Consider the following 57,531-nt stretch of genomic DNA (forward strand, 5'->3'; position numbering starts at 1 on the left):
AGCGCTGCAGGGCCTCGGCGTCACCGAAGCGGTAGAGCATGTGCCACTCCCGCCGCCCCGGGGGCGGGCGCAGCCAGCCCGCACCGAGGAAGCCCTCGAACGTCTCCGCGAGCGTGGAGCCGGCGTGCACCCACGCCAGCATCTCCGGGGCGCGCGCCGGGTCGGCGAGGCGCGTGACCGCGACCGTCACCGGCCCGCCCGGCGCGCCGGTCGTGACCTCTCCCACCGGTCCTCAGCCGACGTCGAGGGCGAAGAGGTCCTGCAGGGTCTCCCGGCGCAGCAGCGGGCGGGCGACCCCGTCGCGCACGGCGATCACCGGCGGCTTGAGCACGTGGTTGTAGTTGCTCGCCATGCTGCGGCAGTAGGCGCCCGTGCCGGGGACCGCGACGAGGTCGCCGGCGCCGAGGTCGGAGGGCAGGAACTCGTCCTTGACGACGACGTCGCCGCTCTCGCAGTGCTTGCCCACGACCCGGGAGAGCACCGCCTCGGCGCCGGAGCGGCGGGAGGCCAGCGTGGCGGAGTAGTCGGCGTCGTAGAGCGCGGTGCGGATGTTGTCGCTCATCCCGCCGTCGACGGAGACGTAGCGGCGCCGCGCGCCGCCGTCGAGCTCGACGTCCTTGACGGCACCGGCCTCGTAGAGGGTGAAGGTGCTCGGGCCGGCGATCGCCCTGCCCGGCTCGACGGACACCTTCGGGCAGTCGATCCCCTCGGCGCGGCACTCCCGTTCGACGATCGCCGCGAGGTGGCGGGCGAGGTCGGCGGGGGTGAGGGGGTCGTGCTCGGAGGTGTAGGCGATGCCGAAGCCGCCACCGAGGTCCACCTCCGGGACCTCGGCCCCGTGCTCCCGGCGCACCCGCGCGGTCAGCCCGAGGATGCGCCGGGCGGCGACCTCGAACCCGCCGGTGTCGAAGATCTGGGAGCCGATGTGGCTGTGGAAGCCGAGCAGGCGCAGCTCGGGCCGCCGCAGCACCGCCGCCGCCGCCTCCTCGGCCGTCCCCGACGACAGCGAAAGGCCGAACTTCTGGTCCTCGTGCGCGGTGGCGATGTAGGAGTGCGTGTGGGCCTCCACGCCGACCGTGACGCGCAGCATCACGTCCGCGGTGGCCCCGAGCTCCCCGGCGATGTCGGCCAGGAGGTCCACCTCGCCGAGGTTGTCGACGACGATGCGCCCGATCCCCGCGGTGAGCGCCTCGCGCAGCTCGGCGGCGGACTTGTTGTTGCCGTGGAAGACCATCCGCCCGGCGGGCATGCCGCCGCGCAGGCCGGTGGCGAACTCGCCGCCGCTGGCGACGTCGAGGTTGAGGCCGTCCTCGGCCAGCCAGCGCACGACGCCCGTGCACAGGAAGGTCTTGGCGGCGTAGTAGACGTCCGCGCCGCCGCAGAGGTCGGCGAAGGCGTCGCGGAAGGCGTCGCGGAAGGCGGTGGCGCGGCCGCGGAAGTCCACCTCGTCGAGGACGTAGGCGGGCGTGCCGTGCTCCGCGGCGAGGTCGCGCACGTCGACGCCGCCCACGCGCAGTGCCCCGTCGTTCCCGCGGACGACGGAGGAGGCCCACAGCTGCGGGAGGAGCTCGTTGACGTCGCCGGGCGCGCGCAGCCAGTTCGGGACGATGGCGACGGAGGCGTTGCCGGGCGAGTGCATCGCACCCGCCTCGTGCGTGCGGGCCATCACATCCGCTCCGGGGCGCCGACGCCGAGGAGGTCCAGCCCCGCGGCGAGGACGGTGCGGGTGGCGTCGTTGAGCCAGAGCCGGGTGCGGTGGACGTCGGTGACGTCCTCCTCGGCCCGCGGCGTGACGCGGCAGGAGTCGTACCACTTGTGGTAGCGACCGGCCAGTTCCTCCAGGTAGCGCGCCACCCGGTGCGGCTCCCGCAGCTCCGCGGCGCGCGCGACGATGCTGGGGAACTCCCCCAGCGCGGCCAGCAGCACGGCCTCGGTCTCGTCGGTGAGCAGCGCGGGGTCGAAGGCGTCCTGCCGCTGCACCCCGGACTGCGCGGCGTTGACGCCGACGTTGACGGTGCGGGCGTGCGCGTACTGCACGTAGAAGACGGGGTTGTCGTTGCTGCGCTTGACGAGGAGGTCGAGGTCGATGTCGATGGCGGAGTCCACCGAGGAGCGCGCGAGCGAGTAGCGGGCGGCGTCGACCCCGACGGCCTCGACGAGGTCCTCCATGGTCACGACGGTTCCCGCGCGCTTGCTCATGCGCAGCGGCACACCGTCGCGCAGCAGGTTGACCATCTGCCCGATGAGGATCTCGAGGTTCTTCCCGGGCACGTCGCCGAACGCGGCGCACATCGCCATCATGCGGGCGACGTAGCCGTGGTGGTCGGCGCCGAGCATGATCACCGCCCGGTCGAACCCGCGCTCGCGCTTGTCGAGGTAGTAGGCGAGGTCCCCGGAGATGTAGGCGGGGTTCCCGTCGCTCTTGATGACGACGCGGTCCTTGTCGTCGCCGAAGTCGGTGGTGCGCAACCAGGTCGCGCCGTCGGCCTCGTAGATCCGGCCCAGCTCGCGCAGCCGCGCGACCGCCCGCTCGACCGCGCCGGAGGTGTGCAGGGAGTCCTCGTGGAAGTAGACGTCGAAGTGGACGCCGAACTCCGCGAGGCTCTCCCGGATCTGGGCGAACATCAGCTCGACGCCCTCGCGCCGGAGGGTCTCCTGCTGCTCCGGGCGCGGCAGTTCCAGCAGCCCCGGCACCTTCGCGAGGACGGCGTCGGCGATCTCGGAGATGTACTCCCCGCCGTAGCCGTCCTCGGGGGCGGGTTCGCCGTGGGCACGGGCCAGCAGCGAGCGGGCGAAGCGGTCGATCTGGGCGCCGTGGTCGTTGAAGTAGTACTCGCAGGTCACGTCGGCGCCGGTGGCCCGCAGCAGCCGCGCCAGGGAGTCGCCGACCGCCGCCCAGCGGGTGCCGCCGATGTGGATGGGGCCGGTGGGGTTGGCGGAGACGAACTCGAGGTTGATCCGCTCCCCCGCCAGGACCTGGCTGCGGCCGTAGTCCCGCCCCGCCTCGACGATGGCGCGGGCGAGCTGACCGGCGGAGGCCGCCTCGAGGGTGATGTTCAGGAAGCCCGGGCCGGCGATGTCGACGGCCTTGATGCCGGGCAGCACCGCGAGGTGGTCGGCGATCACCTGGGCGACCTGCCTCGGCGGTGCGCCCGCCTTCTTCGCCAGCTGCAGGGCGACGTTGGTGGCCCAGTCGCCGTGGTCGCGGTTCTTGGGGCGCTCCACGCGGACCTCGGCCGGGACATCGGCGGGGTCGAGGGTCAGCTGACCGGCCGCGACGGCGGTGGTGAGGCTGTCCCTGAGTGCGGCGGAGAGCTCGGCGGGGGTCACGCCTCGAGCCTACCGGCGCGCTCCGGCCCCCTCCGCCGCCGCTGCGTCCCCCGACGGGGCGACGGGGTCGCCGGGCACCCCGCCGACGCTGGTAGTGTCTCCTCGTCGCTGGCCCCCGTAGCTCAGCGGATAGAGCATCGGCCTCCGGAGCCGTGTGCGCAGGTTCGAGTCCTGCCGGGGGCACCCTCTCTTCCTCTTCCGTTCCCCGTTCGGCCCTCCGGCCCCCGCGCGACGTCCCGCTCAGCCGCGACGCTCGTTGAGACGCCGGGTCGCCGGCGCCGTCCACGGGTCCTCGGGCCACGGGTGGCGGGGGTAGCGCCCGCGCATCTCCGCCCGCACCTGCCGGTACGCCCCCTGCCAGAAGGAGGCCAGGTCGGAGGTCACCGCGAGCGGCCGCCCCGCCGGGGAGAGCAGGTGGACGACCACCGGGACCCGACCGTCGGCCACCCGGGGCCCCTGCGCCCACCCGAAGGCCTCCTGCAGCTTCACCGCGAGGACGGGGGCCGCCGGGTCCGCGTAGTCGACCCGGACGCGACCGCCGCTGGGCACCTCGATCCGCTCGGGGGCCAGGGCGTCGAGGCGGGCGGCCTCCGGCCACGGCAGCATCCGCCGCAGGGCGGCCGTCACGTCGATCCGGCGCAGGTCCGCCCGCCCGCGCGCCGCCGCCAGCTCCGACCCGAGCCACTCCTCCGCCCCCGCCAGCAGGGCGGCATCGGAGACGTCGGGCCACCGGTCGCCGAAGGCGTTGCGGCACAGCGCGATCCGCTCCCGCAGGCCGGTGGCGGCCGCGCTCCACGACAGGACGCCGAGCCCCTCCGAGCGCACTCCGTCGGCCAGCGCCGAGCGCACCGCGGCGCCGGACGGCGACTCCAGCGCTCGCTCGCGCAGCACGATGGCCCCCAGCCGCTCGACGCGCCGCGACCGCACGTCGCCGTCGCCCCAGCGCACCTCGTCCTCGACGACCACCTCCGCCGCGGCGACCGCCCGCGCGGTCTCCTCGTCCAGCGGCGCGGCGCTGAGGATGCGGGCGTCGGCGCGCCCGGCCGGCCGGTCCGCCAGTGCGACCGCCAGCCACGGCGCTCCCGTCCACGCCGAGCCCGGAGCCGGCCGGGCCCCCGTCCCGCCGAGCATCGCGTACGCCTCCCGCCCGGGGCGCAGCCGCGCGATCCGCTCCGGGTGGGCCAGCGCCACGACCGTGCCCGCCACGGCGTCGTCGGTTCCCCCGTCCCGCCCCGGCGGGCCCGCTGCGGCACCGCCCAGCTCCCGCTGCAGCCGCTGCACCTCCTGCCGCCACACCTCCCCCCGCCGGCCGCCGCCGCGGCGCAGCAGGCGCCACTCGGCCGTGAGGTCGTCGCCACCACCGGGCAGCAGGCCGTCGGCGGCCAGCAGGGCGACGACCTCCACCGCGCGCGGGCCCGCGCTGCGCCAGCCCTCCAGAAGCGCCCGCGCCAGCCGCGGGTGCAGGCCGACGGAGGCCATCCGCCGGCCCGCGGGGGTCACCGCTCCCGCCCCGTCCAGCGCCCCCAGCCGGCGCAGGACGTCGGTCGCGGCGGACAGCGGTCCCGGCGGGGGCGGGTCCAGCAGCGCCAGCCCCCGAGCGCCGGGGGCTCCCCAGCAGGCGGCGGCGAGCGCGAACGCCGCGAGGTCGGCGGTGGAGATCTCGGGGGCCGGATGCGCCGGCAGCAGGTCGTGCTCCCCCGGCGACCAGCAGCGCAGGACGACGCCCGCTCCCTCCCGCGCGGCGCGGCCCGCGCGCTGCTCGGCGCCCGCCCGCGAGACCCGGACGGTGTCGAGCCCGGACAGGCCGCGGGCGTGGTCGGTGCGGGGCACCCGCGACAGCCCGCTGTCGACCACCACCCGGACGCCGGGAACGGTGATGCTCGACTCGGCGACCGCCGTGGCCAGGACCACCCGCCGCCGCGGGCCCGGGGTCAGCGCCGCGTCCTGGGCGGCGGCCGGCAGCCGCCCGTGCAGCACGACCAGGTCGGCGTCCACGCCCGCCCCCGCAGCGAGATCGCGTCGGACGGCCTCGATCTCCCCCGTGCCGGGCAGGAACACCAGGACGTCGCCCGCGTGCTCGGCCAGGGCGGTGCGCGCGACCGCGGCGACGTGGGTCAGGAGGCCGGGGTCCACCCGCAGCCCCTGCGGCGGCGGAACCGGGCGCGGCGGCGGGGCCCACCGCACCGTCAGCGGATGCACCGGCACCGTCGCCGCGACCACGGGTGCCGGGGATCCGGAGCCGGCGCCCAGCAGGTCCGCGAGCGGGCCGGCCTGGGCGGTGGCCGACGTGGCGAGCAGGCGCAGGTCGGGACGCAGCACGCCGCGCACGTCGAGGGCGAAGGCGAGGGCGAGGTCGGCGTCGAGGTGGCGCTCGTGGACCTCGTCGAGCACGAGCACCGCCGTGCCGGGCAGTTCGGGGTCCTGCTGCAGCCGCCGCAGCAGCAGGCCGGTCGTCACCACCTCGATGCGGGTGGCGGCGCTGCGGCGGGAGTCCCCGCGCACCGAGTACCCGACGCGCCGCCCCACGTCCTCGCCCAGCAGGGCGGCCATCCGCCGCGCCGCCGCGCGCGCCGCGACCCGGCGCGGTTCCGCGACGACGACCCGGCCCTCGACCGTCGCGGCGAGGGCGAGCGGCACCAGGGTCGTCTTCCCCGTGCCGGGCGGGGCGACGAGGACCGCACCGCCGGCACCCTCGAGCGCGTCCAGCAGCTCCGGCAGCACCGCCCGCACGGGAAGGTCCGTTCCGGGTCCGTTCGGCAGCACGCGGGGAGTCTCCCAGCACCGCCCGCCCGCTCAGCCGCAGAAGACCTCCTCGAGCAGTTCCTGCTGGCCGCGGAACGCCCCCGCGTCGGGTGCGGTGGTGAGCGACAGCTCCAGCCGGGTCCGGGTGTGCGGGGCGCTCAGCGCCAGCGACGCGAAGCCGGGGATGCTCCCGCTGTGGCCCTCCACCACCGCACCGCAGCCGAGGGTGTCGCGCTGCAGGCCGAGCCCGTACGCCGGCGAGACGGGAGTGCTCCGGCGCATCTGCCGCAGCTGCTCGGCGGGCAGGAGCTCCCCGCCGAGCAGCGCCGCGAGGAAGCGGTCGAGGTCGGCGGTGGTGGACACCACCTCCCCCGCGGCCCAGGCGATGGAGGGGTCGAGCTCGGTGACGTCGACCACCTGCCCGGCGATCCGCTCGTAGCCGTGCGCGTGCGGGGAGGGCAGCGACTCCCGCCCGCCCGGCACGGACGTCGCGCGCAGTCCGAGCGGGGCGATGACGCGCTCCTCCAGCACCCGGCCGTAGGGCTTGCCCGTGACCGCCTCGACGAGCATGCCGAGGACGACGTAGCCGGTGTTGGAGTATTCGAACCGGGTGCCGGGCTCGAACTCCAGCGGCCGGGAGGTGGCGAGGGCGACGAGGTCCTCCGGCGCGTGGTGCAGGTGGCGCAGCCGCTCGAACTCCTCGACCGAGGAGAGGGCAGGCGGGTCGATCGGCACGTGGTCGGTGTAGCTGACCAGGCCGCTGGTGTGCTGCAGCAGCATCCGGGCGGTGATCCGGTCCCCGTCCGGCAGCAGCCCCGGCAGGTGGCGGGAGACCGGCTCGTCGAGCGAGAGCCTGCCCTCGGCCGCGAGCTGCAGCACCACCGTGGCCACGAAGACCTTGGTGATGCTGCCGATGCGGAACCGGGCCTCGTGCGGCACGGGCTCCGCACCGTCGTGGCGGGCCGTGCCGGCGCGCAGCTCCAGCACCTGCCCGTCCCTGGTGATGCGGGCGATGACGCCCTGGGCCCCGGTGGCGGCGAGGCGGTCCAGCGACTCCTGCAGCAGCTCCGCGTCGATGCCGGGGAGGGCGGGGCCGGCTGCGGGTCCGGGGGGCGCCGCGCTGCAGGCGAGCAGGCTCGCGGCGAGGGCCGCGGCGACCGCGGCGCGCGCCCGCCACCGGGTCCCGCCGGTGCCCGCCCCGTGCATCCGCTCAGGGTAGGAGCGGGCGGCGGGCTCGGACACACCGCCGGCCGCCCGCCGGCTCAGGCGCAGAACGCCTCGTCGAGGAGCTCGGCGTAGCCGCGCAGCTCTCCCGCGTCCGGCGCCGACGTCAGCGAGACCACCAGGCGCTTGCGCGTGTCGGGAGTGCTGAGCACCAGGCTGGAGAAGCCGTGGATCCCGCCGCCGTGGCCCTGCACGGCCACCCCGCACTCCAGGGGGCCGCTCTCCACGCCGAGGCCGTAGCCGGGCGAGACGGCCGAGGTGCGCTGCATCTCGGCGAGCTGGGCGGGAGCGAGGACCCTGCCGTCGAGCAGGGCGTCGACGAACCGGTCGAGGTCGGCCGTGGTGGAGACCATCTCCCCCGCGGCGGAGGCGACCGACGGGTCCAGCTCCGTGACGTTGACCACCTGCCCGGCCACGCGCGCGTAGCCGTGGGCGTGGCGGCCCGGCAGGTCGGTGCGGTCGCCGGGGACGGAGGTGGAGCGCAGGCGCAGCGGGTGGAGGATGCGCTCCTCCACTGCGCGGTCGTAGGGCTGCCCGGTGACCTCGGCGACGAGCATGCCGAGGACGACGTAGCCGGTGTTGGAGTACCTCCAGCCCGTCCCCGGTTCGAAGTGCAGGGGGTGCTCCGCGGCGAGCGCGACGAGCTCGGCGGGTTCGACGCGGCGGTCGAGCGAGGCCTTGAACTCCGCGACGCTCGTGTACTGCGCGGGGTCGAGGGGGAGGTGGTCGGTGTAGTTCGCCAAGCCGCTGGTGTGCTGCAACAGCATCCGGACGGTGATGCGGTCGCCGTCCGGCAGGAGGCCCGGCAGGTAGCGGGACACGGGGGCGTCCAGTTCCACGCTGCCCTCGCCCACGAGCTGGAGCACCACGGTGGCGACGAAGGTCTTGGTGATGCTGCCGATGCGGAACGTCCCCCGTCGCGGCACCGGACGGCGGCTGTCGATCTCGGCTGTGCCGCTGCGGAGCACCACCTGGCGGTGGCCGTCGGTGATGCGGACCTGCACCCCCTGCGCTCCCGAGGCGGCCATCTCGTCGAGTGCGCGCTGCACCGCGGCCCGGTCGATGCTGCGGGGGCCCGCGGCGCGGTCGGCGCTCCTCGTCGTGGGCGCGGCCTGCGCGGCCGCCGGGCCGGCGGCCTGCACCGTCAGCGCCCCGGTGCCCATCATCGCGGCGGTGAGCGCTCCCGCCAGGCGCCGCCTGCTCCTCGTGGTCCTCATGTCGTCCCCTCGTCGCCGTCGGCTGAGGGCACGAACCTCCTCCTCGACCGGCGCCGGCGGCGACCGCCCGAGGTCTCGGCGATGATCGGCCGGAAGACGCAGGCGCTGGCGACGATGTGCGCACGAGCGCCCGGCGGCCCCGCCGTGGAGCGGTGGGACGACCGGGCGCCGTGCGGCGGGTCAGGAGCTCAGGAGCTCAGGAGCTCAGGAGCTCAGGAGACGCTGCCGACCGACTCGAAGGTCCACTGCTGGGTGGGGTCGCCGCCGAAGCCCTGCGCGGGCGACTGCACGATGCCGAGCCCGTCAGGGGCGATGTCGAGGACCTTGCGGGAGCCGACGTTCTCGATCTCGTAGGTGCTGAGACCGGCGTCGGTGCCGCCGACCTGCCCGAAGTACCAGCGCTGGTTGGCGCTGCCCTTGTAGGACCACTGGATGATCTTCGCACCGTCGGCGGTGGAGGCTCCGGAGACGTCCGCGACGAGGCCGCTGTGACGAGCGATGAGCTGGTAGCCACCGCCGACCGCGCACACGGCGCGCCACTGCTGGTTGGCGCCGCCGGTCCAGCGGTACTGCACGAGGGGGGCGCCGGGGGCGGTGGAGCGCGCGTTGACGTCGAGGACCTTGCCCGTCGCCACGTTGGTGATCTTCCAGTAGGTGTCCGGGTCGGGCCCGCGGTAGCACACGGGGGCCGGCTCGGCGGCGGCGGTGGGCCCGGCAGCCGCGACGAGCGCGGACGCACCGAGGGCGAGGGCGCCGAGCGCGGTGAGCACGCGGCGGCGTGCGGAGGTGGCGGTGTGCATGGGAACTCCTCGAGCAGAAGGGAGTGGTGCGCGTGGTGATGCTCCGACGCCACGACGGGACGACCCGCCGTGGCCGCACGAGCCACACGACTGGGCGAGACTCTATAGGAAATAGAATCCGGCGGATCCCGTTCTCCGAGTTCCACCCGCCCGGACCCGCGCCCCGGCCGCTGCACCCGCTGAGCGTTCCGCGCGCCGCACCGACCCGCGGGACCGCGGTCGCGCCCGGCGACCGCGGTCCCGCGGCCTCAGCGCGCGGAGGTGGTCACCGACCGCACCAGCGGGGCGAGCTGGAAGGCGTCGACGTTCGGCGCGTTCCCGGACGGGTTCCCGAAGCGCAGGGCACCGGTGTCCGTGGTGAGGGTCAGCGGGACGTTGCGGGTCCAGAAGTTGTAGTAGCTGTAGTTGTGCCGGAACCTGCCCGTCACCGCCGCAGCCGCGCCGCCGACCTCGCTGACCTGCGCCGTCCGCGTGATGACGTCGGTGTTGTAGGCGTGCCCGGTGTTCTTCTCGGCGTTGCCGTAGCGGACCAGCAGGTTGTAGTCGCCCCGCGGGGTGCCTGCCGGACGGGCGACGGTGAGGGTCCGCCCGGCCGTGATCCAGCCGGCGTACTGACCCTGGACGTTCGAGCCGTAGCCGGCGGCGGGGGTCTCCACGGTGACGCCCGCACTGCGGGTGACGGCGCTGCTCTCGGCCTGGATGGTGCGGACCGAGGAGTCGGCGCCGGGGTTGCGGGTGACGCGGACCCCCTCGACCTCGACGCCGGCGATGCCCCCGATCCTCAGCTGCTGCACGCCGCGGGCGAGGTGGACCGTGGCGGTGGACGACCAGCGGCCCGCCCCGGTGGACCTCAGGCCGCGGACCGTGCGGCCGTTGAGCGTGGTGGACAGCTCCGTCGCCGACGGGGTGGCGTGGTCCACCGTGACGTCGTAGTAGCCGTCGTCGGCGGCGGCGAGGAAGAACTCGGTCGATCCGCCCGTCCCCAGGCGCACCGTGCCCGCGTAGGCGCCCTGGCCGGCCAGGACGGTCGTGGAGCCGGAGCGGCGCGCGGTCACGGCCGGGTACCGGGCGCTCTCCACCCCGGCCACCTCGGTGAGGTCGAACTTGTCGATCGACAGGTCGCTGCCCGGCAGGGAGGTGGCGCCTCCGTCGGCGCTCGTGCGCACCGACAGGTGGTGCGTGCCCGCCGACAGCCGCACCGGGACGGTGACCTGGCCCCGGTACAGGTGGTTCAGCGTGCTGGTGTACTGGATCGTCTGGTCGAGCGCCCCGTCCACGTAGAGGGCGTGGCGGCCGGTGAGGACGTTGTGGTCGTCGCCCGCCAGCCGTCCGCCCGTCCCGTAGGTGACCGTCAGGTGGTACGACCCGGTGCGCGGGACCGTGACGGGGAAGGTGACGGCGGCCGTGGGCGAACCCAGGCTGCCGACGTCGCGCGCCCCGGACATGGCGTTGACGAAACCGGTGTGCGGACCGTAGGCGCGTGCGCCCCCGCTCAGGGCGGCGCCCTCGGCCTCCACGGAGACCTGCCAGGGCTGGTCCACGGTGAGGGCCGCCGATCCGGCCGGCGTCACGATCACCCGGTAGGCGTCCATCGGGTCCCCGCCGGGGAGGTTGACGGTGGCGCCGCCGGTGCTGCTGAGCGTGGAGCGCTGCGTCTTCACGGTGCGGGGCTGCGTCGAGAAGCCCTCCTGCCCCGTCCAGTCGGCCCGCTCGACGCGCACGTCGACGCTGCTGCCGAAGACCGTGCGGTCCAGGCCGGTGAGGTTGAGGGCGACGCTGTCGGCGGTGCCGCCCACCAGGACGCTCGCCTGCCTGGCGCTGCGGTCCACGGCGGCCAGTCCCTGCACGGTGCCGGGGGTGTTCGGCTGGGGCGGGGTCAGCCGGACCGTCTCGCCCGTGAGGTCGCGGTACCACTTCAGCAGCCACCAGCCGCCGTTGGCCCCGTTGGCCTGGGCGGTGTGGTCGTTGAGGTTGCCGGCGTAGCCCCAGTAGGCGAGCTGGCCGTCCACCTTGGCGTTCTCCAGCATGGAGATCCACTGGATCATGCGTCCGGGGACGCTCGTGTCGTGCTTGCCCGCGTACTCGGTGATGTTCACCGGGCGCGGGCTGATGCCGAGCTCCCGCTCGATCCGGCGGTAGTCCGCGAGGTGCGCGGGGAAGTCGCGCAGGTCCACGTCGTCCAGCTCGTGCCAGGTGGTGATGTCGGGCAGCACGCCGTTGGCCTTGGCGAAGGCCAGGAAGTCCCGCAGGCGACCGGAGTTGTACTGCGACTCCCCCGTCGCGGCGATCCGCGCGTTCGGGACGATGCGCCTGATCTCGGCGTGGGCGGCCTTCCAGTCCGCGAAGAACTGGGCCTTGCGGTTCGTCCAGTCGCCGTACCAGATCCAGTCGGGCTCGTTGAACGGCGTGAAGACGTACCTGTCGAGGGTCCCGGGCGCCGCCCCGTCCTTGGTGCGCTGGACGACCTCGCGGACCTTCGCGAGGTAGTCCGCCTGACCGGGGTAGGTGTTGGACGGCACCCCGGCGTTGGCGTAGCCCCACTGCGGGTACTGGTCCTGGATGTTGACGTAGATGTCCTGCGTGCCGGCGTCGAAGAGGGTCCGGGAGGACGTCAGCGCGCCGCCGTTGGGGTGCTGCAGGCCACCCTCCGGCATCTGCGTGACCGTCCGGGGGGCCGCACCGGCGACGACGGCCCTGGTCGGGACGTCGTCGTCGCTGACGCCGTAGAGCATCCCCGTGGCGCCGCCGTGCACCGGGCCGGTGCGGGCGGCGAAGTCGACGGAGACGGTCACCGTCGCCGCCGCGGCGGGGCTCACCGCCAGGGCGACGGGCCCGACGAGTCCGGCGACGAGGACGGCCGCCGCCGTCCTGAGGGGCTTCCGGGACTGCCTGCGGGCAGCGGACATGGTTCCTCCACGGTGCGGTTCGCGATCGGTGACCGGTCGGCGCGGGGGCGTGCCGCCCGGCTGCTGGCGCCGCAGCAGCCGGGCGTGGAACATCACTGGAAGAGCGCGTTGACCTGCTCGTTGGCCTCGGTCAGGGAGGACGCGTCCGCCTCGCCCGCGAGCACCGCGTCCATCGCCGGCCCCATGATCGCCGCGATCTCCGGCGCGTGGTCCGTGATCGGGTAGAGGTGGGTGGCCCCCTCCTCGATGGGCAGGGTGAAGGCGGAGACGTCCACGCCCTTGGCGGCGAACTCCTCCTCCGCGACCTCGAGCGCCTCGGGCAGCGACGGGAAGACGACCGCGGCCTCGGCGACCTTCTTCTGGCAGTCGGCGGAGGCCAGGTGCTCCACCCACTTCCAGGCACCCTCCTTGTCGTCGGTGCCCGCGTAGATGGAGTCCGCCACCCCGTTGAAGATGGTGGCGCGCTCCCCGGAGGGGCCGACCGGCACGGGGGCGACACCGACGTCGACGCCGTCGTAGCCGAAGTAGCTGCCGATCATCCACGAGCCGTTGGTGCTGAGGGCGTACTTGCCCGCCCCGAAGGCGTCGTTGACGCTGACGCCCGCGCGGGAGGTGGCGAGGTCGGGCATGTAGCCCTTGTCGATGAGGCCCTTGAACCAGGCGATGGTGGCCTGGAAGCGCGGGTCGTCGTACTGGAACTCGGAGCCCCAGGGGTTCTCGTCGGTGAACTGCCAGCCGGTGCTGAGGGCGTACATGCTCCAGATCTGCTGGCCCACGCCCGCGCCGTTGTTCTCGTCCAGGCCGAGACCGTAGACCTCGACCTTGGACTTGTCGAAGCCCGGCTCGTCGCCGCGGACGCCGTTGGCGTCGACCGTCAGGTGGGCGATGAGGTCCTCGTAGGTGCCGCCGTCCTCGGGGTTCCAGGTGAGGTCGGCGAGGGTGGACTCGTCGACGCCCGCCTCGGCGAGGAGGTCCTTGTTGTAGAAGATGCCGATCGTGTCGAAGTCCTTGGGCAGCCCGTAGCGCTTGCCGTCCTGGCTCACCCAGACGTCCGCGAGGCCCTCGGGGTAGACGTCCGTCGAGATGCCGGCCTCCTCGACCTGCTCGTCGATGGGGAGGATCTGGTTCTTCGCCGCGAAGGTCGGGTAGTAGTTGAGGTGGTTCACGAACACGTCGGGCGCGTTGCCCGCGACGAGACCCGTGGTGATCTTGTTCCAGTAGTCGGCCCAGCCGAACTGCTCGATCTTGATCTTGGTGCCCGGGTTCTCGGCCTCGAAGGCCGTGGCGCACGCCTGGTACGCGGGAACCTGGTTGGAGTCCCACAGCCAGTAGGTGAGCTCGCCGTCGGCCTGCCCGCTCCGCGCGTCCCCGGAGCCGCAGGCACCGACGGCCAGGGGCAGCAGCGCAGCGGCCGCGGCCAGACGCAGGGTCTTCTTCACTGGAGTACTCCTTCTCTGCCCGCGACGTCGCGGGCGGTGGGTGCTTGCAGCGCGGAGGTGCTACTTGAGGCCGGAGAACTGGATCGAGTCGACGATCCGGCGTCCGAAGGCGGCGAAGAGAGCGATCATCGGGAGGGCCGCGAGCAGGGTCGCGGCCATCAGGCCCGCCCAGTCGGGACTGCCCTGCGGGGTCTGGGACCGGAAGATCCCGAGCGCGACGGTGAGGACGCGCACGTCCTCCTCCTGCCCGACGAGCAGGGGCCAGAAGTACTCGTTCCAGGACGTGATGTAGACGAGCAGCGCGAGGGTGGACAGGGGCGCCGCGCTCATCGGCAGGATGATGCGGAAGAAGATCCGCACGTGGCCGGCCCCGTCGATCTTGGCGGCTTCCTCGATCTCCCTGCTGAGGCCGAGGAAGAACTGCCGGAGGAAGAACACCGCGAACGGCGTCATGAAGAAGAAGGGCAGGATGATCGCAGCATAGGTGTTCAGCAGGCCGAGCCTCTGCATGAGCACGAAGTTCGGCAGCGCGGTGAAGATCGGCGGGATCATCAGCGCGGTGAGGAAGGCGAAGAACACCGCCTCCCTCCCCGGCCAGCGCAACCGGGCGAAGGCGTAGGCCGCCATCGCGCTGAACAGCACCTGCCCGACCGTGATGACGGAGGAGGTGAGGACGGAGTTCCACAGATAGCGCCAGAAGTCGATGGAGGCACCGGAACCGCCCTGCGCCCGCGCCTCCTCCAGCGTCGCCAGCCCGAGGACGCGCCGGAACGCCCCGAAGGTCAGATCGGCCGGCAGCAGGGACCCGGCGCCGGCCGCCAGCGCTCGGTTGTCCGACAGGGAGATGCGCAGCATCCAGTAGAAGGGGAACAGCGTCAGCAGCACCAGGGCGGCCAGCGCAACCCAGGCCAGCGCGCGCTGCCAGCGGATCCCGCGCCTGCGGGGCTTCCGCTGCGCAGGGGCGGAGGGGGCGGCCAGGCGCCCGGTGGGGTTCTCCTGCACGAGAGTCATGGGATCAACCTCAGTCCAGGTCCGAGTCACCGGCGCGCAGGATCTTCACCTGCGCGAGGGCGACGCCCGCGAGGATCACGAACAGCACCACGCACAGGGCCGCCGCGTACCCGAAGTCGAACTGCTGGAACGCCTTCTCGTAGATGTAGTAGTAGATGACGCGGGTCGAGTCGATCGGCCCGCCCTTGGTGGTGACGGCCACGGTGTCGAAGATCTGGAAGGACCCGATGACCGTCAGCACGAGCACCAGCACGAGCACCGGCCGCAGCAGCGGCATCGTGATGCGCCAGAAGATCCGCCACTCGGAGGCGCCGTCGATCGCCGCGGCCTCGTAGACGGAGGACGGGATGGACTGCAGCCCGGCGAAGATCAGCAGCGCGGTGTAGCCCATGTGCCGCCACACGTTGACCAGGGCGATGGTGGGGATGGCGGTCGAGGTCTCACCGAAGAACGCCACCGGGTCGAGCCCCACGAGCTCCAGGCCGCTGTTCACGATCCCGAGTTGCGCGTCGAGCATCGTGTACCAGACGAGCGCGACGACCACGTTGGCCACCAGGTAGGGAAGCAGCAGCACGCCGCGGATCAGCGTCGACTTCGTGAGCCGGTGCATCAGCACCGCCAGCGCGAGGGCGACCACCGTCTGCACGCCGATGTTGATGACGACGTACTCGAGGGTGACCGTCAGCGACTTCCAGAACCTGCGGTCACCGAGGACCTCGGCGTAGTTCTGGACCCCCACCCACTCCGGGGGCGCCAGCAGGCTGTAGTCGGTGAAGCTGAGGTAGAAGGTCCGCAGCGCCGGCCAGGCGTAGAAGGTGACGAACCCGAACGCGGCGGGCAGCAGGAACAGGAGGGCGGGCACCAGGTCCTGGCGGGAGCGGCCGGCGCGCAGCCGGGCGGCCGGGCGCTCGGTGGCGGACGGCTGCTGGGGGGCGACGGCGACGCTCACGGACGGGGCTCCCTCGTGACGTGCAGCAGGAGCGTGTGCTCGGGGTGCTGCGGGGGGACCTGGACGCCGACGCGGGAGAGCACCCGCCCCGGCAGGGAGGCTCCCTCGGCGAGCCAGGGCACCTGGACGATCGCCGTCGACGGCGGCACCCCGGCGGGACCGGCGACCCGGACCCGGTAGCGCGCGTCCGGGTCGAGGCCGGGCAGGCAGAGCCGCCCCGGCGTCGTCGTGACGCAGGTGGCCGTCGAGACGACGGCGAAGAGCGCCTGGGAGCCGTCGGCGGCGAGGACGCCGTGGACGTCGGTGGCGGCGCCGGCCGGGTCCGCGCGCACCACGCGGCCGGTGTGCAGCCAGTCGCGGACGCTCTTGTAGAGGGCCACCCACTGCCGCAGCTCGCGACGCTCGTCCTCGTCGGCCGCGGTGAGGTCCCACTCGATGCCGAAGCTGCCGAAGAGGGCGGTGGCGGCGCGGAAGGACAGGTCGTGGCGGCGGCCGGTGGTGTGGGACCGGCCGGCGCCGACGTGCGAGCCGATCATCTCCGGGGGCAGCAGCAGGCCGGTCCAGCGCTGGACCGACTGCCGCTCCAGCGCGTCGATGCAGTCGCTGGCCCAGACGCGGTCCGTGCGCTGCAGGATGCCGAGGTCGACCCGCGCCCCTCCGGAGGAGCAGGACTCGACCTCCAGGCGCGGGTGGCGGCGGCGCAGCTCGTCGAGCAGGCGGTAGACCGCCAGGGTCTGCCGGTGGACCGCCGCGACCCCCGTGCGCGAGGAGCCGGCGTCCACGAGGTCGCGGTTGTGGTCCCACTTGAGGTAGTCGAGGGCGTACTCGCTCACGAGGGCGTCGAGGCGTCCGAGGACGTGCGCGAAGGCCTCGTCGCGGGTGAGGTCGAGGACCTGCTGGGAACGCACGAGCGGCGGCGTGCGGGAGCCGGTGGAGAGGATCCAGTCCGGGTGACGGCGGATCAGCTCGGAGTCGGGGTTGACCATCTCCGGCTCGACCCAGAGCCCCATGCGCATGCCGCGGGAGCGGACGTGCTGCACGAGCGGGTGGAGGCCGTGCGGCCAGACCCGCTCGTCGGCGAACCAGTCGCCGAGCCCGGCGGTGTCGTCGCGACGTCCGCGGAACCAGCCGTCGTCCAGCACGAACAGCTCGGCGCCGACCTCGGCCCCGCGGTCGGCGAGCGCCGTGAGCCGGTCCAGGTCGTGGTCGAAGTAGACGGCCTCCCAGGTGTTCATCACGACCGGCCGGGGCCGGCGGGGGTGGTGGGAGCGGGCGCGCAGGTGCGCGTGGAAGCGCGCCGACATCTCGTCCAGGCCCTCGCCGCAGGAGGCGTAGACCCAGGGGGTGGTGTAGCTCTCCCCCGGGCCCAGCGCGACCTCGCCGGAGAGCAGCAGCTCCCCGCCGCCGATGACCGCCTCACCGGTGGGCAGCCGCTCGGCGTAGGTGCGGTGGTTGCCGCTCCAGCCGACGTGCAGGCCCCACACCCGCCCGCTGCGGAAGCCGAAGCCCTCCTCCCCCGCGACGAGGACGAGGGTGGCGTCGGAGCCGGTGCGCCCGCGGCGGCTGTCGCGGACGTGGGCGTCGACGCCGAACGGCCTGCGCTGCGGGGAGCGCTCCCGCCCCCAGCGCCCCGTGAGGTCGAGGACCTCGGTGGCGGAGCCGGGCAGCGGGAGGGCCAGGACGAGCCCGTCGAGCCGGTAGGGCGTGCGGCCGCCACCTCGCACGGCGGCGTCGGTGAGGGTCGCGCGCATCCGCAGCAGCCCCTCCGCCGTGAGCTCGAGCAGCAGGTCCAGCTCGAGGAGGGCGTCGGGGTCGACCGCCTCGACCCGCAGGCGGCCGCCGGTGGCGTCCTCCGCGCGGCTGGCGGTGACGGAGACCGTCACGAAGGAGGGCGACCAGTCCCGGCCGTCGCGCGAGCCCAGCAGGCCCGGCAGCCCCGCCCAGCCGGCGGCGTGCTCCGGCAGGACGGTGACGGGCAGCGGCTCGTCGAGGCCGTTGGGCACGACCGGCGGGGCGGAGACGGCGGCGAGGGCGGCGAGGTCGTCGGCGCCCAGGTCACCGAGGTCGGCGCCCCAGTGCAGCACGCGGGGCAGCCTCGCGCCGCGGCAGTCGACGACCAGGCTGACGCCGGCGGCACTGAGGTGGACCACGCTGCCGGCCGCGCCGAGCTCCCCGTCGGTGCTGCGGGGCGCCACCGAGCCGGCGGGCACGTCGCCGGTCCTTCGGGCGGGTGCGGTGGTCACGGGGCTCCTCCAGGGCGGGAAGGGTGCGACGCCCGGAGAGAGCGCCATTGATCGTTCCATGGAATTGAACGTTCCATGAGAGTGCCATCGGTCCGGGCCGCCGTCAACGAGTTCCAGCAAGTTCCAGGCGGCACATTTACCGATCAACGGAACTCGTGGCGGACAGGGTCGAAGACGCCGGACTCCGCAGCCCCGGGGCTAGCATCGGAGCCCCGGCACCGGCCGGGCTGCGCACGGGCGAGGACGCCGGCGCGGCAGGACGAGCGGAGGCGGCGCAGTGCCCGAGACCCGGACTCCCGCAAGGACGCCCCGCCGCAGCGGCCGCGTCAGCATCGTGGACGTCGCGGCCGCCGCCGGGGTCTCGCGCCAGACGGTGTCCAACGTCCTCAACGGGCGCAAGGAGTACTACTCCGAGGACACCCACTCGCGGGTCATCGCCGCCATGGACTCCCTCGGGTACCAGCCGAACCGGGCCGCGCAGAGCCTGCGGTCGCAGCGCAGCATGCAGATCGGCTGGCACATCTTCGGCGAGCAGTTGCAGGCCATGCGCGGCTTCACCCTGCAGTTCCTCCAGGCGCTGGTGAAGGCCACCTCCGACGTCGACCACCACCTCGTGGTGTTCACCCACCACGACGACGATGCGCTGCAGGTGTTCAAGGACCTCGTGGCCCGGCGCACCGTGGACGCGGTGATCCTGTCCGAGTCCGGCGTGGACGACGAGCGCGCCCGCTTCCTCGCCGAGCACGGGCTGCCCTTCGCCTCCTTCGGCCGGCTCGCCCCGGACCTGCCCCAGCACTGGGTCGACATCGACAACGCCGCGGGCATGCACCCCCTCGTCGACCACCTCGTCTCCGCCGGGCACCGCCAGTTCGCCTACATCGGCGCCGAGGGGGGCGAGTTCTGGAAGGCGGAGCGCCTCGAGGGCTTCCGGACGGCCCTGGCCGAGCACGGCCTGCGCGTCCCCGCGAACGCCGTCCTGCACGGCGACGACGCCGCGGTCCGCGCACACACCCGCCGCCTGCTGGCGCGCCGCAACCGCCCCACCGCCATCGTCGCCGGCAACGACGCGATCGCCGCCGTGGTCGTCAACGTGGTGCACTCCGTCGGCCTGCGCGCCGGCCGGGACGTCGCCGTGACCGGCTTCGACGGGGGCGCCATCGGCCTGTTCACCGAACCGACGCTCACCAGCGTCCGGATACCCGTCGAGCGCATCGCGCGGGAGCTCGTGGACCGCTGCCTCCGGCAGGTGCGCGACGGGGCCGTGGACGGCCCCGGCCTGCTGGTCCCCACGGAGATCGTCCGCGGCGGCAGCGCCTGACGGACCGCTGCACGCGCCGGGCACCGCGGTGACGTAGCGCTGCCGGGCGGCTACGCTCGGGAGATGGGGCTGCGGCGCCTCCTCCTGCCGGTGGCCGCGGCGGTCGCACTCGGAGCCGCCGCGACGCCCGTCGCAGGCGCGCCCGGCACGTCCCAGCCCGGCACGTCCCGGCCCGGCACCTCACGCCCCGCCGCCGCGGACGCGCTCCCCGCCACCGGCCCGATCCTGCCGCGAGGCTCCCGGGCGCCCGCACCGGCGGACAGGTTCGTCGCGACCGTCACCCCCGTCACGGCCGCCGACCTGCCCTCCTCCTACCGTCCCGGCTGCCCCGTGCCACCGGAGCGGCTGCGGCGCCTGACCGTCTCCCACGTCGACTTCCTGGGCCGGCAGCGCCTCGGCACGCTCGTCGTCCACCAGGACGTCGCCGATCCCCTCGTCCGGGTCTTCGCCCGCCTGCACGCGCTGCAGTACCCGATCGAGCGGATGGAGCCGGTCGAGGCGTTCGCGGGCTCCGACGACGCCTCGATGGACGCGAACAACACCTCCGCGTTCAACTGCCGCGCCCGCACCGGGGGCACGGGCTTCTCGGAGCACTCCCACGGCACGGCGCTCGACCTGAACCCGGTGCAGAACCCCTACGTCCGGGGCACCACCGTGCTCCCCGAGGCCGGGCGCGCCCACGTCGACCGCTCCACGGCGCACCCGGCGGTGCTGCGCGCGGGCGATCCCGTGGTGAGCGCCCTCGCCGCCGAGGGGTTCCGCTGGGGCGGGACGTGGACGACGCTGAAGGACTACCAGCACTTCTCCACCTCCGGCCGCTGAGCGACGCGGACCCGGTGGCGCAGTAGCGTCCCCCCCATGCCTGGACCCGCGGTGCTGCACCCCCACGACCCCGCCTGGCCCGAGCGGGCGGCCCGCCTGCTCGCCGGGATCGAGCGGGCGCTGCGGCCCCTGGGCGTCGCCGAGGCGTTCGACCACATCGGCTCCACCGCCGTTCCCGCGCTGCCCGCGAAGCCCTACGTCGACCTGCAGGTGCGTGTGCGGGAACTCCCCGCGCCCCACGCCCTCGACCGCGCCCTCGAACCCGCGGGCTTCCTGCCGGCCGGCGGCTCGCGCCCGGACTCCCCCGGGGTGCACCGCGACGTCCCGCGCGGCCGCGAAGCAGTTCCGGACGACGTGTGGCGCAAGCGCCTGTACGTGCACGACCTCGACGGCCCGGAAGCCTCGATCCTGCACGTGCGGCTCGGCGCGTCCCCCTGGGGCAGGTACACCGTCTGGTTCCGCGACTGGCTGCGCGCGAACCCCGACGCCCGCGACCGCTACGCCGCCTTCAAGGCCCGCACCGCCGCGGAACACGCCGGCGACGCCGACTACGACGACTACACGCGGGCGAAGACCGCCTTCTTCGACCGCGTGCAGGAGGAGTTCGAGGCGTGGGGGCGCGTTCCCCGGGACGGCGACGTCAGCCCGCGGTGAGGGCCTCGCCCGCGCGCGCCAGCAGGCCGCGGGGATCGTGCAGGACCCGGTGCCCGTCGCCGAGGACGCGGCGGGTGCCGGGGTCCAGCGGCAGCTGCGCCCACGACGACGACACCAGCCCGACCTCGACCTGCAGCCCCGAGCGCAGCCGGTAGCGCCGCTCCAGCAACGGTCCCCACGCCGCGCTGCGGATCAGCCGACTGCCGGGGCGCAGCCGCTCGAACCACTCCCCGTCGGCCGCCAGTTCCGCGAACGCCGGGGTGAGCACCGTGAGGTCGACGTCGCTGGCCATGCCCGCCCGTCCCCGGGCGTAGGAACCCACCAGGGCCACCGCCTCCACGTCGCCGCGGTCCCGGGCCCAGGCCACCACGTCCGCCAGCAACCGCTCGACCTGCCGGTACCGGCCCTTCAGGCGCGCGCTCACGGGAGACATCCTCCCAGCGGGGCGATCCGGCCGCCGCTGCTCCCGCGGAGTGAACCCACCGGGAGTTCCCTCCATCCCGGCGCCGCGCCCGCCGAGACTGAGGAACGGCCTGGGGGCGTCGAAGCCCCGCAGCAGCGCCGTGCGCCCGTGCACCGCCCACCGTCGCAGCCCGCTCCGGCAGAGGTGCACCGCCAGACCTGGAGGACGTTCCCATGGCCGCAGCACCTGCCCTCCTCCCCGCCGTCGCCCCGATGGCGCGCCGCCGCCGGCGCACCGAGCGCGAGGACTTCCGCCGCCGCGCCGCCGCACCCACCCCGGTCGTCGGCGGCACCCGCTCGCCGCGCGTGCTGATCGCCGACGACGACGTCGTGATCCGCCAGGTGCTGGCCGTGCGCCTGCAAGGGCTCGGGTTCGCGCCGCAGACGGCCAGCACCGGGGACCGGGCCTACCACCTCGCGCTGCACAACCCCTTCGACGTGCTGCTGCTCGACGTGAGCATGCCGGGGCTGACGGGCGTGGAGGTCACCCAGCTCGTGCGCCGGCTCGCCGTGCCGCAGCCGGCGATCCTGCTGATCAGCGCCTGCGTCGGCGGCGGGGACGTCGGCGAGGTGCTGGAGGCCGGGGCCGACGGGTACCTGCGCAAGCCGTTCGGGGTCGCCGAGCTCAGCGCCCGCCTCGACGAGGTGATGGCCGCGCACGGCGGCTGACGGCTCCGCGACCGGGCCGGCCGGAGCGGGCGGTGGCCGGACCGCGGCGCCCGCCCCTCCGGCCGGTCACGGCAGCGCCAGCAGGACGACCGCGGCGAGGGCCACGGCCAGGCCGGCCAACTGCGCGCCGCGGAGGCGCTCGCCGAGCACGCCCCGGGCGAGGAGCACCGTGGCCGCCGGGTAGAGCGCGACGACGACCGCCACGACCGCGAGGTCGCCCAGGCGCGCGGCCACGAGGAACGCCGCGTTGGCGAGCGCGTCCAGGAGCCCGGCGAACGCGGCCAGCGCCGCCGCACCGCCCGCCAGACGGGCACCCCGGGCGGCGCGGGGAGCCAGCAGCAACGCGGTGAGCAGCAGCAGCGCCGCCACCGTCCTGCCGACCAGCAGGGGCGCCGCCCCGCTGTCGTCGGGAGCGGAGTCGAGGCAGACGAACTGCACCGCGATCGCCAGGCCCGCCGCGAGCCCCGTGCCGAGGGCCGCGCGGCTCGGGCGCGTCGGGGCCTCGGCGGGGGCCGCGCTGACGAGCACGACCGCCAGGAGCGCCGCGACGATCCCCGCCACCCCCAGGGCCGTCAGCCGCTCCCCCAGGAACAGCCCCACCGCCACCGGCAGGGCCGCGGAGACGGCCGCGGTCAGCGGCGACAGGACGCTCATGGGCCCGAGCGCCAGGCAGCGGTACAGGAGGACGAACGTGGCGGCGGCGGCGACCCCGGAGGCCGCGCCCCACGCGAGCGTCGCCGCGTCGAACCCGGCGCCGAGGACGGGCAGCAGCACGACGACGCCGGCGAGGCTGGCCGGCCCGGCGACCGCACCGACCCGCAGCAGGGAGGCCCGCCGCGCCGCGAGGCCGCCGGCGAAGTCCGCGCAGCCGTAGGCGAGGGAACTCACCAGCGCCAGGAGCACAGCGGTCACCCGCGCAGTCTCCCGCGCCGACGGGGCGGCACCACCGCCGCCCCGTCGCGGCTCAGGCCATGCCGTGCGCGGCGTGCTCCCGCGCCGAGAGGTCGAGGACCCGCCGGAAGTCGGCGAGCGCCATGGGGCGACCGAGGTGGTAGCCCTGCCCGTAGTCGCAGCCCGCCGTCACCAGGCGCTGCCGCTGCTCCGTGCGCTCCACGCCCTCCGCGACGACGGCGTGGCCCAGGGCGTGGGCGAGGTCGATGACCGAGTGGACGATCTCCCGGTCCTGCCCCGCCGAGTCGATGTCCCGGACGAAGCTGCGGTCCAGCTTCACCTCGTCGACGGGCAGCTGCTGCAACCACTGCAGGGAGGACCAGCCGGTTCCGAAGTCGTCGAGGGCGAGGGAGACCCCGAGCGCGTGCAGCCTGCCCAGGACGTCCCGCGTGCGGCGGAGGTCCCCGAGGACCTGGTTCTCGGTGATCTCCACCCCCAGCCGCCGGGGGTCCAGGCCGCTGTCCCCGACGGCGCGGCGGACCCGTTCGAGGAGCAGCGGGTCGGCGAGCTGCCGCGCCGCGAGGTTCACCTGGACGACCGGGGCCACGCCGCCCTGCGCCGGCCAGGTGGTCGCGTCGAGGCAGGCCCGCCGCAGCACCCACTCGCCGATGTCGACGATGAGGTTGGACTCCTCCGCCACGTCGAGGAAGTCCCCCGGGTGCAGCAGCCCGCGGGTCGGGTGGCGCCAGCGCAGCAGCGCCTCCACGGCCGCGATCACGCCGGTGCGCAGGTCCACCTTCGGCTGGTAGTGCAGCTCCAGCGTCCCGTCGTGCAGGGCCTGGTGCAGGCCGCTCTCCACCCCGACGCGGCGGGTGATCTCCCGCTGCAGCGCCGCGTCGAAGACCGCCACGGACCCCTTGCCCTGCCGCTTCGCCAGGTACAGCGCGGAGTCCGCCTCCCGCAGCATCTCCTCGGCCGTGGCGGGCGGGCCGGTGGCGACCGTGATCCCGACGGACAGCTTCACGAACAGCTCGCTGTCGTCGACGAGGTAGCGGCCGGTGCACTCCGCGAGGATGCGACGGGCGACGGCGGCGACGTCGTGGGCGGTGCCGACGTCGGTGCACACGATGACGAACTCGTCCCCGGCGAAGCGGGCGACGAGGTCCTCCGGCCGCAGCGCGTGCCGCAGCCGCTGGGCGAGCTGGCGCAGGAGCTCGTCACCGGCGGCGTGACCGAGGTGGTCGTTGATCCACTTGAAGTCGTCGAGGTCGCAGAACATCACCGCCACCGGCGCACCGTGGCGCGCCAGGCGCGCGACGGCCGCCTCGAGCATCTCCTGCAGCATCCGCCGGTTCGGCAGCCCGGTGAGCGGGTCGTGCATCACCTCGTGGGCGAGCACCTCCTCCACCCGCTCGCGCTCCTGCACCTGCGTGCGCAGCTCCTCGTTGGCCTCGGCCAGCTCGGCGTTGGCTCGTGCGAGCTCGGCGGTGCGCTCCTCCACCCGCTCCGCCAGCTCCTGGCGGTGGCGACGGGAGCGCTCCAGCAGCAGCGCCGTCTCCAGTCCGGTGGACAGGTGGCGGGCGAGCGACTGGTAGAGCCAGCCGCTGCGCGGGCCGGGGGTGAGGAGGAGGTGGCCGAGGTGGTGGCCGTTGAACTGCAGGGGCAGCAGCACGAGGGGCGCGGTGCCGACGGACTCCCAGCGGGCGGGGGGCAGCAGGCCGGCGGCGTCGAAGGCCCGGTCGGCCTCCGTGAGGAGGGTGCCACGGCCCCGCTCGTAGGCGAGGAGGAGGCTCGCGCCGGGGGGCGCGGCCTCCTCGGCCACCGCGCCCGGCCCCTCGGGGCCCGGGCGGTAGGTGACGAGGTAGAGGGTGGACAGCCCGAGACGGGGCAGCTGCTCGGTGAGGACCCGCACCAGCTCCTCCACGGAGCCGGCGGTGACGAGCCGGTTCCCCACGTCCTGCAGGACGTGGCCCTGCCGTTCGGTGACCTGCTGGATCCCGAGCCAGCGCTGCTCCGCCTCGCCGAGCGCCCGCAGCGCGCCGGGGACGCGCACGGCGGCCGTGCGCAGCAGGGACAGCAGCTCCATCCACGGCACCGGCGCCTCACCGAGCCGGCCGCAGAGGTCGACGAGCCGGCGGAGGCTGGCCTCCAGGAACCGGCCGTCGTCCTGGTCGGCCCGGCGCAGGCCGATGACGACCTCCTCCGCCCAGCGGTCGCCGAGGTCGTCGCCGCGGCTGCCGGCGGCGGAGCGCAGGACCGCGGCGACGGTGGCGTCGTCGTCGGCGAGGGAGATGGCCGGAGGCGGGCAGCCGCAGGAGCGGCGGTGGAGGACCTCGCAGTCCAGCACCGTCTCGGCGGGGACCTCCCGGCCGTCCGCGAGCTCCGCCAGCAGCTCGACACCGCGGGCCTCCATGGCGCGGAAGGGCAGCCGGGCGGTCGTCAGCAGCACGTTCGCCCGTGCCGCGCTGAGGGTGGTGGGGTCGGCGGCGTCCCCGAGGCCGAAGAAGGCCGGGTCGACGTAGTCGTCGAAGCCGGTGACCGCCACGTCCTGCGGCACCCGCAGTCCCATCGCCCGCGCGGCCGAGACGACCGCGAGGGCGAGGTTGTCGTTGGCGGCCATGACGGCGTCCACCGCGGGCCCCGGCGCGGTCAGCAACGACCTCACCTGCAGCCGCACGGCCGCCTGCCCGGGGTCCCAGCCGGGCAGCAGGGCGCCCACGAGCTGCTGGTCGCGGGGGATGCCGTGGGCGCGCAGCGCATCGAGGTAGCCCTGGTAGCGCAGCGCGGCGCCGCGGTGCGTGGCCGGGCCGCGCAGGTACGCGATGCGGCGGCGGCCGTGGACGGTGATGAGGTGCTCGGCCATCTGCCGGCTGGCCCCCCGCTCGTCCATGGCGACGCCGATGGCGCCGGGCAGCGGGTCCTCGGCGCTCACCACGGGGTGCCCGCCGAGCGTGCGGGCCCAGCGCCGCACCGCCTCCTGGCCGCACTGACCCTGCAGCAGCGCGGTCCACACGAGGTAGCCGTCGACGGGTGCCACCTCGGGGAAGCGTGCCGCGAACGGCGCCGGGCGGTCGGAGTCCGCTCCTCCGGCCGCCGCACGCACGAGGTCGGTGCCGACGACGGTCAGGAGGCCCACGTCGAGCCGCTTGGCCGCGTCCTGCGACCCGAGCCAGTGCTCCTGGTGGATGTTGACCTGGAGCGCGGAGGTCAGGACCGCGAAGCGGCGCCCTCTCGGGGACTTCCGCTGCGACGCGCCCGCCCCGTCCGAGGCCATGGGCGCATCGTAGTTGCGTGACCACCGGCAGTCACCTCGACAGCGCCACCGCCGCAGCCGAGGGGGCCGTAGGGTTCCGGCCGTGAGCGACGGCGCAGCGCAGCGGATCCCCGGGCCCCCCTCCCCGTGGCCCACCAGGCCCCTCGGCGCCACCGGGCTGGAGGTCTCGACGTTCGGGTTCGGGGCGGGTCCCCTCGGCGGCCTCTTCGACGAGGTCGGCGAGGAGGAGGCGCAGGCGGCCCTGGAGGCGGCCTGGGCCGCGGGAGTGCGGTTCTTCGACGTCGCACCCCACTACGGCGCCGGACTCGCCGAGCGGCGCCTCGGCGCCTTCCTCGCCGGGAAGCCCCGCGAGGAGTTCGTCGTGGCGACCAAGGTGGGGCGCCTCCTCGTCGACGACGCGGACCTCGACACGGCCGCGGAGCAGGAGGGTTTCCGCGGCGGCCTGGCCAAGCGCCGCGTGCGCGACTACTCCGCGGACGGCGTGCGGCGCAGCCTCTCCGACAGCCTGGAACGACTCGGCCTGGACCGGGTCGACGTCGTCTTCGTCCACGACCCGCACGACTACGAGCGGGAGGCCACCACCACGGCCCTGCCGGAACTGGCGCGGTTGCGGGACGAGGGCGTGGTCACCGCCATCGGCGCGGGCGTCGACGACCTGGGCATGCAGGCCCGATTCGTGCGCACCGGCCTCGTCGACGTGCTCCTCGTCCCCGGTCGCTGGACCCTCCTCGACCGCAGCGCCGGCGCCGAACTGCTGCCGCTGTGCCTCGAGCGCGGCGTCTCCGTCGTCGTCGGCGGCGCCCTGAACTCCGGGATCCTCGCCGATCCCTCCCCCGGCGCCCGCTTCGACTACGCCCCGGCTCCCGAGCAGGTGCTCGCTCTCGCCCGGCGGCAGCAGGACGTCTGCGGGCGCCACGGCTGCTCGCTGCTGCAGGCGGCGCTGCAGTTCCCGCTGCGCCACCCCGCCGTGGTCGGCGTGCTGGTGGGCCTGCGCAGCCCGGCGGAGGCGCGCGCCGCCGCGGCCGACCTCGCCTCCCCGGTCCCCGTGCGGTGCTGGGAGGAACTGGAGCTCCTGGCGCTGCCCGTGCGGCCGTGAACGACGAGGGCCCCCGGGTGCCAGCGGGCGGGCCACCACCTGGGCAGATCGCCGAGTTCCGGAACTTCGCGGCGTCGAAGTGGTGACCGATCCCTCGGTGGACTGACATGCTGTGCCCGCTCGTCGGCGACGGGCGCTCGCACCGCACGTCCCTGCGCAACGAGGCGCCGGGGCACACCAGGAGGAATGGTTACATGCAGAAGACCATGCGCTGGTCCGCCGCAGTCGGCGCCGGATTCACGCTCGCGCTCGGACTCGTCTCCCCGGTGGCCGCCGGCGCCGCCGCCCCGGCCGCCCCCACGAGCGCGACCGCCGCCGCGGCCCGCGTGCAGCTGCCCGCGGACTGGCAGGCCCGCCGCGCCGCCGCCGCCGAGCGCCTCGGGGTCGAGGAGTCCCCGGCCGCGCAGGTCGTGCGCGACGCCATCGATCCCGGCGACTACGCCTGCGGGCCCACCGAGTTCCGCAACTACATCCGCAGCGTGCTCCAGGGCCTCAGCCCCGAGGAGATGCAGTTCCTGGACGAGAGCGGCGCCCTGGACTTCCCGACCTACGACGCCTTCGTCTTCGGCACCGGCGCCGACCCGCGCTACGGCCTCGACGCCGAGTACCGCCAGCAGCTCGTGCGGACCTTCCGCGACGGTCAGCGGTTCTGGGACGTGAAGTCCGGCGACATCCAGCTCCTCGGCCTCAACGGCAGCGTCCTGCGCGACGAGGCCCGCCTGACCCGCCTGCTCGTCGTCGTCTACGGCCTGGAGGAGGCCGACGCCGCCGCCTACGCCGCGGCCGTCGTCGCGGCCGTCGCGCAGATCCCCGCCCTGCAGGGGGGCGACAACCCGATCTTCTCGCTCAACGCGTTCGCGTTCAGCGGCGAGGGCGACCCCGACCCGCTGTTCTCCTCCATCCCCGACAAGATCGTCATGGGTGACGGGCTCAACGACGCGTTCGAGCACATGGGCATCGCCGACGTCGGCCCGCGCGCCGTGCTCGCCCACGAGTTCGGGCACCACGTGCAGTTCGAGAACGACCTGTTCGACTCGCCGCTGACCGGCGCCGAGGCGACCCGGCGCACCGAGCTGATGGCGGACGCCCTCGCCACCTACCAGCTCACCCACAAGCGCGGCCTCGCCCTCAACGCCAAGCGCGTCCTGCAGGCCGAGCGCTCGTTCTACGAGGTGGGCGACTGCTCCTTCGCCAGCGACGGCCACCACGGCACGCCGAACCAGCGGATGCGCGCGTCGGAGTGGGGCGCAGGCCTCGCCGCCTCCGCGCGCAAGCAGGGCCACATCCTGCCGTCGATGACGGTGGCGCAGCGGTTCGACGCGGTGCTGCCGCAGCTCGTCGCACCCGACGCTCCCTGACGCACCCGGGAACGACAGGAGGGGCGGGACCGTCCGACGACGGTCCCGCCCCTCCGTGCGTTCCCGGGTGCTCAGCCCCGGGGGGGCTCGGTCAGCCCCGCCCGGCGGGACGGCCGGAGCCGCGGCCACCGCGACGGCGCGAGCCGCCACCGGAGCGCGCCTGCTGGCCCGCGGCACCACCGCGCTGCTGGACGGCCGCCGTGCGCGGCTTCGCGGAGCGCTGCGGCTGCGGCGGCGCGGTCGGGATCGGCGCGTCAGCCGGGTCGACGTGCGGTGCCCGCGGGCCGGTGAGGTCACCCAGGAGCGCGTGCCCCGCGGACACTCCCGACCACTGCGGGGCGATGCCCGCCTGACGCGCCAGGGTCCGCACGTCGCCGCGCTGGTCCGGCGTCGCCACCGTCACCACCGTCCCCTCCGCGCCGGCGCGCGCCGTGCGGCCGGAGCGGTGCAGGTACGCCTTGTGCTCGGTCGGCGGGTCCACGTGCACGACGAGGTTGATGTCGTCGACGTGGATGCCGCGCGCGGCGATGTCGGTGGCGACGAGCACCCGCACCGAGCCGTCGGAGAAGGCCGTGAGGTTGCGCTCGCGGGCGTTCTGGCTGAGGTTGCCGTGCAGGTCGACGGCCGGCACGCCGGCGGAGGTGAGCTGCTTGGCGAGCTTCTTCGCCGAGTGCTTCGTGCGGGTGAAGAGGATGGTGCGCCCCAGGCCGGAGGCCAGCTCCCGCACCACGCCGGCCTTGGCGTCGGCGGCGACCTCCAGCACGTGGTGCTCCATCGTGGCCACCGGCGCGACCGCCGGGTCCACCGAGTGCGTCACGGGCTGGCGCAGGTAGCGCTTGACCAGGACGTCGATGCCGTTGTCGAGGGTCGCGGAGAACAGCAGCCGCTGGGTGCCCGCGGGGGTGGCGTCCAGCAGGCGCTTCACGCCGGGCAGGAAGCCGAGGTCGGCCATGTGGTCGGCCTCGTCGAGGACGGTGACCTCGACGCGGTCGAGGCGGCAGTGCCCCTGGCGGATCAGGTCCTCCAGCCGGCCCGGGCAGGCGATGAGGACGTCCACCCCGGAGGCCAGCGCCTGCACCTGGGGGTTCTGGCCGACGCCGCCGAAGACGGTCGTCACCCGCAGCCCCACCGCCGAGGCCAGCGGCGTCACGGTGGCGGCGACCTGGTTGGCGAGCTCCCGTGTGGGCAGCAGGACCAGCGCGCGGGGGCGGCCCGCCTCGCGGCGGGTGCGCGAGGCCGCCAGGGCGGCCACCAGCGGGAGGGCGAAGGCGATGGTCTTGCCGCTGCCGGTGCGGCCGCGGCCGAGGACGTCGCGCCCGGCGAGGGAGTCCGGCAGGGTCGCGGTCTGGATCGGGAAGGGCTCGGTCACCCCGCGCTCGGCGAGCACGGCGACGAGGGCGGCGGGCACGCCGAGGGCGGCGAAGCCGGCCTGCCCGGCCGGGGCGGGCGCCGGGCGCTGCACGGGGACGGCGGCGGCGGCCGGCGCGGCGGCCGGCGCGTGGGCGACGGCGGCCTGGACGCGCGCGGTCTGGACCGGCGCAGCCTCGGCAGGCGCGCTGCCGGCCGGCTGCGGGGCCGCTGCACCGGCCGGCCGGGAGGCGCGGCGACGGCGACGGGGAGCCGGGGAGGTGGACGGACGGGTCTCGGGCGTGCTCAAGGGCGAGCCTCTCAGAGAGGAGTCAGCAGGGTGGCCGTCGAACGATCGACCCCGCTCGCTGTGGAGGGACTCGCTGGAGGTGTACCGGCGCTCATGGCGCATCGCACTCGACCGCGGGCCGCGCAACCGTGCGCGCCCGCCGGGGACAGTCTGCCCCATCTCCTGATCGGCAGCGCACCGACCGTGCTGAGCCCCCGCGGCACGGCACCTGCCAGGACACCGGGCGGCGACGGCGCACCACCCGTCAGTGTTGGTCAGGCTAACCTCACCGGGTGGCGACCATCACCAGCCTCCGCGGCGGCCGGCCACCCGCGGACGCGCCCCCTCCCGAGGACGCCCCCGCGCGGGTGCGCTCGGCCGGAGCGCGCAGCGCCGGGCTCCTCGTGGCCGTGGCGCTGCTCGCCGTCGCCGCCGGGCTCAGCCTCGCCGTGGGCGCCCGGCAGGTGCCGCTGGGCACCGTCCTCGCCGCGCTGGCCGGCACCGACACCTCCGCCGACGCCGTCGTCGTCCTGGAGCTGCGCCTGCCGCGCACGGTGCTCGGCATCCTCGTCGGCGCCGCCCTCGGCCTCGCCGGCGCCCTCATGCAGGCCCTCACCCGCAACCCCCTGGCCGACCCCGGCCTGCTCGGGGTCAACGCCGGAGCCGCCGCCGCCATGGCCACCACCGTCGGGCTGCTGGGGCTGGCGAGCGCCGCCGCCGTCGGCTGGTCCGCGCTGGCCGGGGCCGCGCTCGCCTCCGTCGTGGTCTACGCGCTCGGCGCCACCGGCCGCGGCGGGGCCACCCCCGTGCGGCTCGCCCTCGCGGGTGTCGCGATCACCGCGGCCCTCAACGCCTGGACCAGCTCCCTGATCCTGCTGGACCGCGAGACCTTCGACCGGTACCGGTTCTGGCAGGTCGGCTCCCTCGCCGGGCACGGCTGGGACGAGCTCACCGGCCTGCTGCCGTTCTTCGTCGTCGGCACCGTCCTGGCCCTCAGCCAGGGCCGTGCGCTCAACGCACTCGCCCTGGGCGACGACTCCAGCCGCGCCCTGGGGGCCGCCACCGGCCGCACGCGGGTGCTGACGGCCGTCGCGGTGACCCTGCTCTGCGGGGCCGCGACCGCCGCCGCCGGCCCGCTCTGGTTCATCGGGCTGGCGGTGCCGCACGCCGTGCGCGCCGTGACCGGACCCGACCAGCGCTGGGTGCTGCCGTACTGCGTGCTGCTGGCGCCGGTCCTGCTCCTCCTCAGCGACGTGCTCGGCCGCGTCGTCGTCCGCCCCGGGGAGCTGCCGGTGTCCATCGTCACCGCGGTCCTGGGGGCGCCGGTGTTCATCGCGCTCGTGCGCCGCCGCCGGCTGGCACGCCTGTGAGCGCCCCCACCGCCACCCGGCCCCGCCCGGCCCCGCCCGCCCGCCGCCGCGCCGCCCGGCGCACCCGCAGCACGCTCGTCTGCCTGGCCCTGACCGCCGTCATCCTCGGCGCCGCGGTGCTGGCGCTGACCACCGGCGAGTTCCCCCTGCCGCCGGCCGACGTCGTCGCGACCCTCCTCGGCCGCGGCGACGGCGGCGCGGAGTTCATCGTCCTCGGCCTGCGGCTGCCCCGCCTGGTCACCGCGATCGCCGTCGGCGCCGCCCTCGCCGTGGCGGGCGGGCTCTTCCAGCAGCTCACCCGCAACCCGCTCGGCAGCCCCGACGTGGTGGGCTTCAACGAGGGCGCCGCCCTCGGTGCGCTGGTGGTGCTGCTGCTCCTGGGCTGGTCCGGCCCGACCGTGGTGCTCGGCGCCCTCGCCGGCGGCCTCGGCACCGCCGTGCTGGTGTGGCTGCTGGCCCTGCGCGGCGGCGCCTCCGGGTACCGGCTGGTCCTCGTCGGCATCGGGCTCGCCGCGATGCTGCAGGCGGGCATCCACTACCTCCTCACCAGGGCGAAGATCGAGGACGCCATGGGGGCCCACCTGTGGCTGACGGGCAGCCTCAACGGCCGCGGCTGGGAGCACGTCGCGCCGCTGGCCGCCGGGATGGTCGTGCTCGTCCCCGCCGCCCTGCTCGTCGGGCGGCACCTGACGCTGCTGGAGATGGGCGACGACCTCGCCGCCGCCCTGGGCGTGCGCGTCCAGCTCGTCCAGGCGTCGGCGGTGCTGGTCGCCGTGGCCCTCACCGCGGGAGCCACCACCGCCGCCGGGCCGGTGCTGTTCGTCGCCCTGGCGGCGCCGCAGATCGCCCGGCGCCTCACCCGCACCCCCGGCAGCGGCCTCGTGGCCGCCGCCCTCACCGGCTCCGCGCTGCTGCTCCTCGCCGACGTCGCCGCCCAGCGCGTGATCGCCCCCGCCCAGCTCCCCGTCGGCGTCATGACGGGGGCGGTGGGCGGCGCCTACCTCGCCTGGCTGCTCGTCGGCCAGTGGCGCAGGGGGCGCGGATGAGCGCCTCCCGACGCCCGGCGGCGTCCCCGACCGGCCCCCCTCCCCCGCCCAGGACGGATCCGCGCATGCCCCGACCCTCCCGCCCCCTCCGCGCGAGCGAGCCGCTGCCCGGGCCGCGGCTGCGGGCGCAGGACCTGACCCTCGCCTACGAGCAGCGCACCGTCGTCGAGGGCCTGGACCTGGACATCCCCGACGGCTCCTTCACGGTGATCGTCGGCCCCAACGCCTGCGGCAAGTCGACGACCCTGCGGGCCCTGGCGCGGATGCTCAGGCCCCGCTCCGGCGCGGTGCTCCTCGACGGGGAGGTGATCGGCTCCCTGCCGTCGAAGGAGGTCGCCCGCCGCCTCGGGCTGCTCCCCCAGACGGCCACCGCCCCCGACGGCATCACCGTGGCCGACCTGGTGGCCCGCGGGCGGTTCCCGCACCAGCGGCTGCTGCGCCAGTGGAGCGCCGACGACGAGCGCGCCGTGGCCGAGGCGATGGCCGCCACCCGGGTCGAGGCCCTCGCCGAGCGCTGCGTGGACGAGCTCTCCGGCGGGCAGCGGCAGCGGGTGTGGCTGGCGATGGCCCTCGCGCAGGAGACGCCCATCCTGCTGCTCGACGAGCCGACCACCTACCTCGACATCGCCCACCAGATCGAGGTCCTCGACCTGTGCGCGCAGCTGCACGAGGAGCAGGGCCGCACCCTCGTCGCCGTGCTGCACGACCTCAACCACGCCTGCCGCTACGCCACCCACCTCGTGGCGATGCGCGACGGGCGCGTGGAGGCGCAGGGCGCGCCCGCCGACGTGGTGGACGCCGAGCTCGTCGAGCGGGTCTTCGGGCTGCCGTGCGTCGTGGTCCCCGACCCCGAGACGGGTGGGCCGCTCGTGGTGCCGACCGCGCGCCGGCGCAGCGCCGTCGCCGCCGGCTGAGCCGGCGCCCTCCGCCCGGCGCGGCGGCCGTCACGGCAGCGGCGGCTCCGGGGCCGGCTGGTCCGGTGCGCTGCCCGCCGGGTCGGCGGTCGTGGTGCTGGTGGGCCCGGAGTCCGAGCCGGGCGCCGGGGCGGGCGTGCCCGACGTGGCGGAGGGCCCGGGGGTCCCGGTCGGCGCACCGCCCGAGGACGGGCTGCCGGACGTGCTGGGGGACGTGCTGGGGGACGTGCTCGTCGAGGCGCCGGGCGAGCCGGTGGGCGACGCGGACGGCTCGACCGCCGGGTCCGTGGCCGGGCCCGTCGGAGCGGGCTCCGCTGGCGCCGGGACGGAGCGCTGCAGGGGAACGCCGAAGACGCCGCGGTCGACGCGCTGCTCCGTGGAGGTCGCATCCCGCTCCGCGCCGCCGGTGCGGGCCGCCAGGGACTGCCCGGTCGCGAACTCGAACCCCGCGATGACCGCGACGGCCAGCAGGAACGCGCCCACCGCGGGCACGGCCCCGTACCGGAGCGCACGCGAACCGCGCGGTGCGACGGCGCGCTCCTGCCGCAGGGCCTCCCGCAGGACGGCCTCCGCCTCGGCGTCCGGCGGCCCGCCGGAACCCCGCCGCGCGCGCCGGGCCGCCTCGACGAGGCGCTGACGGCTGCGGGCGAGGTAGTGGGCGTAGACGGCGGTGCCGACGGAGGCGGCGAGGCTGCCGATCCCGGCGCCCAGCAGGGTCCCCACCCACCCGAGGGACCTCAGCGTCGACAGCAGCACCGCCGCGGTCACGGCCGCCAGCGCGCCGCCGACGATCTGCACCCAGTTGAGGGTGAGCGTGGCCGGAGCCGGTTCCGGAGCCGGTCCCGCCGGGGCTCCGACGTCGCCCTGCTCCCGGGGTGCCGGGACGGGGGGCGCGGCCGCACCGCGTCGCGGATCGCGGGGGGACTGGGTGGGCGGAGGGGTCTGCGCGCTCATCTCGGTCCCATCCTCGCACCGGCCGCACCCGCGCCCGGGCCGCCGCCGGGACCGGCGGGTGCAGCGCTCGTGGAGGTCCTGTGCCGTCAGCGGGCCGCGGCGCGCTGGGTGGCGTCGCGGACCTCGCCCACCAGCTCCTCCAGGACGTCCTCGAGGAACACCACCCCCGCGACGCGACCGCTGGGATCGACGACCCGCGCCAGGTGCGAACCGTTGCGGCGCATCGAGGCCAGGGCGTCCTCGACCTCCTCCGCCGCACCGAGCGTCACCAGCGAGCGGACCCGCTTGTCGGGGACCGGCTGGGTGTAGCGCTCGTCGTCGGCGTAGAGGATGTCCTTCAGGTGCAGGTAGCCGGCGAGGTCGCCGTGGGCGTCCTGCACGGGGAAGCGGCTGTAGCCGGTGCGCGCCACGAGGGACTCCACGTCCTGCGGAGTGGCGCCGACGGCCACGGTGACCAGCCGGTCCAGGGGCACCGCGAGGTCGCCGACGGAGCGCTCGGAGAACTCCAGGGCCCCGGACAGCAGGCCCTGGGTGTCCTCCAGGGTGCCCTCGCGCTGGCTCTCGGCGACGATCGACTGCACCTCCTCGGCGGTGAAGGCCGAGGCCACCTCGTCCTTCGGCTCCACGCCCACGAGGCGCAGCGCCGCGTTCGTGATGCCGTTGAGGGCGCGGATGACCGGGCCGAGGAGCCGGCCCAGCGCCAGCAGCGGCGGGGCGAGCAGCAGCGCGGAGCGCTCCGGCCCGGCGATGGCGAGGTTCTTCGGGATCATCTCCCCGACGACGACGTGCAGGTACACCACGACGGTCAGCGCCAGCACCAGCGCCACCGGGTGCAGCAGCCCGGCGGGCACGCCGAGGGAGGCGAACACCGGCTCCAGCAGGTGGGCCAGCGCCGGCTCGGCCACCGCGCCCAGGCCGAGCGAGCACAGGGTGATCCCGAGCTGGCAGGTGGCGAGCATGAGGGAGACCTGCTCCATCGCGGTCAGCGTCTGCCGCGCCCGGCCGCTGGTGGCGGCCAGCGGCTCGATCTGGCTGCGGCGGGCGGAGAGCACCGCGAACTCGGCGCCGACGAAGAAGGCGTTGCCCAGCAGCAGGACGACGCCCACGGCCAGGGCGGTCAGCTCGTTCACCGGCGCACCTGCTCCCGGTCGACGCGGGTGGCACCGCTCGGGCGGTGGGCCGTGCGCAGGTCGAGGTGCCCCCGGGCCGCGTGGGCACCCGCCGGGCGGTGCGGGGCGCCGGCACCCGGCCGTGCCCCCGCCTGCCCGGGCTCGACGCCCTCCTGGCCGCCTTGCCCGCGCCGCACCCGCAACCGGTCCACCCGTCGCCCCTCCATCCGCACCACCTGCAGGACGGCGTCGTCGGCGACGACCTCGTCCCCGACGGCCGGGATGCGTCCCAGCCGGGCCATCACGAAGCCGCCGAGCGTCTCGTAGGCGGGGTCGTCGGGCACCTCGACGCCGAGGCGGTCGCGCACCTCGTCCGGGCGCAGCAGCCCGGGCACGGACCAGGTGCCGTCGCGGTGCTGGCGGACCCCGCCGCGGTCGCGGTCGTGCTCGTCGGCGACCTCGCCCACGATCTCCTCGACGAGGTCCTCGAGGGTGACGACGCCGGCCGTGCCGCCGTACTCGTCGACGACCACGGCCAGCTGCAGGCCGCGCTCGCGCAGCTGCAGCAGGAGCGGGTCCAGGCGCAGGGTGTCGGGGACGCGGCGCGCCTCCAGCATGATCGCGGCGGCGGGGACGTCGGCCCGGCGCTCCGGCGGCACCGAGACGGCGGCCTTGAGGTGGACGACGCCGACGATGTCGTCGAGGTCCTCGCCGATGACGGGGAAGCGGGAGTGGCCGCTGGAGCGGGCCAGGGTCACCACGTCGGCCACGCTGTCCTCCCGGCGCACCGCCTGCACCCGCACGCGGGGGGTCATGACGTCGGCGGCGGTCTGGTCGCCGAAGATCAGCGTGCGCGCCAGCAGGTTCGCGGTGCCGGGGTCGAGGGTGCCCTGCTCCGCGGAGCGGCGCACGAGCGAGGCCAGCTCCGAGGCGGAGCGGGCGCTGGAGAGCTCCTCCTGCGGCTCGACGCCCACCGCGCGCAGGAAGCGGTTGGCGCTGCCGTTGAGCACGGCGATGAGCGGGCGCATCGCCCACGTGAAGGCGCGCTGCGGGGGTGCCACCACGCCGGCGGTGGGCAGCGGCAGGGACAGCGCGAGGTTCTTGGGGATCAGCTCCCCCACGACCATGGAGAAGGCGGTCGCCAGGGCCACGGCGACCACGACGGCCACGGAGGACGCGCCGGGCCCCTCGATGCCGACGGCGGCGAGCGGGCTGCGCAGCAGGGCGGCGAGGGAGGGCTCGACGAGGAACCCCACGAGCAGCGTCGTCAGCGTGATGCCGACCTGCGCGCCGGACAGCTGCGTCGACAGGGTCCGCAGCGCAGGCAGGACGGCGCCGGCGCGGGCGTCGCCGCGCTCCACGGCGCGCTCGACGGTGGGCCGGTCCAGCGTGACGAGGGAGAACTCCGCCGCCACGAAGATCGCGGTGCCGATCGTGAGGAGGACGCCCGCGAGCAGCAGCAGCCACTCGATCACGGGGTCGCTCCGCTGCGGGAGCAGGAGCGGCGGGGGTGCGGGAGGCGGCCGCCGAGCGGCCCGGGAGATGAGCTCATGGCCCTGCCGATCCTAGGCCCGGCGTCGCCCGGCCGCACCGGCACGCACCGCGGGCGGGCCCCCGGTCCCGGCGGCGCCGCCACCGCGCTGTGGTGGGATGACGGAGCCGCCGCCCGCACCGCGGCGGCGCGGGCCGAGAGGAGCCGGGGTGGTCGGCAGGCGCAGCGGTCGGCGGCCGGGCGACCCCTCCCGGACGCGGGAGCAGATCCTCACCGCCGCCCGGGAGGCGTTCGCCGAGGGCGGCTACGACGCCACCTCGATGCGCCGCATCGCCGCCACCGCGGGCGTGGACCCCGCACTGCTGCACCACCACTTCGGCAGCAAGGAGCGGCTGTTCCTCGCGGCCGTGCGCGCGCCGGCCGACCCCGCGGAGCTCATGCCCGCGGTCGCCGCGGGCGGGCCGGACGGTGCCGGCGAACGCCTCGTGACGACGTTCCTCGGGGTGTGGGACTCCCCCGCGGGCGCCGGCGCCGCCGCCCTGCTGCGCACCGCGGCGGCCAACCCGCTGGTGGCGCGCCTCGTCCGGGAGTTCCTCCTCGCGCGGGTGCTGCGCCCGCTGCTGGCGGACCTGGGCGTGCCCGCGACCGAGCGCGACGTGCGGGCCTCGCTCGTGGCGTCGCAGCTCATGGGCCTGGCCGTGACGCGGTACGTCATCGGCCTGGAGCCGCTGGCATCGGCCCCGGCGGCGGCGGTGGTGGCCGCCGTGGGGCCGACCCTGCAGCGCTACCTGGCCGGGGACCTCGGGGCCGCCCTCTCGGACCCTCAGGCGGAGCGTGACGGCCCCGCCGGTCACCAGCCGGCGGGCAGCGGCCGCCCCTCGTCGTAGCCGGCGGAGGACTGCAGCCCCACGACGGCGCGCTCGGCGAACTCGGCGACGGTGCGGGCACCGACGTAGGTGAAGGCGGAGCGGACCCCGGCCGTGATCTGGTCGAGGAGGTCCTCCACGCCGGGCCGGTGCGGGTCCAGGTGCATCCGGGAGGTGGAGATGCCCTCCTCGAACAGCCCCTTGCGGGCCCGCTGGAAGGGGCTGTCGCCGCGGGTGCGGGCGGCGACGGCCCGGGCCGAGGCCATGCCGAAGCTCTCCTTGTACGCCCGCCCGTCTGTGCCGATGATGAGGTCGCCGGGGCTCTCGCTGGTCCCCGCGAACCAGGAACCCACCATGACCTGGCTGGCGCCCGCGGCCAGGGCGAGGGCGACGTCGCGCGGGTGGCGCACCCCGCCGTCGGCCCACACCGCCGCCCCCAGCTCCTTCGCGGCGGCGGCGCACTCGAGGACCGCGGAGAACTGCGGCCGGCCGACGCCCGTCATCATCCGCGTCGTGCACATGGCGCCGGGGCCGACGCCGACCTTGCAGATGTCGGCGCCCGCGGCGACGAGGTCGCGCACGCCCTCGGCGGTGACCACGTTGCCCGCCACGAGCGGCACCTGCGGCTGCAGGGCGCGCACGGCGGCCAGGGCGTCGAGCATCTTCTCCTGGTGGCCGTGGGCGGTGTCCACGACGAGCGCGTCCACCCCCGCCTCCAGCAGGGCCTGCGCCTTGGCGGCCACGTCGCCGTTGATGCCGACCGCCCCGGCCACGCGCAGTCGCCCGGTGTCGTCGAGGGCGGGGCGGTAGACCGTCGAGCGCAGGGCGCCCGTGCGGGTCAGGGCGCCGACGAGGCGGCCCGCGCGCACCACGGGCGCGAAGCGGCGCCGGGCGGCGTGCAGCTGCTCGAAGGCGGCCTCCAGGCCGTCGCGCTCGACCTGGTCGGCGTCGAGCACCACCGGCGCGGCGCTCATGACCTGGTCGACGCGGGTGAAGCGGTCCACCCCCTCGCAGTCCGCGGGGGTGACGACGCCCACGACCGCGTCGCCGGCCACGACGACGGCCGCGCCGTGCGCCCGCTTGGGCAGCAGGTGCAGGGCGTCGTGGACGGTGTCGGTGGGCGCCAGCCGCACCGGGGTCTCGAAGACCGGGTGGCGCTGCTTGACCCAGGCCACGACCTCCGCGACGACGTCGAGGGGGACGTCCTGCGGCAGCACCGCGAGCCCGCCGCGGCGGGCGATGGTCTCTGCCATCCGGCGGCCGCTGACCGCGGTCATGTTCGCCACCACCAGGGGGATGGTGGTGCCGGTGCCGTCGTCGCCGGAGAGGTCGACGTCGAGGCGCGACGTCACCGAGGAGCGCGACGGGACGAGGAAGACGTCGTTGTACGTCAGGTCGGAGGCCGGGTGGTGGCCGTGGAGGAACCGCACGTCGTCGATGGTAGGCGTGCGGGGGCGCCCCCACCCCGCGCCGGCTGCGGCCTGCGCAGGGTTTGCGGAGGAACCGCGCACGCCCGGCCGCGCTCCCGGGGAGGGGCGCCCGGCAGGTCCTACCCTTCCCGCATGAGCACCCCGGGCACCGTCGACCCCCACCGTCCCCCCGCTGCCGGCACCGCCGGGCCCGGCGCCGGAGCTGGTGCGGGCGGGCGCAGGGCGGTCGTCGTGGAGGACGAGCCGACGATCGCGGAGGCCGTCGCGACGCGGCTGCGGGCGGAGGGCTACGTCGTGGAGGTGGCCTCCGACGGCCCGAGCGGGGTGGCCCTGTGCGAGCGGGTCTCCCCCGACGTCGTCGTGCTCGACGTGATGCTGCCCGGCTTCGACGGCCTCGAGGTCTGCCGCCGGGTGCAGGCCGCGCGGCCGGTGCCGGTGCTGATGCTGACCGCCCGCGACGACGAGACGGACAAGCTCGTCGGGCTCGGCGTGGGCGCCGACGACTACATGACCAAGCCCTTCTCGATGCGGGAGCTGTCCGCGCGGGTCAACGGCCTGGTGCGCCGGGTGGAGCGCGCCCGGCTGCTGGCCGGCGGGGCGGGGCCCGGCCCCGAGAACGCGCCGCTGCGCTTCCCCGTCTCCGACGGGGAGCTGGAGGTGGACCGGGCGCAGCGGCGGGTCCGTCGGGCCGGCCGCGAGGTGCACCTGACCCCCACCGAGTTCGACCTGCTCGTCTGCCTGACGTCGTCGCCGCGCACGGTGCTGACGCGCGAGCGGCTGCTGGAGGAGGTCTGGGACTGGGTCGACGCCTCCGGCACCCGCACCGTCGACAGCCACGTCAAGGCGCTGCGGCGGAAGCTCGGCGCGGACCTGGTGCGCACGGTCCACGGGGTGGGCTACGCGTTCGAGCCGGCCGGGACCCCGTGAGTCCGGCGGGAGCACCTCAGGGCCAGACCGCGGCGGGCGGGCGGGCGGCCGCGGCGGGGCACGCCGCCGCGCGGCTCACGGGGCACGGCCGCTCCGCCCGGGCCGGCTGGACGGAGGTGCGCCCGCTGGACCCGCTGCAGTCGCTGAAGGTCAAGCTCGGGGTGCTGGTCGCCGTGACGGTGACCGTCTCCTCGCTGCTGGTCTGGGCGGGGCTGCACAACCAGATCGGCCCGCGCTACACGCTGCCCGCCGCGATCGTCGCCGCCCTGGTCGTGACGCAGCTCCTGGCGCGGGGCATGACGTCGCCGCTGCGGGAGATGACGGCCGCCGCCCGCGCGATGGCGACGGGCGACTACAGCCGCCGGGTGCGCTCGACCAGCCACGACGAGGTCGGGGAGCTGGCGGTCGCCTTCAACCGGATGGCGGAGGACCTGGAGGCTGTCGACCGGGAGCGGCGGGAGCTGGTCGCCAACGTCAGCCACGAGCTGCGCACGCCGGTCTCGGCGCTGCGGGCGGTGCTGGAGAACGTCGTCGACGGCGTGACGCAGCCGGAGCCGCAGGTGCTGAGCACGGCGCTGGCGCAGACGGAGCGGCTGGGCCGCCTCGTGGAGCAGCTGCTGGACCTGTCGCGGGTGGACGCGGGGAAGACGGCCCTGGTGCGTGACGACGTGGCGCTGCGGCCCTTCCTGCAGGAGGCGGTGGACGCGATGTCGCTGGCGGGGCGCGGCGTGGACTTCGTGGTGGACGTGGAGCCGCCGGGGATCGTGCTGAGCGCGGACGCGGAGCGGCTGCACCAGGTGGTGGCCAACCTCCTGGACAACGCCTCCAGGCACTCCCCGGAGGGCGGCACGGTCACCGTCTCCGGCCGGTTGCTGGGCGACGTGGTGCGCATCTCCGTCTCGGACGAGGGACCGGGCATCGCCGACGCCGACCGCGAGCGCGTCTTCGAGCGCTTCCACCGGGGCACGTCGCGACCGGACGGCGGCACCGGCCTCGGCCTGGCCATCGCGCGCTGGGCGGTGCAGCTGCACGGCGGAAGCATCGCCGTGGCGGCGCAGCCCGACGGTGCGGGCTGCCGCATCGACGTGCACCTGCCCCTGCACGCCCCGCAGGCGGCGGCCGGGCCGGTGCGGGCGGCCGGGGTGTGACGGTGCCCACACCGCCCGGGGAGGGCGCCCTGACGACGGGTGCTGGGCCGCTTCCGGAGCGCGAGCAGGTCTAGGCTGGCGGGGCGTCACCACGACCCCGCGGAAGAAGGCGACAACGCCGTGCCTCAGAACTCCTCGCACGAGGGCCCTCTGACGACCTTCGGTCCCAACGAATGGCTCGTCGACGAGCTGTACGAGCAGTATCTCGCCGACAAGCAGTCCGTCGACCCGGCCTGGTGGGACTTCTTCGCCGACTACCAGCCTGCGGAGAACCCCGCCGGGACGTCGAGCACCGCTCCGCAGGGCGACGGCGGCACCGGTGCCGCCGCCCCGGCGGACGGCCAGGGCTCCACCCCGTCCCCCAGCTCCTCTCCGGAGTCCGCCGCCTCCCCGGACTCCCCCGCCCCGAGCGCGCCGTCCGCTCCCTCGAACGGCTCCTCGAACGGCTCGGGCGCGTCGACGCCGGCCGCCAGCTCCTCCGGCAACGGTGCCGGCGCGGCGGCCCAGCGCCCGGCGGCCCCGGCGCCGAAGCCCGCCGCGACGAGCGGCGACGGCACGGCGGCCCGCAGCAGCGTCCCGGCCGTCAAGCCCGCGCCGGAGGCCGTCGAGGGCACCGGCGCGGTCGAGAAGCTGCGGGGGCCCGCGGCGCGCGTCGTGCAGAACATGGAGGCCAGCCTCGAGGTCCCCACCGCCACCAGCGTGCGGGCGGTCCCGGCCAAGCTCCTCGTCGACAACCGCATCGTCATCAACAACCACCTCAAGCGCGCGCGCGGCGGCAAGGTCTCCTTCACGCACCTCATCGGCTTCGCGGTCGTGGAGGCGTGCCGCGAGATGCCGGCGATGAACGCCGCCTACGTGGTCGAGGACGGCAAGCCGGCGGTGCTCAGCCCCGCGCACGTCAACCTGGGCATCGCGATCGACCTGGCGAAGCCGGACGGCAGCCGCCAGCTCCTCGTGCCGTCGGTGAAGGAGGCGGAGACCAAGAGCTTCGCCGAGTTCTGGGCCGCCTACGAGGACGTCGTGCGCCGCGCCCGCGCGGGCAAGCTCACCACCGCGGACTTCGCGGGGACCACCATCAGCCTGACCAACCCCGGCACGATCGGCACGGTCCACTCGGTGCCGCGCCTCGTCAAGGGCCAGGGCGCGATCGTCGGCGTGGGCGCGATGGAGTACCCGGCGGAGTACCAGGGCGCCAGCGAGGAGACGCTGGCCCGGATGGCCATCAGCAAGGTCATCACGCTGACCTCCACGTACGACCACCGGATCATCCAGGGTGCGCAGTCCGGCGACTTCCTGCGCATGGTCCACACCAAGCTGCTGGGCGAGGACGGCTTCTACGACCGCGTCTTCCAGGCGCTGCGGATCCCCTACCAGCCGATCCGCTGGGTGCGCGACATCTCCGTGCACCACGACGACCAGATCAACAAGACCGCCCGGGTGCAGGAGCTCATCCACGCCTACCGGGTGCGCGGCCACCTCATGGCCGACACCGATCCCCTGGAGTACCGCCAGCGGGTGCACCCCGACCTGGAGATCGAGAGCCACGGCCTCACGCTGTGGGACCTCGACCGGGAGTTCCCCACCGGCGGCTTCGGCGGCCGCGCCCACATGAAGCTGCGCGAGATCCTCGGGGTGCTGCGCGACTCCTACTGCCGCACGACCGGCATCGAGTACATGCACATCCAGGACCCCGAGCAGCGCCGGTGGATCCAGAACCGCGTGGAGCGGCCCTACAACAAGCCGAGCGCCGCGGAGCAGCTGCGCACCCTGCGCCGCCTCAACGCCGCCGAGGCGTTCGAGACGTTCCTGCAGACGAAGTACGTGGGCCAGAAGCGCTTCAGCCTCGAGGGCGGCGAGAGCGTCATCCCGCTGCTCGACGCGGTGCTGTCGGCGTCGGCGCGCGAGGGCCTCGACGAGGTCTGCATCGGCATGGCCCACCGGGGACGCCTCAACGTGCTGGCCAACATCGCCGGCAAGAGCTACGCGCAGATCTTCCGCGAGTTCGAGGGCGTGCAGGACCCGCGGACCGTGCAGGGCTCCGGGGACGTGAAGTACCACCTGGGCACGGAAGGCACCTTCACCGCCGAGACCGGCGAGACGACCCGCGTGTACCTGGCGGCGAACCCGTCCCACCTCGAGGCGGTCAACCCGGTCCTGGAGGGCGTGGCGCGCGCCAAGCAGGACCGCATCGGGCTGGGCGGGGAGTCCTTCCCCGTGCTGCCGGTGCTGCTGCACGGGGACGCGGCCTTCGCCGGGCAGGGTGTGGTGGCCGAGACGCTGAACCTGTCGCAGCTGCGGGGCTACCGCACCGGCGGCACCGTGCACGTGGTCATCAACAACCAGGTCGGCTTCACCACGGCGCCGGCCTCGGCGCGGTCGTCGGTGTACTCCACCGACGTCGGCCGCATGATCCAGGCGCCGATCTTCCACGTGAACGGCGACGACCCCGAGGCGTGCGTGCGGGTGGCGCAGCTGGCGTTCGACTTCCGCCAGACGTTCGACAAGGACGTCATCATCGACCTCGTCTGCTACCGCCGCCGCGGTCACAACGAGGGCGACGACCCGTCGATGACGCAGCCGCTGATGTACTCGCTGATCGAGAAGAAGCGCAGCGTCCGCAAGCAGTACACGGAGCAGCTCATCGGCCGCGGCGACATCACCGTCGAGGACGCCGAGGAGGCGCTGCGCGACTACTCCGCCCAGCTGGAGCGGGCCTTCGCGGAGACGAAGGAGGCCGGCGCCAACGGGCACGACGAGGGCGACAACCGCGGCGGCCTCGAGCGGCCCAGCGCCCAGGAGGCGGACGACGCCACGCGGCCGGCGGCCCGCGGCACGGCGATCGCCACGCAGGTGCTGGAGCACATCGGCCGGGTGCAGGCCAACCCGCCGGAGGGATTCACGGTCCACCCGAAGCTGCGCCAGCTGCTGGAGAAGCGCGAGCAGATGGCGCGCGAGGGCGGCATCGACTGGGGCTGGGGCGAGCTGCTGGCGTTCGGTTCGCTGCTCATCGAGGGCGTCCCGGTGCGCCTGGCCGGGCAGGACAGCCGCCGTGGCACGTTCGTCTCCCGCCACGCGGTCCTCATCGACCGGTCCACCGGCGAGGAGTGGACGCCGCTGCTGCACCTGGCCGAGGGGCAGGCGCGGTTCTGGGTCTACGACTCGCTGCTGTCCGAGTTCGCGGCCATGGGCTTCGAGTACGGCTACTCGGTGGAGCGCCCGGACGCGCTGGTGCTGTGGGAGGCGCAGTTCGGCGACTTCTTCAACGGCGCCCAGACGATCATCGACGAGTTCATCGCCGCGGGCGAGCAGAAGTGGGCGCAGCGCTCCTCCGTGGTGCTGCTCCTGCCGCACGGCTACGAGGGGCAGGGTCCGGACCACTCCTCCGGGCGCCCCGAGCGGTTCCTCCAGATGTGCGCGGAGGACAACATGACCGTGGCGATGCCCTCGACCCCGGCGAGCTACTTCCACCTGCTGCGCCGGCAGGCGTACGCCCGGCCCCGCAGGCCGCTCGTCGTCTTCACCCCGAAGTCGATGCTGCGCCTGAAGGCCGCGGCCTCGGCGGTGGAGGACTTCACCACGGGCGAGTTCCAGCGCGTCATCGACGAGGTGGAGCCGCTGGACCGCGGCGCGGTGGACCGCGTCCTCTTCTGCAGCGGGAAGGTCTACTACGACCTGCTGGCCGCGCGCACCGCGCGCAATGACGAGAGGACCGCCATCGTCCGCGTCGAGCAGCTCGCGCCGCTGCCGGTGGACCGGCTCCAGGAGGTCGCCGCGGGCTACCCGGGCGCGGACCTGGTCTGGGTGCAGGAGGAGCCGGCCAACCAGGGTGCCTGGCAGTACGTGGCGATGAACTCCCCCGACGAGTTCAGCGACAAGCTGCGGCTGGTCTCGCGCCCGGCCTCCGCCTCCCCGGCGGCGGGGTCGGTCAAGAAGCACCAGGTCGAGCAGGCCGCGCTCGTGGACGAGGCGTTCAACCGCTGACGTGCGACGGCTCCGGGCCGCCCCGCGTGGTGCCACCACGCGGGGCGGTCCGCTGCGCAGCGGCGACCACCCGGGCGGCACGTGGTGACGGGCGGGCGCTGACCGGTGGGCGCCCGGTCCGGCGCTGTCCGGGCCCCGGCGCGGGGCGGATATCCTCGCAGCGCCCCGGCGACGGCCGGGACTGGAGAACGGCGAGCGGCGAACGCCGCGAACGACCCGAGACAGGAGCGCCCCCGGCGTGAGCGAGGACCGCGTCTTCCCAGAGGACCGCTACGACGTGCGCGTCTGCGTCGTGGGCGACGAGTTCGTGACCGGCGTCGGCGACCCGCGTTCCCTGGGCTGGGTCGGCCGGGTGGCCGCCCGCACGCCTCGCGAGGACCGGGAGGTCACCCTCTTCCCCCTCGGCGTCCCCGGGGAGGCCACCACGGAACTCGCGGCGCGCTGGCGGGAGGAGACCGCCCGCCGCTTCGCCGGCGGCGACGAGCACCGGCTGATCATCGGCCTGGGCCACCACGACCTCGACTGCGGCACGACGCTGGCCCGCAGCCGCCTCAACCTGGCCAACGTCCTCGACGAGTGCGAGGCCCGCGGCCTGCCCGCCCTCGTGGTGGGGCCGGCGCCCGTGACCGACGAGGCCCGCAACGAGCGCATCGGCGACCTCGCCGACGCCTTCGCCGACGTCTGCGCCCGCCGCCGGGTCAGCTACGTCGACACCTTCGGCCCGCTGTCCGACCACGAGGACTGGTACGCCGACCTGGCCGCCGGCGACGGCGTGCACCCGGGGCAGTCGGGCTACGGCCTGCTGGCGTGGCTGGTCCTGCACAGCGGCTGGTACGACTGGCTGGGCGTCCCGCAGCCCTGACCGGCGCACCCGCCCGGCCGCGGCGGTGCCTGCGCCGGGCGGGTGCGGCACTAGGGTCCCCCCCATGAGCGCGGCTCACGGCGGCCCTCCCGAGCTCGTCCTCGGGCCGCTGCTGCGCTACGTCGACGAGACCCGCGCCACGGTGTGGGTGGAGACCGACCGCCCCTGCGAGGTCGTGGTAGACGTCGGCGGCGGGGAGGACGCCTCCAGCGGCCGCGCCCCCACCTTCGGCGTCCACGGCCACCACTACGCCCTCGTCGTCGTGCGCGGCCTGCCGTCGGGCGCGGTCCTCCCCTACCGGGTGAGCCTCGACGGGCACGTGGTGTGGCCCGCGGAGGACGGCCCGGGCGGGCCCGGCTCGCCCTTCCCGCCGAGCACCGTCCGCACCCGCGGCGAGACCGGGCGGCACGGCGCGGGGCACCTGCGGCTCTCGTTCGGCTCGTGCCGGCGCGCCGGCGGGGACTCGGCGCCGGAGCTGCGCGCGCTCGGGGCGGACGCCCTCGCGGCCCTCGCCCTGCGGATGGCCGCGACCGCGGAGGACTCCTGGCCGCACGTGCTGCTCCTCGTGGGCGACCAGGTCTACGCCGACATGCCGTCGGAGCCCCTGCGCCGGCGCCTGCGCGAGGCCCACCGCGACAGCCTCGACGCCGACCCGGACGTGCGCGACGAGATCGGCACGTTCGAGGAGTACACCTGGCTGTACCGGGAGACGTGGGGCACCCCCGAGGTGCGCTGGCTGCTGTCGACGGTGCCCTCCTGCATGCTCCTCGACGACCACGACCTGCGCGACGACTGGAACACCTCCCGCACCTGGCGGGAGCGGGTGAGCGCGCAGCCGTGGTGGCGCGACCGGGTCGTCGGCGCCTTCGCCAGCTACTGGGTGCACCAGCACCTGGGCAACCTCTCCCCCGACGACATCGGGAGGGACCCGGTGTGGCGGGCGCTGCACGCCGAGCGCGACGACGCCGGGCGCAGCCGCGTCCTCGACGACTTCGCGTGGCGCGCCGACGCGGAGCCCACCTCGGCACGGTGGAGCTTCCGCCGCGACCTCGGCGACGTCCGGCTCGTCGCGGTGGACTCCCGCTGCTCGCGCGTGCTCGACCCGCGGGCCCGGCGCATGGTCGACCGGACCGAGTGGGCGTGGGTGCGCGAGCAGGTGCTCGACGCGGACGGGCGGGCACCGCGGCACGTCCTGCTCGCCACGACCCTGCCGGTCTTCCTGCCGCGCGCGCTGCACGACCTGGAGGGCTGGGACGAGGCCGTCGCGGAGGGGGCGTGGGGGCGGCGCTGGGCGCGGGCCGGGGAGCGGCTGCGGCAGGCCGCGGACCTGGAGCACTGGGCGGCCTTCCGCGCCTCCTTCGCCGAGTTCACCGACCTGCTGGCCGAGCTGTGCTCCCCCGCCCGGGCCGGGGCGCCGCGCAGCGTCCTCGTGCTGTCCGGCGACGTCCACTGCAGCTACTCCGCCGAGGTCCGCCTGCCCGGTGTGGACCCGGCCCGCACCGCGGTGCACCAGCTCGTCATGTCGCCCTTCCGCAACCCGATGGAGCGGCTGCTGCGGGCGGCCATCGTGGGTTTCGAGACCCGGCCCCTGCGCTCGGTGCTGGCGCGGCTGGCCCGCTCCGCGGGCGTGGCGGCCGACGGGGTCTCGTGGCGGGTGACGCACGGGCCGTGGTTCGCCAACGGCGTCACGACGCTGGACGTGGCCGGGGAGCGGGCGACCGCGGAGGTCGACCACGCCCTCGTCGTCGGGGGGCGGCAGCTCCTCGAGCGCACCGCCGACGTCCCGGTGCAGGGCTGAGGGTGCGCAGCCGGGCAGCGCACCGAAGTGTTGCGAGTGCATCTCGGTGCGGAACCGGTGCGCAGTATGGGCAGACGCAGCGGGTCGAGTAGTCCAGACTGTCCACCCTCAGTCCCAGACCAGGAGGTTCTCCCGTGGCCCATCGCCGGTCGTTCCTGCTCATGTGCGGCACCGTCGCCGCCACCGCGCTCGCGGTCACCAGCTGCGGTTCCGACTCGCTCAGCGGCGCCCCCAGCTCCCCCGGCTCCACGGGGAGCCCCACCTCCTCGGCCGCGGCCCCCAGCGCCGACACGTCCCTGCAGGACTCCCTCCCGCAGGCCCTGAAGGACTCCGGCGTGCTGCGCGTCGGCACCAACGCCGAGTACCCGCCCAACGAGTACCTGGAGGGCGGCGAGGTCGCCGGCCTGGGCATCGACGTCATGAACGCCGTCGCCGCCAAGCTCGGCCTGGAGACGGAGTACACCAACGCGCCGTTCGACAGCCTGATCATCGGTGTGGCCGCCAACCGCTACGACGCGGCCGTCTCCTCCTTCACGATCAACGAGGAGCGCAAGAAGGAGGTCAACATGGTCAGCTACTTCGAGGCGGGCAGCCAGTGGGCCACCCTGGCGGACAACCCCTCCGGCCTCGACCCGGCCTCCCCCTGCGGCAAGCGCGTGGCCGTGCAGACCGGCACCGTGCAGGCCGACGAGGACCTGCCCGCCCGCAACAAGGAGTGCGTCGACGCCGGCAAGCCGGCGATCGAGGTCCTGACGTTCTCCAGCCAGCAGGACGCGACCGCGGCCCTGGTCGCCAACCGCGTCGACGCCACGGTGGCGGACTCCCCGATCATCGCCTACGCCGTGAAGCAGACCAACGGCCAGCTCGAGGCCGTCGGCGACGTCTACGACTCGGCGCCGTACGGCATCGTCATCCCGAAGGACCAGCCCGAGCTCGCGGAGGCGGTGGCGGAGGCGCTGAAGGCCCTGGAGGAGGACGGCACCTACGCCCAGGTCCTGCAGAAGTGGGGCAACGAGGACGGGGCCATCGACGACTTCGCCGTCAACCCGTGAGTGCGCAGCCTCCCGTCAGCGCGGACGGGCAGGCCGGCGCGAGCGCCGAGGAGCGACCGGGCCGCATCGAGGCGGTCCCGGTCCGCCACCCGGGGCGGTGGGTGGCCGTCGCGGTCATCGCCGTCCTGGTGGCCATGTTCCTGCACCTCCTGCTGACGAACCCGGTCTTCAACTGGCCGTTCGTCTTCGAGGCCATGAACCAGCGCGTGGTCATCGAGGGGTTCATCTACGGGACCCTCCTGGTGACGCTGGGCGCGATGGTCGTCGGCGTCGTCGGCGGCGTGATCCTCGCGGTGATGCGGCTGTCGCCGAACCCGGTGCTGTCGGGTGTCTCGTGGGTCTTCACGTGGTTCTTCCGCGGGATCCCGCGCCTGGTGCTGCTGACGTTCACGGGCGGCATCGGCGCGCTGTTCGCGACGGGGCTCTCGATCGGGGTCCCGTTCGACTTCCTGCTGGACCGCTGGTTCGGCACCGGTGAGCTGCGTCTGTTCACCCTCAGCCAGACCGAGATCAACGTCCTCGTCGGCTCGATCTTCGGCGGCATCATCGGCCTGGGGCTGTCGGAGGCGGCCTACATGGCCGAGATCGCCCGGGCGGGCATCCTCAGCGTCGACCGCGGCCAGCAGGAGGCCGCCGAGGCGCTGGGCATGACCCGGTCGCAGACGATGCGCCGGATCGTGCTGCCGCAGGCGATGCGCGTCATCGTGCCGCCGACGGGCAACGAGGTCACGGCGATGCTGAAGGACACCTCGCTGCTCATCGGCATCCCGGTGACGGCGGAGCTGTTCTTCCAGCTGCGCAACATCGGCAGCACGACGTACCAGCTCATCCCGGTCTTCGTGGCGGCGATCCTGTACTACCTGGCCGCCACGAGCGTGCTGATGGTGGGCCAGTACTTCCTGGAGAAGCGCTTCGGGCGCGGCTTCGGCTCGCGGATGGCACCCAAGCCGAAGGCCGCCGCGGGCGCCGGGGCCGGCGCGGCGACGGGGGGCGCGAAGTGAGCCCGGAGCAGCCGCTCGTCCGTGCGCTGAACGTCCACAAGGCGTTCGGGCACGTCGAGGTCCTCAAGGGCATCGACCTGCAGGTGGAGAGGGGGCAGGTCGTGTGCCTGCTGGGGCCCTCCGGCTCCGGCAAGACGACGTTCCTGCGCTGCATCAACCAGTTGGAGACGTTCGACGGCGGGCGGATCTGGGTCGACGGCAAGCTCATCGGCTACGAGGAGCGCGGCGGGCGCCTGCACCGGCTGACGGACAAGCGGATCGCCGCGCAGCGCCGCGACATCGGCATGGTGTTCCAGCGCTTCAACCTCTTCCCCCACATGACGGCGCTGGAGAACGTCACGGAGGGGCCCTGCCAGGTCCGCGGCGTCTCGAAGCGGGAGGCCAAGCTGGAGGCGCTGGCGCTGCTGGAGCGGGTCGGCCTCTCCGACCGGGCGGGCAACTACCCCTCGCAGCTCTCCGGCGGTCAGCAGCAGCGCGTGGCGATCGCGCGGGCGCTGGCGATGAAGCCGAAGCTCATGCTGTTCGACGAGCCGACCTCGGCGCTGGACCCGGAGCTCGTCGGCGAGGTGCTCGAGGTCATGAAGGAGCTCGCCGCCGAGGGCACCACGATGATCGTGGTCACGCACGAGGTGGCGTTCGCCCGCGACGTGGCCGACGAGGTGGTGTTCATGGACGGCGGCGTGGTCGTCGAGCGCGGCACCCCGGCGGAGGTCCTCGGCGCCCCCAAGGAGGACCGCACCCGGACCTTCCTCACGCGGATGCGGTCCGAGCACCACGCCTGAGGCGGAGCCGGCGGCGAGGCTGGGGGCGGGTCCGGACGGACCCGCCCCCAGCCCGTCCCGGCGCGGTGACGGCTCAGGCCACCAGGCCGAGGCGACGCAGCTCCACCAGCAGGTCGTGCGGGTTGCTCGCCGCGTGCTGGGCGTCCTCCAGCGTCACGACGCCGTCGCGGACCAGCGCCACCAGGTGCTGGTCGAACGTCTGCATCGCGTAGAAGCCGCCCTCCTTGATGAGGTCGGTGATGTGGTGAGTCTTCTCCGGGTCCGAGATCGCCTCGGCGATGCGACCGGTGTTGACGCAGATCTCCATGACCACGCACCGGCCCTGCCCGTCCGCCCGCGGGACCAGCCGCTGGCACACGATGCCGCGCAGCGCACCGGCCAGCGCCAGGCGGATCTGCTTCTGCTCGTGCGGGGGGAAGAAGTCGATGATGCGGCTGATGGTCTCCGCCGCGTCGATGGTGTGCAGGGTGGACATGACGAAGTGGCCGGTCTCCGACGCCGACAGCGCCGCCTTGACGGTCTCCTCGTCGCGCATCTCGCCGACGAGGATGACGTCGGGGTCCTGGCGCATCGCGGCGCGCAGCGCGGTGGCGAAGTCCTGCGTGTCCAGCCGCACCTCGCGCTGGTTGATCATCGAGAGCTTGTCCGAGTGCATGACCTCGATGGGGTCCTCGATGGTGACGATGTGGGACTCGCGGGTGGAGTTGATGTGGTCGATCATCCCCGCCAGCGTCGTCGTCTTGCCCGAGCCCGTCGGGCCGGTGACCAGCAGCAGCCCGCGCGGCTCGAGCGAGAGCTGCTCCAGCACCGCGGGGACGCCCAGGTCGCGCAGGGCGATGGCGCTCACCGAGACGCGGCGCAGGACCATCGCCACCGTGCCGCGCTGACGGAAGGCGTTGACGCGGAAGCGCCCCCCGCCGTCGGGGCTGTAGGCGAAGTCGGCCTCGTTCGTGCGGGCGAACTGCTCGCGCAGGTCGGCGCGCAGGATCTCCTCCAGCATCAGCTCCGTGTCGACCGGGGTCAGCGCCGGCGACTGGAGGGCGCGGAGCCTGCCGTCGATGCGGACCCGGGGCGGCGAGCCGGCCTTGAGGTGCAGGTCGGAACCGCGCAACTGCACCAGGGCCTGCAGGAAGGGCGAGATGGCCAGGGCGGAGCCCGTGTCGAGGAGGGTCACCCCGCGTGGATCGGCACCGCCGGGTGGGACCTTGACAGCCGCCGCCCCCGGCGGGGCGGGGGATCACCCGGGCGGACGTGGGAGCATGGCAGCAGCACCAGCACGAACCGCCAGCGCGAGCCCCGCCGCCTGGCGCCGCAGACCGGAAGGAGGACCCCGCATGAGCAAGCGAGGCCGCAAGCGCCGTTCGCGCAAGGGCAACGCCGCCAACCACGGCAAGCGCCCCAACGCCTGAGACGGCCCCTCCGCGCTCCACGGCGGCCCGACACGGCCGCCGGGAGACGGAAGCCAGCACGCAGCAGGAGGGCCCGGCGGTCGAGACCGCCGGGCCCTCCGCCGTCCTGGGAGGTCAGCCCCCGTAGGTGGCGCGCACCTCGGTGATCCTCAGGAGGATCTTCGCCCGCAGCTCCAGCGGCGCGGCGTCGCAGGCGCAGCTTCGCCGCACGAGCGCCTTGAGGTGCTCGCTCGCGTCGTACTCCCGCAGGCAGGGCGCGCACTCCAGCAGGTGCCGCCGGATCTTGTCGCAGTCGAGGGGGCCCAGCTCGCCGTCGATGTACTCGAACGCCCGGTCGAGGACCTCGCGGCACACCTGCTTCTCACCGGCCGGCCGCGGATCCGCCTGCCCGGCCCCGGGCCCGGAGAGCGCCGTGGGCTGTGCGCCGTCGTTCACGCCGCACCCCCGGCGCCCCGCGTCGCGGCCGACACGCCGCGCTCCCGCGCGTAGTCCTGCAGCAGGTCGCGCAGCTGCCGCCGCCCCCGGTGCAAGCGCGACATGACCGTCCCGATCGGCGTGCCCATGATCTCGGCGATCTCCTTGTAGGCGAAGCCCTCCACGTCCGCGAGGTACACCGCCATGCGGAACTCGTCGGGGATCGACTGCAGGGCTTCCTTCACGTCGGAGTCGGGCAGGTGGTCCAGCGCCTCGGTCTCCGCCGACTTCAGCCCGGAGGAGGTGTGCGACTCGGCGCGCGCGAGCTGCCAGTCCTCGATCTCGTCGCTGTGCGACTGCTGGGGCTCCCGCTGCTTCTTCCGGTACGTGTTGATGTACGTGTTCGTCAGGATGCGGTAGAGCCAGGCCTTGAGGTTGGTCCCCGGCGCGTACTGGTGGAACGAGGCGTAGGCCTTCGCGAAGGCGTCCTGCACCAGGTCCTCGGCGTCGGCCGGGTTCCGCGTCATCCGCAGCGCCGCGGAGTAGAGCTGGTCGAGGAAGGGCAGCGCGTCCTGCTCGAAGCGGGCCGCGCGCTCGTCGGCGGTCTCGCCCGAGGGGGCCCGGGAGGTCTGCTCGGTCATCGCCGTCGAGCCTAGTCGCCAGGCCGCGACCGCGCCGGGTGAGCGGGTGCCGGGACGACATCGCGGCCCGCCCGCGCAGGGCGGTCGGACCGGCGCCCGGGGGCCGGGTCGTGCCGGTCCGCGACGGGCGGCCGGCTGCGGATCGCGTGCCAGGAGCATGCACGGCAGAACGCCGCCGCCGGGTGAGCCATTCCGGGGCGCGGCGCTGCCGGAGCGCCGTCCCGCGGCCGGCCCGGCGCCCGGGCTCGCGGGCGCACCGGATCAGGACCCGATGACCTCCCCCGTCCGCAGGTCCACCACGCCCTCCAGCTCCGCCGCCGGGGCGGGGTCCAGCAGGCCGGGGTCCTGCGCCCGCACGTTGCCCACCCGGCGCGAGACGGGGAAGGCGTCCAGGGCGGTCTCGAAGAGGTCGCGCGGCACGGCCTCCAGCACCTCCCGCACCTCCTCGGGCTCCGCCCGCTCCGGCTCCAGCCAGGCGTCGCGCAGGTCCGCGGGGACGACCAGCGGCATCCGGTCGTGCAGCCGGTCCAGGCCCGGCTCGGCCTCCGTCGTGATGATCGCGAACGACACGAGCCAGCGGTCCGGGTCGTCGTCGGGGCGGTCGCGGTCGCGCCAGAACTCGTAGATCCCCGCCAGCGACAGCCGCGAGCCGTCCCGGGAGCGCACCGCGAAGGGCTGCGTGCGCGGCTTGCCGCCGGCGCCCTCCGCCAGCGGGCTGCGCTGCCACTCGTACCAGGCGTCGACCGGCACGAGGCAGCGCCGGGCCACGGCCGCCTTCGCGAAGGCGGGCTTCTCCAGCAGCGTCTCCACCCGGGCGTTGACCATCCGGTTGCCCACGGAGGGGTCCTTCGCCCAGCTCGGCACCAGGCCCCAGCGCAGGCGGCGCAGCGAGCGCACCGGCAGCGCCTCCGGCTCGCCCTTCGGCACCCGCTCCAGCACCACCGGCGGTGACGTCGTCGGCGCCACGTTCAGGCCCGGCGCGCCCTCGGCGCTGCCGGGCGTGCCGCCGACGGTGTCCTCGTCGACCTCGAACTCCTCCACGAGGTCGGCGGCACCGGTCCTGAGGGCATACCTCCCGCACACGGGGGCCAGCTTGCCATCGGGCACCGACTCCGGCAGCGGAGGTGCGGTGATCACGAACCTGCGGTAGGCATCCCCCCATGATTCTGGTCCGCCGCCTCGCCCGCCCGCTGATCGCCGCCTACTTCGTCAAGTGCGGGATCGACCAGGTCCGCCGCGCGAAGGAGCTGGCGCCGCAGGCCGAACCGGTCACCGACGCCGTCGCCGGCCCGCTGGGCCTGCCCGGGGACCCGGAGCTCCTGGTGCGCGCCAACGGCGCCGCGATGGCCGGCGCCGGGGCCCTCTTCGCCCTGGGCCGGATGCCGCGGCTGTCGGCGCTCGTGATGGCCACGACCATGGCCCCCACCGCCTGCGCGGCCCACCCGTTCTGGACGGCGCGCGACACCGAGCGCCGCGCGGAGGAGCTCGGGGCCTTCCTCAAGCACGCCGGCCTCCTCGGCGCCGCCCTGCTCGCCGCGGTCGACACGGCCGGCAAGCCGGGGGTGACGTGGCGGGGCAAGCGGCTGGCGCGCGACGCCCGCCGCGCCGCGAAGGTCGCCGCCGGCCAGGCCCGCCACGCCGCCACGGTGAGCGCCAAGGACGTCCAGCTCGCGGTCGAGCGACTGCACTGAGACGCGCCCCGGGGGTGGGGCTGCGGAGGGCAGCGGCTCGGCGCTGGAACAATGGCGGCGTGAGTTCATCCACCCCGAGTTCACCTGCACCCGTCGCGGCCGTCGCCGACCCGTGGCCGGCTCCGGTCGCGGACGGCCCCGTGGACGCCGTCGTGACGGTGCCGGGCTCGAAGTCCCTGACCAACCGCTACCTCGTCGTGGCGGCGCTGGCGGCCCGCGACTCCCGGCTGCGCGACCCGCTGCGCTCCCGCGACACCGAGCTCATGGCACGTGCCGTGGGCAGCCTCGGCGTGGGGGTGGAGGACGCCGAGGCCGACTGGATCCTGCGTCCGGGCGCCCTGCGCGGCGGCTCCGAGGTCGACTGCGGGCTCGCGGGCACGGTCATGCGCTTCCTGCCCCCGGTGGCCGCCCTCGCGGACGGCGACGTGCGCTTCGACGGCGACCCGCGCGCCCGGGAGCGGCCCATGGCTGACCTGCTGGGGGCGCTGCGCTCCCTCGGGGTCGAGGTCGAGGACGAGGGCCGCGGGACGCTGCCGTTCACCGTCCGCGGCCGCGGTGGCCTGCGCGGCGGCACCGTCGTCCTGGACGCCTCGCGCTCCAGCCAGTTCGTCTCGGCGCTGCTGCTCGTCGGCTCCCGCTGCAGCCAGGGCCTGACCGTGCGCCACGAGGGCGGGCCCCTGCCCAGCCGGCCGCACGTGCAGATGACGGTGGAGGTGCTGCGCGACGTCGGCGCGGTCGTCGACGACAGCGTCGAGGGCACCTGGCACGTCGAGCCCGGTGAGCTCAACGGCCTGGACGTCCAGGTCGAGCCCGACCTGTCCAACGCCGCGCCGTTCCTGGCGGCGGCCGCGGTGACGCAGGGCCGGGTGCTGGTCCCGGGCTGGCCGCAGTCCACCACCCAGGCGGGCGACCTCCTGCGCGACGTCCTCGACCAGATGGGCGCCGACGTCTCCCTCGACCGCGACGGGCTGCTGGTGCAGGGCACCGGCGAGCTCTACGGCATCGACCTGGACCTGCGCGAGGCCGGGGAGCTGACCCCGGTGATCGCCGCCCTGGCCGCGCTGTCGGACTCCCCCTCCCAGCTGCGGGGGATCGGCCACCTGCGCGGGCACGAGACCGACCGGCTGGCGGCGCTGGCGACGGAGCTCAACCGGCTCGGCGGGGACGTCACGGAGACGGAGGACGGCCTGCTGGTGCGGCCGCGCCCCCTGCACGGCGCCGTGTTCGAGACCTACGCCGACCACCGGATGGCGACGGCGGGGGCTCTCCTGGGCCTGCGCGTGCCCGGCGTGCTCGTCGCCGACGTGGCCACCACGCGCAAGACCCTGCCGGACTTCCCGGGGATGTGGCGGCGGATGCTCACCGCCGAGGGCGACGTGCCGGCCGCGGCACGGGCCTGAGGGAGCTCCCCCGGTGCCCGCCGACCGCCGTCCGCGCCGCTACGACGAGGACGACGTCCGGATCCGCCCGAACCGGCACGGGTCCCGGCCGCGCACGAAGGAGCGCCCGTCGCACTCCGACGCGGTGCAGGCCTTCGTGGTGGCCGTGGACCGGGGCCGCTCCACCTGCCTCGTAGGCGCGGGCAACCTCGGCGCGCTCGGCCCGGACGCGCCGGGGGCACGGCTGGTGACGGCGATGCGGGCACGGGAGCTGGGCCGGCAGAAGGTGGTCGTCGGGGACCTCGTCGCCCTCGTCGGCGACGTCAGCGGGCAGCCCGACGCCCTGGCGCGCATCGTGCGCATCGAGGAGCGGCGCTCGGTGCTGCGCCGGACCGCCGACGACACCGACCCGGTCGAGCGGGTCGTCGTCGCCAACGCGGACCAGCTGGTGCTGGTCACGGCGGTCGCCGACCCGGAGCCGCGCCCGCGGCTGGTGGACCGCTGCCTCGTCGCGGCCTACGACGCCGGGATGACGCCGCTGCTGTGCCTGACCAAGGCGGACCTGCGCCCTCCGGAGGAGGTGCTGTCCACGTGGGCGCCGCTGGGGCTGGAGGCGGTGAGCACCTCCCGGCGCGAGGCCGCCGAGGGTGCGCAGATCGCGGGCCTGGACGAGCTGCGGGCGCGCCTGACGGGACGGGTGAGCGTCCTCGTCGGGCACTCGGGCGTAGGCAAGTCCACCCTCGTCAACGCGCTCGTGCCGAGCGCCCGGCGCGCGACGGGCCGCGTCAACGACGTCACCGGCCGCGGCCGGCACACGTCGACCTCCGCGGCGGCCCTGGCCCTGGAGGGCGGCGGCTGGGTGATCGACACCCCGGGCATCCGCTCCTTCGGCCTGGCCCACGTGGACCCGGAGCGCGTGCTGCTCGCCTTCCCCGACCTGGTGCCCGCCACGGCGGACTGCCCCCGCGGCTGCACCCACGACGAGCCGGAGTGCGGGCTGGACGGGTTCGTCGAGGCGGGCGGGGCGGGCGCGGCCGGTCCGGTGCGGCTGGTGTCCCTGCGGCGCCTGCTGCGGGCGCGCTCCTCCGAGAGCGGGGACTGATCCCGCCACCGGCGGCCGCCCTCAGGGCAGCAGGGTGCGCCAGTAGCTCCAGAACTCCACCCCGACGACGCCGAGCAGCGCGGCGCAGGTCAGGGCGACGAGCAGCAGCCGGTAGTCGACCA

47 protein-coding genes and 1 tRNA gene (2 of these 48 cut by a window edge) are annotated in these 57,531 nt (G+C 75.1%); 23 read left to right on the forward strand and 25 right to left on the reverse strand.

Features of this window, described 5'->3' with window-relative positions; all coding sequences use genetic code 11:
* The 3 genes from CLV92_RS01870 to argS all read right to left on the reverse strand — a co-directional run.
* Positions 1–142: the 5' end (the start) of an antibiotic biosynthesis monooxygenase gene (locus tag CLV92_RS01870; RefSeq protein WP_146099388.1), read on the reverse strand. 392 nt of this gene lie to the left of the window's left edge; the window shows 142 of its 534 coding nt (coding positions 1–142); its start codon is at positions 140–142; the stop codon falls past the left edge of the window.
* A 90-nt stretch (positions 143–232) separates the two neighbouring features.
* Positions 233–1,666: a diaminopimelate decarboxylase gene (gene lysA, locus CLV92_RS01875; protein ID WP_104431285.1), complete on the reverse strand. Its 1,434-nt coding sequence runs from the start codon at positions 1,664–1,666 to the stop codon at positions 233–235.
* Complete coding sequence (gene argS, locus CLV92_RS01880; RefSeq protein WP_104431048.1) at positions 1,666–3,330, reverse strand: arginine--tRNA ligase; 1,665 nt, start codon at positions 3,328–3,330, stop codon at positions 1,666–1,668. The genes lysA and argS overlap by 1 nt, the downstream gene beginning before the upstream one ends.
* Before the next feature lie 111 nt (positions 3,331–3,441).
* Here argS and CLV92_RS01885 point away from each other — a divergent pair.
* Positions 3,442–3,513 (forward strand) — tRNA-Arg (locus CLV92_RS01885).
* A 57-nt stretch (positions 3,514–3,570) separates the two neighbouring features.
* Here the strand turns inward: CLV92_RS01885 and hrpB are convergent.
* The 9 genes from hrpB to CLV92_RS01930 form a co-directional block, all read right to left on the reverse strand.
* Positions 3,571–6,093 (reverse strand): ATP-dependent helicase HrpB, encoded by a 2,523-nt coding sequence (gene hrpB / locus CLV92_RS01890; RefSeq protein ID WP_104431049.1) that lies wholly within the window; start codon positions 6,091–6,093, stop codon positions 3,571–3,573.
* 30 nt (positions 6,094–6,123) lie between these two features.
* The gene (locus tag CLV92_RS01895; protein WP_104431286.1) at positions 6,124–7,278 is read right to left on the reverse strand and encodes a serine hydrolase domain-containing protein; all 1,155 of its coding nucleotides are present in this window, start codon (positions 7,276–7,278) and stop codon (positions 6,124–6,126) included.
* A 56-nt stretch (positions 7,279–7,334) separates the two neighbouring features.
* Positions 7,335–8,513 (reverse strand): serine hydrolase domain-containing protein, encoded by a 1,179-nt coding sequence (locus CLV92_RS01900; protein WP_170112707.1) that lies wholly within the window; start codon positions 8,511–8,513, stop codon positions 7,335–7,337.
* 212 nt (positions 8,514–8,725) lie between these two features.
* On the reverse strand, positions 8,726–9,313 hold the full coding sequence (locus CLV92_RS01905) for an RICIN domain-containing protein (protein ID WP_104431051.1): 588 nt from the start codon (positions 9,311–9,313) through the stop codon (positions 8,726–8,728).
* 248 nt (positions 9,314–9,561) lie between these two features.
* Positions 9,562–12,219 carry a carbohydrate-binding protein gene (locus tag CLV92_RS01910; RefSeq protein ID WP_104431052.1) on the reverse strand — a complete coding sequence of 886 codons (2,658 nt, stop codon included), beginning with the start codon at positions 12,217–12,219 and terminating at the stop codon, positions 9,562–9,564.
* 92 nt (positions 12,220–12,311) lie between these two features.
* Positions 12,312–13,658, reverse strand: a complete 1,347-nt coding sequence (locus CLV92_RS01915) for an ABC transporter substrate-binding protein (protein WP_104431053.1) — start codon at positions 13,656–13,658, stop codon at positions 12,312–12,314.
* 60 nt (positions 13,659–13,718) lie between these two features.
* On the reverse strand, positions 13,719–14,669 hold the full coding sequence (locus CLV92_RS01920; RefSeq protein WP_104431054.1) for a carbohydrate ABC transporter permease: 951 nt from the start codon (positions 14,667–14,669) through the stop codon (positions 13,719–13,721).
* Between the two features lie 10 nt (positions 14,670–14,679).
* Positions 14,680–15,618, reverse strand: coding sequence for a carbohydrate ABC transporter permease (locus CLV92_RS01925; protein ID WP_211290766.1), 939 nt, complete (start codon positions 15,616–15,618; stop codon positions 14,680–14,682).
* Positions 15,615–17,861, reverse strand: a complete 2,247-nt coding sequence (locus tag CLV92_RS01930; protein ID WP_245886323.1) for an alpha-galactosidase — start codon at positions 17,859–17,861, stop codon at positions 15,615–15,617. Before CLV92_RS01930 ends, CLV92_RS01925 begins: the two co-directional genes overlap by 4 nt.
* Positions 17,862–18,138: 277 nt before the next feature.
* On the opposite strand from CLV92_RS01930, the gene CLV92_RS01935 reads away from it, so the two are divergent.
* The 3 genes from CLV92_RS01935 (at position 18,139) to CLV92_RS01945 (ending at position 20,655) form a co-directional block, all read left to right on the forward strand.
* Positions 18,139–19,179, forward strand: a complete 1,041-nt coding sequence (locus CLV92_RS01935; protein ID WP_104431056.1) for a LacI family DNA-binding transcriptional regulator — start codon at positions 18,139–18,141, stop codon at positions 19,177–19,179.
* Between the two features lie 63 nt (positions 19,180–19,242).
* Positions 19,243–20,001, forward strand: coding sequence for a M15 family metallopeptidase (locus tag CLV92_RS01940; protein WP_104431057.1), 759 nt, complete (start codon positions 19,243–19,245; stop codon positions 19,999–20,001).
* Between the two features lie 36 nt (positions 20,002–20,037).
* On the forward strand, positions 20,038–20,655 hold the full coding sequence (locus CLV92_RS01945; protein ID WP_104431058.1) for a GrpB family protein: 618 nt from the start codon (positions 20,038–20,040) through the stop codon (positions 20,653–20,655).
* Here the strand turns inward: CLV92_RS01945 and CLV92_RS01950 are convergent.
* The gene (locus tag CLV92_RS01950; RefSeq protein WP_104431059.1) at positions 20,642–21,088 is read right to left on the reverse strand and encodes a nucleotidyltransferase domain-containing protein; all 447 of its coding nucleotides are present in this window, start codon (positions 21,086–21,088) and stop codon (positions 20,642–20,644) included. The two genes, CLV92_RS01945 and CLV92_RS01950, sit on opposite strands and share 14 nt — an antisense overlap.
* Positions 21,089–21,291: 203 nt before the next feature.
* Here CLV92_RS01950 and CLV92_RS01955 point away from each other — a divergent pair, with 203 nt between their 5' ends.
* Entirely contained in the window at positions 21,292–21,786 is a 495-nt protein-coding gene (locus CLV92_RS01955) for a response regulator transcription factor (protein WP_104431060.1), read from the forward strand.
* Positions 21,787–21,852: 66 nt separating this feature from the next.
* Here CLV92_RS01955 and CLV92_RS01960 read toward each other — a convergent pair whose 3' ends face one another.
* On the reverse strand, positions 21,853–22,698 hold the full coding sequence (locus CLV92_RS01960; RefSeq protein WP_104431061.1) for an EamA family transporter: 846 nt from the start codon (positions 22,696–22,698) through the stop codon (positions 21,853–21,855).
* Positions 22,699–22,750: 52 nt separating this feature from the next.
* On the reverse strand, positions 22,751–25,951 hold the full coding sequence (locus tag CLV92_RS01965) for an EAL domain-containing protein (RefSeq protein WP_104431062.1): 3,201 nt from the start codon (positions 25,949–25,951) through the stop codon (positions 22,751–22,753).
* 82 nt (positions 25,952–26,033) lie between these two features.
* Between CLV92_RS01965 and CLV92_RS01970 the strand changes: the two genes are divergently transcribed.
* Both CLV92_RS01970 and CLV92_RS01975 read left to right on the forward strand, forming a co-directional pair.
* Positions 26,034–27,047, forward strand: a complete 1,014-nt coding sequence (locus tag CLV92_RS01970) for an aldo/keto reductase (RefSeq protein WP_211290768.1) — start codon at positions 26,034–26,036, stop codon at positions 27,045–27,047.
* A 194-nt stretch (positions 27,048–27,241) separates the two neighbouring features.
* A complete protein-coding gene (locus CLV92_RS01975) occupies positions 27,242–28,405 on the forward strand; it encodes a neutral zinc metallopeptidase (protein ID WP_104431063.1) in 1,164 nt (387 codons plus the stop codon).
* A 91-nt stretch (positions 28,406–28,496) separates the two neighbouring features.
* Here CLV92_RS01975 and CLV92_RS01980 read toward each other — a convergent pair whose 3' ends face one another.
* On the reverse strand, positions 28,497–29,867 hold the full coding sequence (locus CLV92_RS01980; protein ID WP_342762179.1) for a DEAD/DEAH box helicase: 1,371 nt from the start codon (positions 29,865–29,867) through the stop codon (positions 28,497–28,499).
* A gap of 467 nt (positions 29,868–30,334) precedes the next feature.
* On the opposite strand from CLV92_RS01980, the gene CLV92_RS01985 reads away from it, so the two are divergent.
* The 3 genes from CLV92_RS01985 (at position 30,335) to CLV92_RS01995 (ending at position 33,371) form a co-directional block, all read left to right on the forward strand.
* The gene (locus CLV92_RS01985) at positions 30,335–31,411 is read left to right on the forward strand and encodes a FecCD family ABC transporter permease (RefSeq protein WP_245886326.1); all 1,077 of its coding nucleotides are present in this window, start codon (positions 30,335–30,337) and stop codon (positions 31,409–31,411) included.
* The gene (locus CLV92_RS01990) at positions 31,408–32,457 is read left to right on the forward strand and encodes a FecCD family ABC transporter permease (protein ID WP_104431065.1); all 1,050 of its coding nucleotides are present in this window, start codon (positions 31,408–31,410) and stop codon (positions 32,455–32,457) included. Before CLV92_RS01985 ends, CLV92_RS01990 begins: the two co-directional genes overlap by 4 nt.
* Before the next feature lie 65 nt (positions 32,458–32,522).
* On the forward strand, positions 32,523–33,371 hold the full coding sequence (locus tag CLV92_RS01995) for an ABC transporter ATP-binding protein (RefSeq protein WP_104431066.1): 849 nt from the start codon (positions 32,523–32,525) through the stop codon (positions 33,369–33,371).
* A 30-nt stretch (positions 33,372–33,401) separates the two neighbouring features.
* On the opposite strand, the gene CLV92_RS02000 is transcribed toward CLV92_RS01995, so the two are convergent.
* From CLV92_RS02000 to CLV92_RS02010, 3 genes are all read right to left on the reverse strand, one after another.
* A complete protein-coding gene (locus CLV92_RS02000) occupies positions 33,402–34,325 on the reverse strand; it encodes a hypothetical protein (protein WP_104431067.1) in 924 nt (307 codons plus the stop codon).
* An 86-nt stretch (positions 34,326–34,411) separates the two neighbouring features.
* Positions 34,412–35,455 carry a hemolysin family protein gene (locus tag CLV92_RS02005; protein WP_104431068.1) on the reverse strand — a complete coding sequence of 348 codons (1,044 nt, stop codon included), beginning with the start codon at positions 35,453–35,455 and terminating at the stop codon, positions 34,412–34,414.
* Complete coding sequence (locus CLV92_RS02010) at positions 35,452–36,909, reverse strand: hemolysin family protein (protein WP_104431069.1); 1,458 nt, start codon at positions 36,907–36,909, stop codon at positions 35,452–35,454. Before CLV92_RS02010 ends, CLV92_RS02005 begins: the two co-directional genes overlap by 4 nt.
* A gap of 175 nt (positions 36,910–37,084) precedes the next feature.
* Between CLV92_RS02010 and CLV92_RS02015 the strand changes: the two genes are divergently transcribed.
* Positions 37,085–37,813: a TetR/AcrR family transcriptional regulator gene (locus tag CLV92_RS02015; protein WP_104431070.1), complete on the forward strand. Its 729-nt coding sequence runs from the start codon at positions 37,085–37,087 to the stop codon at positions 37,811–37,813.
* Here CLV92_RS02015 and CLV92_RS02020 read toward each other — a convergent pair.
* On the reverse strand, positions 37,777–39,222 hold the full coding sequence (locus CLV92_RS02020) for a GuaB1 family IMP dehydrogenase-related protein (protein WP_104431071.1): 1,446 nt from the start codon (positions 39,220–39,222) through the stop codon (positions 37,777–37,779). The two genes, CLV92_RS02015 and CLV92_RS02020, sit on opposite strands and share 37 nt — an antisense overlap.
* A 132-nt stretch (positions 39,223–39,354) precedes the next feature.
* On the opposite strand from CLV92_RS02020, the gene CLV92_RS02025 reads away from it, so the two are divergent.
* From CLV92_RS02025 to CLV92_RS02060, 8 genes are all read left to right on the forward strand, one after another.
* Complete coding sequence (locus CLV92_RS02025) at positions 39,355–40,149, forward strand: response regulator transcription factor (RefSeq protein ID WP_104431072.1); 795 nt, start codon at positions 39,355–39,357, stop codon at positions 40,147–40,149.
* A complete protein-coding gene (locus tag CLV92_RS02030) occupies positions 40,146–41,297 on the forward strand; it encodes a sensor histidine kinase (RefSeq protein WP_211290770.1) in 1,152 nt (383 codons plus the stop codon). The genes CLV92_RS02025 and CLV92_RS02030 overlap by 4 nt, the downstream gene beginning before the upstream one ends.
* Positions 41,298–41,417: 120 nt before the next feature.
* Complete coding sequence (locus tag CLV92_RS02035; RefSeq protein ID WP_104431073.1) at positions 41,418–45,278, forward strand: multifunctional oxoglutarate decarboxylase/oxoglutarate dehydrogenase thiamine pyrophosphate-binding subunit/dihydrolipoyllysine-residue succinyltransferase subunit; 3,861 nt, start codon at positions 41,418–41,420, stop codon at positions 45,276–45,278.
* A gap of 238 nt (positions 45,279–45,516) precedes the next feature.
* A complete protein-coding gene (locus CLV92_RS02040) occupies positions 45,517–46,140 on the forward strand; it encodes a GDSL-type esterase/lipase family protein (RefSeq protein WP_104431074.1) in 624 nt (207 codons plus the stop codon).
* A gap of 64 nt (positions 46,141–46,204) precedes the next feature.
* On the forward strand, positions 46,205–47,938 hold the full coding sequence (locus CLV92_RS02045; protein ID WP_104431075.1) for a DUF7800 domain-containing protein: 1,734 nt from the start codon (positions 46,205–46,207) through the stop codon (positions 47,936–47,938).
* A 134-nt stretch (positions 47,939–48,072) separates the two neighbouring features.
* Positions 48,073–48,990, forward strand: coding sequence for an ABC transporter substrate-binding protein (locus CLV92_RS02050; RefSeq protein ID WP_245886328.1), 918 nt, complete (start codon positions 48,073–48,075; stop codon positions 48,988–48,990).
* Positions 48,987–49,991: an amino acid ABC transporter permease gene (locus CLV92_RS02055; protein ID WP_245886329.1), complete on the forward strand. Its 1,005-nt coding sequence runs from the start codon at positions 48,987–48,989 to the stop codon at positions 49,989–49,991. The genes CLV92_RS02050 and CLV92_RS02055 overlap by 4 nt, the downstream gene beginning before the upstream one ends.
* Complete coding sequence (locus CLV92_RS02060; protein ID WP_104431076.1) at positions 49,988–50,773, forward strand: amino acid ABC transporter ATP-binding protein; 786 nt, start codon at positions 49,988–49,990, stop codon at positions 50,771–50,773. The genes CLV92_RS02055 and CLV92_RS02060 overlap by 4 nt, the downstream gene beginning before the upstream one ends.
* Before the next feature lie 73 nt (positions 50,774–50,846).
* Here CLV92_RS02060 and CLV92_RS02065 read toward each other — a convergent pair whose 3' ends face one another.
* The gene (locus tag CLV92_RS02065; protein WP_211290771.1) at positions 50,847–51,947 is read right to left on the reverse strand and encodes a type IV pilus twitching motility protein PilT; all 1,101 of its coding nucleotides are present in this window, start codon (positions 51,945–51,947) and stop codon (positions 50,847–50,849) included.
* A gap of 160 nt (positions 51,948–52,107) precedes the next feature.
* Here CLV92_RS02065 and CLV92_RS23180 point away from each other — a divergent pair, with 160 nt between their 5' ends.
* Positions 52,108–52,182 (forward strand): 50S ribosomal protein bL37, encoded by a 75-nt coding sequence (locus CLV92_RS23180; RefSeq protein ID WP_099052597.1) that lies wholly within the window; start codon positions 52,108–52,110, stop codon positions 52,180–52,182.
* A 114-nt stretch (positions 52,183–52,296) separates the two neighbouring features.
* On the opposite strand, the gene rsrA is transcribed toward CLV92_RS23180, so the two are convergent.
* From rsrA to CLV92_RS02080, 3 genes are all read right to left on the reverse strand, one after another.
* On the reverse strand, positions 52,297–52,617 hold the full coding sequence (gene rsrA, locus CLV92_RS02070) for a mycothiol system anti-sigma-R factor (protein WP_211290772.1): 321 nt from the start codon (positions 52,615–52,617) through the stop codon (positions 52,297–52,299).
* Positions 52,614–53,396 (reverse strand): sigma-70 family RNA polymerase sigma factor, encoded by a 783-nt coding sequence (locus CLV92_RS02075; protein WP_425433549.1) that lies wholly within the window; start codon positions 53,394–53,396, stop codon positions 52,614–52,616. The genes rsrA and CLV92_RS02075 overlap by 4 nt, the downstream gene beginning before the upstream one ends.
* A 102-nt stretch (positions 53,397–53,498) precedes the next feature.
* Entirely contained in the window at positions 53,499–54,374 is an 876-nt protein-coding gene (locus tag CLV92_RS02080; RefSeq protein WP_211290773.1) for an SOS response-associated peptidase, read from the reverse strand.
* A gap of 23 nt (positions 54,375–54,397) precedes the next feature.
* Here CLV92_RS02080 and CLV92_RS02085 point away from each other — a divergent pair, with 23 nt between their 5' ends.
* From CLV92_RS02085 to rsgA, 3 genes are read left to right on the forward strand one after another with little or no spacing between them, the layout of a single operon-like run.
* Entirely contained in the window at positions 54,398–54,928 is a 531-nt protein-coding gene (locus CLV92_RS02085; RefSeq protein ID WP_104431078.1) for a DoxX family membrane protein, read from the forward strand.
* 59 nt (positions 54,929–54,987) lie between these two features.
* The gene (gene aroA, locus CLV92_RS02090) at positions 54,988–56,328 is read left to right on the forward strand and encodes a 3-phosphoshikimate 1-carboxyvinyltransferase (RefSeq protein ID WP_104431079.1); all 1,341 of its coding nucleotides are present in this window, start codon (positions 54,988–54,990) and stop codon (positions 56,326–56,328) included.
* 13 nt (positions 56,329–56,341) lie between these two features.
* On the forward strand, positions 56,342–57,409 hold the full coding sequence (gene rsgA / locus CLV92_RS02095) for a ribosome small subunit-dependent GTPase A (protein ID WP_104431080.1): 1,068 nt from the start codon (positions 56,342–56,344) through the stop codon (positions 57,407–57,409).
* 21 nt (positions 57,410–57,430) lie between these two features.
* On the opposite strand, the gene CLV92_RS02100 is transcribed toward rsgA, so the two are convergent.
* Positions 57,431–57,531: the 3' portion of a vitamin K epoxide reductase family protein gene (locus CLV92_RS02100; protein WP_245886331.1), read on the reverse strand. 529 nt of this gene lie beyond the right edge of the window; 101 of the gene's 630 nt are visible here — the last part of the coding sequence; its start codon lies beyond the right edge, outside the window — the gene reads right to left on this strand; it ends in the stop codon at positions 57,431–57,433.

It is taken from the genome of Kineococcus xinjiangensis, assembly GCF_002934625.1.
Taxonomy (GTDB): domain Bacteria; phylum Actinomycetota; class Actinomycetes; order Actinomycetales; family Kineococcaceae; genus Kineococcus_A; species Kineococcus_A xinjiangensis.

Excerpts from the sequence above, each read along its gene's own strand:
- CLV92_RS01955 (WP_104431060.1), top strand. The coding sequence starts at position 21,292 with ATGGCCGCAGCACCTGCCCTCCTCCCCGCCGTCGCCCCGATGGCGCGC.
- CLV92_RS01995 (WP_104431066.1), top strand. The coding sequence starts at position 32,523 with ATGCCCCGACCCTCCCGCCCCCTCCGCGCGAGCGAGCCGCTGCCCGGG.
- CLV92_RS01910 (WP_104431052.1), bottom strand. The coding sequence starts at position 12,219 with ATGTCCGCTGCCCGCAGGCAGTCCCGGAAGCCCCTCAGGACGGCGGCG.
- CLV92_RS01940 (WP_104431057.1), top strand. The coding sequence starts at position 19,243 with ATGGGGCTGCGGCGCCTCCTCCTGCCGGTGGCCGCGGCGGTCGCACTC.
- CLV92_RS01945 (WP_104431058.1), top strand. The coding sequence starts at position 20,038 with ATGCCTGGACCCGCGGTGCTGCACCCCCACGACCCCGCCTGGCCCGAG.
- CLV92_RS01965 (WP_104431062.1), bottom strand. The coding sequence starts at position 25,951 with ATGGCCTCGGACGGGGCGGGCGCGTCGCAGCGGAAGTCCCCGAGAGGG.
- CLV92_RS01895 (WP_104431286.1), bottom strand. The coding sequence starts at position 7,278 with ATGCACGGGGCGGGCACCGGCGGGACCCGGTGGCGGGCGCGCGCCGCG.
- CLV92_RS01975 (WP_104431063.1), top strand. The coding sequence starts at position 27,242 with ATGCAGAAGACCATGCGCTGGTCCGCCGCAGTCGGCGCCGGATTCACG.
- CLV92_RS02015 (WP_104431070.1), top strand. The coding sequence starts at position 37,085 with ATGACGGAGCCGCCGCCCGCACCGCGGCGGCGCGGGCCGAGAGGAGCC.
- CLV92_RS02045 (WP_104431075.1), top strand. The coding sequence starts at position 46,205 with ATGAGCGCGGCTCACGGCGGCCCTCCCGAGCTCGTCCTCGGGCCGCTG.
- CLV92_RS01920 (WP_104431054.1), bottom strand. The coding sequence starts at position 14,669 with ATGACTCTCGTGCAGGAGAACCCCACCGGGCGCCTGGCCGCCCCCTCC.
- CLV92_RS01905 (WP_104431051.1), bottom strand. The coding sequence starts at position 9,313 with ATGCACACCGCCACCTCCGCACGCCGCCGCGTGCTCACCGCGCTCGGC.
- CLV92_RS02000 (WP_104431067.1), bottom strand. The coding sequence starts at position 34,325 with ATGAGCGCGCAGACCCCTCCGCCCACCCAGTCCCCCCGCGATCCGCGA.
- lysA (WP_104431285.1), bottom strand. The coding sequence starts at position 1,666 with ATGGCCCGCACGCACGAGGCGGGTGCGATGCACTCGCCCGGCAACGCC.
- CLV92_RS01900 (WP_170112707.1), bottom strand. The coding sequence starts at position 8,513 with ATGAGGACCACGAGGAGCAGGCGGCGCCTGGCGGGAGCGCTCACCGCC.
- CLV92_RS02025 (WP_104431072.1), top strand. The coding sequence starts at position 39,355 with ATGAGCACCCCGGGCACCGTCGACCCCCACCGTCCCCCCGCTGCCGGC.
- CLV92_RS02085 (WP_104431078.1), top strand. The coding sequence starts at position 54,398 with ATGATTCTGGTCCGCCGCCTCGCCCGCCCGCTGATCGCCGCCTACTTC.
- CLV92_RS01950 (WP_104431059.1), bottom strand. The coding sequence starts at position 21,088 with ATGTCTCCCGTGAGCGCGCGCCTGAAGGGCCGGTACCGGCAGGTCGAG.
- CLV92_RS02075 (WP_425433549.1), bottom strand. The coding sequence starts at position 53,396 with ATGCTCCTGGCACGCGATCCGCAGCCGGCCGCCCGTCGCGGACCGGCA.